Annotated in this window: 48 protein-coding genes, 6 pseudogenes and 2 riboswitches (2 of these 56 running past the window's edge); of the genes and pseudogenes, 44 read left to right on the top strand and 10 right to left on the bottom strand. The window is 33.7% G+C overall.

The window, feature by feature from the left end:
• Together ACUL40_RS04275 and ACUL40_RS04280 are read left to right on the top strand one after the other, a co-directional pair.
• Nucleotides 1-569 carry the 3' portion of a lysozyme family protein gene (locus ACUL40_RS04275; RefSeq protein ID WP_000655735.1) on the top strand. It extends 79 nt beyond the left edge of the window, so 569 of the gene's 648 nt are visible here — the last part of the coding sequence; its start codon lies beyond the left edge, outside the window; the stop codon is at nt 567-569.
• Nucleotides 570-874: 305 nt separating this feature from the next.
• On the top strand, nt 875-1,381 hold the full coding sequence (locus ACUL40_RS04280) for a GNAT family N-acetyltransferase (protein WP_000470150.1): 507 nt from the start codon (nt 875-877) through the stop codon (nt 1,379-1,381).
• A gap of 366 nt (nt 1,382-1,747) precedes the next feature.
• Here the strand turns inward: ACUL40_RS04280 and ACUL40_RS04285 are convergent, their stop codons facing one another.
• Nucleotides 1,748-1,933: a hypothetical protein gene (locus ACUL40_RS04285; protein WP_001987408.1), complete on the bottom strand. Its 186-nt coding sequence runs from the start codon at nt 1,931-1,933 to the stop codon at nt 1,748-1,750.
• Between the two features lie 933 nt (nt 1,934-2,866).
• Here ACUL40_RS04285 and ACUL40_RS04290 point away from each other — a divergent pair.
• Nucleotides 2,867-4,285, top strand: a complete 1,419-nt coding sequence (locus tag ACUL40_RS04290) for an S-layer homology domain-containing protein (protein WP_445423014.1) — start codon at nt 2,867-2,869, stop codon at nt 4,283-4,285.
• 24 nt (nt 4,286-4,309) lie between these two features.
• Nucleotides 4,310-4,420 (top strand): annotated as a pseudogene (locus ACUL40_RS04295) (polysaccharide deacetylase); the annotation flags it as partial.
• 1 nt (nt 4,421) lies between these two features.
• On the opposite strand, the pseudogene ACUL40_RS04300 reads toward ACUL40_RS04295, so the two are convergent.
• A pseudogene (locus ACUL40_RS04300) lies at nt 4,422-4,517 on the bottom strand (peptidase M56); the annotation flags it as partial.
• A 747-nt stretch (nt 4,518-5,264) separates the two neighbouring features.
• Between ACUL40_RS04300 and ACUL40_RS04305 the strand changes: the two are divergent.
• The 9 genes and pseudogenes from ACUL40_RS04305 to ACUL40_RS04345 form a co-directional block, all read left to right on the top strand.
• Nucleotides 5,265-5,597 (top strand): hypothetical protein, encoded by a 333-nt coding sequence (locus ACUL40_RS04305; protein WP_000433519.1) that lies wholly within the window; start codon nt 5,265-5,267, stop codon nt 5,595-5,597.
• 116 nt (nt 5,598-5,713) lie between these two features.
• Complete coding sequence (locus ACUL40_RS04310; RefSeq protein ID WP_065212723.1) at nt 5,714-6,226, top strand: protein kinase; 513 nt, start codon at nt 5,714-5,716, stop codon at nt 6,224-6,226.
• Between the two features lie 889 nt (nt 6,227-7,115).
• On the top strand, nt 7,116-8,189 hold the full coding sequence (locus ACUL40_RS04315) for a patatin-like phospholipase family protein (RefSeq protein WP_048656296.1): 1,074 nt from the start codon (nt 7,116-7,118) through the stop codon (nt 8,187-8,189).
• An 864-nt stretch (nt 8,190-9,053) separates the two neighbouring features.
• Nucleotides 9,054-9,278, top strand: a complete 225-nt coding sequence (locus ACUL40_RS04320) for a hypothetical protein (RefSeq protein WP_098878368.1) — start codon at nt 9,054-9,056, stop codon at nt 9,276-9,278.
• A 638-nt stretch (nt 9,279-9,916) separates the two neighbouring features.
• Entirely contained in the window at nt 9,917-10,615 is a 699-nt protein-coding gene (locus ACUL40_RS04325; RefSeq protein WP_086396011.1) for a serine dehydratase beta chain, read from the top strand.
• Between the two features lie 21 nt (nt 10,616-10,636).
• Nucleotides 10,637-11,527, top strand: coding sequence for an L-serine ammonia-lyase, iron-sulfur-dependent, subunit alpha (sdaAA, locus tag ACUL40_RS04330; RefSeq protein ID WP_000281777.1), 891 nt, complete (start codon nt 10,637-10,639; stop codon nt 11,525-11,527).
• Nucleotides 11,528-11,817: 290 nt separating this feature from the next.
• A complete protein-coding gene (locus tag ACUL40_RS04335) occupies nt 11,818-13,137 on the top strand; it encodes an aromatic amino acid transport family protein (RefSeq protein WP_074553499.1) in 1,320 nt (439 codons plus the stop codon).
• 354 nt (nt 13,138-13,491) lie between these two features.
• On the top strand, nt 13,492-13,791 hold the full coding sequence (locus ACUL40_RS04340) for an ArsR/SmtB family transcription factor (protein WP_074553496.1): 300 nt from the start codon (nt 13,492-13,494) through the stop codon (nt 13,789-13,791).
• A gap of 134 nt (nt 13,792-13,925) precedes the next feature.
• A pseudogene (locus ACUL40_RS04345) lies at nt 13,926-14,123 on the top strand (linear amide C-N hydrolase); the annotation flags it as partial.
• 283 nt (nt 14,124-14,406) lie between these two features.
• Here the strand turns inward: ACUL40_RS04345 and ACUL40_RS04350 are convergent.
• Nucleotides 14,407-14,994, bottom strand: coding sequence for a TetR/AcrR family transcriptional regulator (locus tag ACUL40_RS04350; protein WP_100249670.1), 588 nt, complete (start codon nt 14,992-14,994; stop codon nt 14,407-14,409).
• Between the two features lie 354 nt (nt 14,995-15,348).
• On the opposite strand from ACUL40_RS04350, the gene ACUL40_RS04355 reads away from it, so the two are divergent.
• The 3 genes and pseudogenes from ACUL40_RS04355 to ACUL40_RS04365 all read left to right on the top strand — a co-directional run.
• The gene (locus ACUL40_RS04355) at nt 15,349-16,539 is read left to right on the top strand and encodes an MFS transporter (RefSeq protein ID WP_074553494.1); all 1,191 of its coding nucleotides are present in this window, start codon (nt 15,349-15,351) and stop codon (nt 16,537-16,539) included.
• Between the two features lie 740 nt (nt 16,540-17,279).
• Nucleotides 17,280-17,547 (top strand): annotated as a pseudogene (locus ACUL40_RS04360) (alpha/beta fold hydrolase); the annotation flags it as partial.
• Nucleotides 17,541-17,690, top strand: a pseudogene (locus tag ACUL40_RS04365) (macrolide 2'-phosphotransferase); the annotation flags it as partial. The pseudogenes ACUL40_RS04360 and ACUL40_RS04365, both read left to right, overlap by 7 nt.
• Before the next feature lie 191 nt (nt 17,691-17,881).
• Here the strand turns inward: ACUL40_RS04365 and ACUL40_RS04370 are convergent.
• Nucleotides 17,882-19,351 carry a glutamate decarboxylase gene (locus tag ACUL40_RS04370; RefSeq protein ID WP_074553492.1) on the bottom strand — a complete coding sequence of 490 codons (1,470 nt, stop codon included), beginning with the start codon at nt 19,349-19,351 and terminating at the stop codon, nt 17,882-17,884.
• 585 nt (nt 19,352-19,936) lie between these two features.
• Here ACUL40_RS04370 and ACUL40_RS04375 point away from each other — a divergent pair.
• Together ACUL40_RS04375 and hfq are read left to right on the top strand one after the other, a co-directional pair.
• Nucleotides 19,937-20,362, top strand: coding sequence for a DUF4879 domain-containing protein (locus tag ACUL40_RS04375; protein ID WP_074553490.1), 426 nt, complete (start codon nt 19,937-19,939; stop codon nt 20,360-20,362).
• A 258-nt stretch (nt 20,363-20,620) separates the two neighbouring features.
• Nucleotides 20,621-20,809: an RNA chaperone Hfq gene (gene hfq, locus ACUL40_RS04380; protein ID WP_078187432.1), complete on the top strand. Its 189-nt coding sequence runs from the start codon at nt 20,621-20,623 to the stop codon at nt 20,807-20,809.
• Nucleotides 20,810-21,413: 604 nt separating this feature from the next.
• Here hfq and ACUL40_RS04385 read toward each other — a convergent pair.
• Both ACUL40_RS04385 and ACUL40_RS04390 read right to left on the bottom strand, forming a co-directional pair.
• A complete protein-coding gene (locus ACUL40_RS04385; protein ID WP_074553488.1) occupies nt 21,414-22,040 on the bottom strand; it encodes a LysE family translocator in 627 nt (208 codons plus the stop codon).
• A 640-nt stretch (nt 22,041-22,680) separates the two neighbouring features.
• A complete protein-coding gene (locus ACUL40_RS04390; RefSeq protein WP_001120963.1) occupies nt 22,681-23,013 on the bottom strand; it encodes a DUF1904 family protein in 333 nt (110 codons plus the stop codon).
• A 729-nt stretch (nt 23,014-23,742) separates the two neighbouring features.
• On the opposite strand from ACUL40_RS04390, the gene ACUL40_RS04395 reads away from it, so the two are divergent.
• A complete protein-coding gene (locus tag ACUL40_RS04395) occupies nt 23,743-24,480 on the top strand; it encodes a class I SAM-dependent methyltransferase (RefSeq protein ID WP_074553486.1) in 738 nt (245 codons plus the stop codon).
• 358 nt (nt 24,481-24,838) lie between these two features.
• Nucleotides 24,839-25,876, top strand: coding sequence for a serine hydrolase domain-containing protein (locus tag ACUL40_RS04400; RefSeq protein ID WP_074553484.1), 1,038 nt, complete (start codon nt 24,839-24,841; stop codon nt 25,874-25,876).
• Nucleotides 25,877-26,104: 228 nt separating this feature from the next.
• On the opposite strand, the gene ACUL40_RS04405 is transcribed toward ACUL40_RS04400, so the two are convergent.
• Complete coding sequence (locus ACUL40_RS04405; RefSeq protein WP_445423013.1) at nt 26,105-27,232, bottom strand: FtsW/RodA/SpoVE family cell cycle protein; 1,128 nt, start codon at nt 27,230-27,232, stop codon at nt 26,105-26,107.
• Between the two features lie 185 nt (nt 27,233-27,417).
• Nucleotides 27,418-27,594: riboswitch (M-box (ykoK) riboswitch) on the bottom strand.
• A 504-nt stretch (nt 27,595-28,098) separates the two neighbouring features.
• Nucleotides 28,099-28,264, top strand: a riboswitch (M-box (ykoK) riboswitch).
• A gap of 279 nt (nt 28,265-28,543) precedes the next feature.
• Here ACUL40_RS04405 and mgtE point away from each other — a divergent pair.
• From mgtE to ACUL40_RS04430, 5 genes are all read left to right on the top strand, one after another.
• Nucleotides 28,544-29,872 (top strand): magnesium transporter, encoded by a 1,329-nt coding sequence (mgtE, locus tag ACUL40_RS04410; RefSeq protein ID WP_016082865.1) that lies wholly within the window; start codon nt 28,544-28,546, stop codon nt 29,870-29,872.
• A 157-nt stretch (nt 29,873-30,029) separates the two neighbouring features.
• On the top strand, nt 30,030-31,127 hold the full coding sequence (locus ACUL40_RS04415; RefSeq protein ID WP_089171040.1) for a phosphodiester glycosidase family protein: 1,098 nt from the start codon (nt 30,030-30,032) through the stop codon (nt 31,125-31,127).
• Nucleotides 31,128-31,406: 279 nt separating this feature from the next.
• Nucleotides 31,407-33,374: a penicillin-binding transpeptidase domain-containing protein gene (locus tag ACUL40_RS04420; RefSeq protein WP_078404525.1), complete on the top strand. Its 1,968-nt coding sequence runs from the start codon at nt 31,407-31,409 to the stop codon at nt 33,372-33,374.
• A gap of 437 nt (nt 33,375-33,811) precedes the next feature.
• Nucleotides 33,812-34,345 carry an RNA polymerase sigma factor gene (locus tag ACUL40_RS04425; RefSeq protein WP_000438330.1) on the top strand — a complete coding sequence of 178 codons (534 nt, stop codon included), beginning with the start codon at nt 33,812-33,814 and terminating at the stop codon, nt 34,343-34,345.
• Entirely contained in the window at nt 34,335-35,162 is an 828-nt protein-coding gene (locus ACUL40_RS04430; protein WP_074553476.1) for an SH3 domain-containing protein, read from the top strand. Before ACUL40_RS04425 ends, ACUL40_RS04430 begins: the two co-directional genes overlap by 11 nt.
• A gap of 11 nt (nt 35,163-35,173) precedes the next feature.
• On the opposite strand, the gene ACUL40_RS04435 is transcribed toward ACUL40_RS04430, so the two are convergent.
• On the bottom strand, nt 35,174-36,934 hold the full coding sequence (locus tag ACUL40_RS04435) for a peptidoglycan D,D-transpeptidase FtsI family protein (protein WP_135277588.1): 1,761 nt from the start codon (nt 36,932-36,934) through the stop codon (nt 35,174-35,176).
• 365 nt (nt 36,935-37,299) lie between these two features.
• On the opposite strand from ACUL40_RS04435, the gene ACUL40_RS04440 reads away from it, so the two are divergent.
• From ACUL40_RS04440 to ACUL40_RS04480, 9 genes and pseudogenes are all read left to right on the top strand, one after another.
• Nucleotides 37,300-39,432, top strand: coding sequence for a peptidoglycan D,D-transpeptidase FtsI family protein (locus ACUL40_RS04440; RefSeq protein WP_048538865.1), 2,133 nt, complete (start codon nt 37,300-37,302; stop codon nt 39,430-39,432).
• A 220-nt stretch (nt 39,433-39,652) separates the two neighbouring features.
• Nucleotides 39,653-40,579 carry a class A beta-lactamase Bla1 gene (bla, locus tag ACUL40_RS04445; RefSeq protein WP_033685397.1) on the top strand — a complete coding sequence of 309 codons (927 nt, stop codon included), beginning with the start codon at nt 39,653-39,655 and terminating at the stop codon, nt 40,577-40,579.
• A gap of 156 nt (nt 40,580-40,735) precedes the next feature.
• A complete protein-coding gene (locus ACUL40_RS04450) occupies nt 40,736-41,296 on the top strand; it encodes a GNAT family N-acetyltransferase (protein WP_017656373.1) in 561 nt (186 codons plus the stop codon).
• 18 nt (nt 41,297-41,314) lie between these two features.
• Nucleotides 41,315-41,416, top strand: a pseudogene (locus ACUL40_RS04455) (DUF2179 domain-containing protein); the annotation flags it as partial.
• Between the two features lie 396 nt (nt 41,417-41,812).
• Nucleotides 41,813-42,655 (top strand): metallophosphoesterase, encoded by an 843-nt coding sequence (locus ACUL40_RS04460; protein ID WP_000037684.1) that lies wholly within the window; start codon nt 41,813-41,815, stop codon nt 42,653-42,655.
• 215 nt (nt 42,656-42,870) lie between these two features.
• Nucleotides 42,871-43,122: a hypothetical protein gene (locus tag ACUL40_RS04465; RefSeq protein WP_000548621.1), complete on the top strand. Its 252-nt coding sequence runs from the start codon at nt 42,871-42,873 to the stop codon at nt 43,120-43,122.
• A gap of 188 nt (nt 43,123-43,310) precedes the next feature.
• Complete coding sequence (locus ACUL40_RS04470) at nt 43,311-44,036, top strand: ABC transporter ATP-binding protein (protein WP_016081571.1); 726 nt, start codon at nt 43,311-43,313, stop codon at nt 44,034-44,036.
• Nucleotides 44,033-45,052: an ABC transporter permease gene (locus tag ACUL40_RS04475; RefSeq protein WP_445423012.1), complete on the top strand. Its 1,020-nt coding sequence runs from the start codon at nt 44,033-44,035 to the stop codon at nt 45,050-45,052. Before ACUL40_RS04470 ends, ACUL40_RS04475 begins: the two co-directional genes overlap by 4 nt.
• 24 nt (nt 45,053-45,076) lie before the next feature.
• Nucleotides 45,077-45,730: a TetR/AcrR family transcriptional regulator gene (locus tag ACUL40_RS04480; protein ID WP_001168184.1), complete on the top strand. Its 654-nt coding sequence runs from the start codon at nt 45,077-45,079 to the stop codon at nt 45,728-45,730.
• A gap of 121 nt (nt 45,731-45,851) precedes the next feature.
• Here ACUL40_RS04480 and ACUL40_RS04485 read toward each other — a convergent pair whose 3' ends face one another.
• Nucleotides 45,852-46,151, bottom strand: a complete 300-nt coding sequence (locus ACUL40_RS04485) for a WGxxGxxG family protein (protein WP_000728157.1) — start codon at nt 46,149-46,151, stop codon at nt 45,852-45,854.
• Nucleotides 46,152-46,384: 233 nt separating this feature from the next.
• Here ACUL40_RS04485 and ACUL40_RS04490 point away from each other — a divergent pair, with 233 nt between their 5' ends.
• From ACUL40_RS04490 to ACUL40_RS04525, 8 genes are all read left to right on the top strand, one after another.
• Nucleotides 46,385-47,353, top strand: coding sequence for a YbgA family protein (locus ACUL40_RS04490; protein ID WP_445423011.1), 969 nt, complete (start codon nt 46,385-46,387; stop codon nt 47,351-47,353).
• Nucleotides 47,354-47,569: 216 nt separating this feature from the next.
• Nucleotides 47,570-48,715: an acyl-CoA dehydrogenase gene (locus ACUL40_RS04495; protein ID WP_000397279.1), complete on the top strand. Its 1,146-nt coding sequence runs from the start codon at nt 47,570-47,572 to the stop codon at nt 48,713-48,715.
• A gap of 15 nt (nt 48,716-48,730) precedes the next feature.
• The gene (locus ACUL40_RS04500; RefSeq protein WP_000486749.1) at nt 48,731-50,068 is read left to right on the top strand and encodes an acetyl-CoA carboxylase biotin carboxylase subunit; all 1,338 of its coding nucleotides are present in this window, start codon (nt 48,731-48,733) and stop codon (nt 50,066-50,068) included.
• Between the two features lie 26 nt (nt 50,069-50,094).
• Nucleotides 50,095-50,310 (top strand): acetyl-CoA carboxylase biotin carboxyl carrier protein subunit, encoded by a 216-nt coding sequence (locus ACUL40_RS04505; RefSeq protein WP_001987345.1) that lies wholly within the window; start codon nt 50,095-50,097, stop codon nt 50,308-50,310.
• A gap of 21 nt (nt 50,311-50,331) precedes the next feature.
• Nucleotides 50,332-51,243, top strand: coding sequence for a hydroxymethylglutaryl-CoA lyase (gene mvaB, locus ACUL40_RS04510; RefSeq protein ID WP_060852121.1), 912 nt, complete (start codon nt 50,332-50,334; stop codon nt 51,241-51,243).
• Between the two features lie 4 nt (nt 51,244-51,247).
• Entirely contained in the window at nt 51,248-52,036 is a 789-nt protein-coding gene (locus ACUL40_RS04515; protein ID WP_000939818.1) for an enoyl-CoA hydratase, read from the top strand.
• A 2-nt stretch (nt 52,037-52,038) separates the two neighbouring features.
• The gene (locus ACUL40_RS04520) at nt 52,039-53,580 is read left to right on the top strand and encodes an acyl-CoA carboxylase subunit beta (protein WP_000886744.1); all 1,542 of its coding nucleotides are present in this window, start codon (nt 52,039-52,041) and stop codon (nt 53,578-53,580) included.
• Between the two features lie 49 nt (nt 53,581-53,629).
• Nucleotides 53,630-55,570, top strand: a complete 1,941-nt coding sequence (locus ACUL40_RS04525; protein ID WP_000806472.1) for an AMP-binding protein — start codon at nt 53,630-53,632, stop codon at nt 55,568-55,570.
• 311 nt (nt 55,571-55,881) lie between these two features.
• On the opposite strand, the gene ACUL40_RS04530 is transcribed toward ACUL40_RS04525, so the two are convergent.
• On the bottom strand, nt 55,882-56,319 hold the full coding sequence (locus tag ACUL40_RS04530; RefSeq protein WP_173602377.1) for a hypothetical protein: 438 nt from the start codon (nt 56,317-56,319) through the stop codon (nt 55,882-55,884).
• A 562-nt stretch (nt 56,320-56,881) separates the two neighbouring features.
• Here ACUL40_RS04530 and ACUL40_RS04535 point away from each other — a divergent pair.
• Nucleotides 56,882-57,238, top strand: a complete 357-nt coding sequence (locus ACUL40_RS04535; RefSeq protein WP_000535577.1) for a hypothetical protein — start codon at nt 56,882-56,884, stop codon at nt 57,236-57,238.
• A gap of 105 nt (nt 57,239-57,343) precedes the next feature.
• On the top strand, nt 57,344-57,671 hold the 5' portion of the coding sequence (locus ACUL40_RS04540) for a GNAT family N-acetyltransferase (RefSeq protein WP_002182765.1). It continues 206 nt past the right edge of the window; 328 of the gene's 534 nt are visible here — the first part of the coding sequence; the start codon lies at nt 57,344-57,346; its stop codon lies beyond the right edge, outside the window.

Genomic DNA, 57,671 nt, shown 5'->3' on the forward strand with positions numbered 1-57,671 from the left:
TATATTTTAATCATAAAACCAATATTCAACAAAATAAAGCGCAAGCCACCGAAAAACGTGTATTGCAATATGAGTCTACCTTAAAAAAAGAATTAGAAAAATATAATTTAGGAGAGAAAACACCAATTTTATTAGGAATTATGTATCAAGAGAGTAGAGGTGAGGGAAACGATCCTATGCAGTCATCTGAATCACTTGGATTAAAGCCAAATGAAATTCAAGAGACAAGCTTGAGCATTGAACAAGGGGTAAAACACTTTGCTAAAATGTACAAATATGGAACGGACAAGGATGTTAGCATGGATACAATTATTCAAAGCTATAATATGGGGCCAGGTTATATTGATTTTGTTGCTAGTCAAGAAGTTAAACAACACTCGGAGGATTCAGCCAAAAAGTTTTCTAAGATGAAAGTTGATCAAAATCCAGCGATGTATACTTGTGGTGGAAATAAAAATAATTTTAGGTATCCATATTGTTATGGTGATTTCACATATGCCACAAAGGTAAATGAAAAAACAAAACTTATTGAAGAACTTCTTCGAAATGTACATAGCTCTTCTAAATAAGTTGCAGAATAAAATATAATGATACCGTCAGTTAATAATAATAATAGCTAAGGAAAAACTACTTCCTTTCTTAATTCACATAATTTTCAAAAATAAATCCTGTGGATGTTAATATTTGTTATATAATATATTTGTCAAAGCATTACCCCTAAAGTTTCTACAGTCAATCTGTAAGATAGTTTGTTTGGCTCGTATATTCACCTTAAAACAAAAAGAACTTGTAGAGAGTCCTACAAGTTCTTTTTGTTTTAAGGGTTAAATGTGGATTTAAAATATAGTTGCAATTTTTTGAGGGGGAAAAGTAAATGTTTATAAAAACAGAAAGATTATTAATACGGAAATTTGAGTTCAAAGATTGGCAAGCTGTTCATGAGTATACATCAGATATCAATGTTATGAAATACATACCTGAAGGGGTTTTTACTGAAGAAAATACAAGAAACTTTGTGAATGAAAACATTGGTGAAAACGCTAAGAACTTTCCTGTAGTATTAATTCATAAAGATATTCTGATTGGTCATATAGTTTTTCATAAATATTTTGGTGAGCATACATATGAGATTGGTTGGGTGTTCAATCCTAAATATTTCAATAAAGGATATGCTTCTGAAGCAGCACAAGCTACATTGGAATATGGCTTTAAGGAAATGAAATTACATAGGATTATAGCTACATGTCAGCCACAAAATACCCCATCATATCGAGTGATGGAGAAGATTGGAATGAGAAGAGAAGGCTATTTCAGGAAGTGTATACCACATGGGAATGAATGGTGGGATGAATATTATTACGCTATTTTAGAAGAAGAGTAGTGTTTCAGAATGCATTATTTAAATTGACACTCTTATTCCTAAATAGGCAAGTTGACTATCTTTATTGGGGATTCTTGCTACTAAAGGCGAAGTTTATTTCCGGTATCGCTGACGTGCAAAACTTTGTATAATCTGATCTTATCTCTAAATCACAACTGTTACCCCATCATCATCAAGTTAAAGTTTCATTTTATTTTGCTAACTTGATGGTGATGTGACGTAACCTTAATTATTTAAAAATTTTAAAAAGGCCCCTTAGCCATGTTAAAGGGACCTTGATCACGCAAATGATCTGTAAGCCAATTCATTTTTGATATACAGATCATTTGTATAATAATTTTTATAAATAATTGCTAAATAGTGAATTTACATAAATGCTTTTAGAAGTTCTTGAATTAATGGGATTGCTCCACCTATAAATTTTAAAACTGCCATTGCGATTTCCATATTATTCTCTCCTCTTTTTCGTATTAAAATGTAATAAATCTTTATAACTTTATTATAGTAAGCGCTTACAATAATAACAATACATTTCCGTATGCAATATTGCATATTTATACATTAGATCTCTATTATTCATTTTTTAATGGTACTATAGCGAGGTGAGAGTCTTTAAGGGTTCTCCTTAATAGGAGGAAATATGGAAAGAGTGCAAGCGATTTACAGTAATCAAAAATTTAAGAGTTGGGTTAAACAGGTATTAGCTGTAGGAGGAGTAATAGGGTGCTGTTATTTGGTGTTATATGTTTTCTGTTTCTTAGTTATCATGTAAATAGTATACAACTAAACTAGTAGAGTCTTGCCTAGAGAGGTAAGGCTCTTTTATTGTAGTACCTGGAGATGAGCAAACTACATACAATATCTCTCAGGTTTTTCAGATCACTTTGTAGGATTCCTTGTTTAGAACACTAATTCATATCATTGAAAACAGAATTCTATGGATAAAAAATATGTTTTTACTAGATACATACTAAAAAGATAAGCATAAATTATATTAGATTTTGGCAAAATCTTTTTGAATTGGAAAAGGATTTAAATCTTACTTATAGACTTGATTCCTTTTTATATACTATAATCCTTATATTGATACGTAAATATAATACAGTAATAATAAATTAAAAGCAAGAATTTTAGTAGCGGTACGTTCACACATCCATCAACTTAAGATTTTTAAACAAAAAATTCTTTTTTTAATTGATTAATAGTAAACGAGAAAGATTGGCAAATTAACAACTAAAGAGATTTCTTCAGGTAAAATCTATCAAAGGGTCCTTTACAAAATTTATACATAAGTCAATTATAAAATCATGTAAATATTATGTATTTTTGTAAAAGAAATTCATTGACACTTGTGTATATAAGTAACTATACTCGTTACATCAAATTGAATGCGTCATAATACGATTTTATTATTATTACAAACATGTAAATATAAAAATAGAAAATCTCAATTTGATAAATACAATGGTAGAGGTGTTTATTTTAATGAAGCACAAATTAATTGCAACAGGTATCCTTGCAGGAGCTATATTATCCTATTCTTCTAATATTTTAGCAGATACTCATAAATTCCCTGATGTTCCTACATGGGCTGATAAATCCGTTAACTATTTAGTTGATAAACAGGTATTAAATGGTTATCCAGATGGAACTTTTGGTTCAAATGACTCCTTAGACAGAGCTTCGGCTACAAAAATTATGACAAAAGTTTTAGGTATAAAAATTGACCCTAATGCAAAACCATCTTTTACAGATTCACAAAACCACTGGGCTACTCCTTATATTGCTGCTGCTGAAAAAGCTGGTATTGTTAAAGGTGAAGGTAATGGAATCTTTAATCCATCCGGAAAAGTAACTCGTGCTGCTATGGCTACCATGCTAGTAAATGCATATAAACTACAAAGCACAGCAAATCATAACGAGCAGGTTAGATTTGAAGATTTAAAAGGGCATTGGGGAGAAAAACATGCCAATATTTTAATAGATTTAAAAATTTCTAATGGTACCGAGAACGGTTGGCAACCAAATAGATTTATAACACGTGCTGAAGCTGCTCAACTTACTGCAAAAACAGATATGTTACAACAAAATTTAAACGATGAAAAAGAGATTACTACTGCTACCTCATATGAAGATTTAAATTTAACAGTGGCTTCGAAAATTACAGCTCAAGAGATTGATAGTTTTATTGCAAAATATCATTCAGATAGTCCCTTAGTTGGACATGGACAAGATTTTATCAATGCGCAAAATCAATATGGCGTGAGTGCTCATTATTTAGCGGCGCATGCGATTTTAGAATCTGGATACGGAAAATCAGAAATCGCATATCAAAAACATAATTTATTCGGTCTACGTGCATATGATGGAGATCCGTTTAAATATGCGAAATATTTACCAAGCTACGGCGATAGTATTGCTTATAACGCTAATTATGTACGAGAAAGATATTTAGAAGAAAGTGGTATGTATTATAACGGGTCAACATTAACTGGCATGAACGTGAAATATGCATCAGATAAAGGCTGGGCTAAGAAAATTGCGGGTATTATGGAACGTATTAAACCGTTTCGTGTAGAAGACTATACATATGCAAAAAAATTACCAAAGAATCCTGAAACATTAGATGTCGACGCGTTATCTAATGAAATTCCATATAAAATGTATGCAGACGGTTCAAGCTCAAATGTTGTATCATCAGCTACTTACTATCAGGTACCTTATCCATTTAATTTAAAAATTAAAAGTAGACCAGATGTAGCTGTCGAGGAGAATAAAGTTGGTACAGTAACTCCTGGAACAACCATCTTTATTTATCGTGAAGATCCGAATGGATGGGTAGAATTCTCTTTTGAAGCTAATGGAGAAAAATATTGGACATTAAAAAATAAATTAAGTATGTAATTAAAAAGATCTATTTCACTAGTTTTAAAAGTATGGGATTGGACAATTGATTCTCTAGATTGGAAATACAATAAATTACCCGTTGATGTAGCAGCTGCAAAGATTATTCAAAATGTCTTAGCAGGTGCTACATCCCATACTTTTTCGGGAAAATGTTGCGCAAAGTAGGTTCATTTTCAACACTATCTCCTGGTTCACCGTAATCTTCAATGATGTAATATTCTTCATCTTTAATGTATATATTGAATATACAAATATATTGTGTTATGATGTGAATTAGAAACTCGCGTGTTTCAAATACAACATTTTTATCTTTTTGATGACCTCTTATCTTTCCGTAAGAGGTCCTTTTTTATCCCTCCGTATTGCATAGCCGCTAAAATACTATGAAAAGATACTAGAGACTACTACAATGTGATATTCTCTAGTATTTTTTCTTTATCCATATTATCTATTGTTGGGTAATTGATGAATTGTTAATTTTTGTATAATTTTCACAAAATAACTTTGAACCATTATTTATTTCAATATAAAATAATAAAGGTATATATATGAATAGGTATGTCCTTTTTATGTGATGATAATGCGAATTGAAGCGTAATACTGAAACGGTAAACGAGAAGAATCAGGGCCGAAACAGATAGTAAGGAGCAGACAATACTTATAATGAAAACGTTCATAATGGACTGTCTATGGATGGAGAAAAAATACGAAAAGATAAAAGGGGCAAATGAATATGAACAGAGCCTTTAAAGGTACTGTATTAGCAGGGATAAGTGTGGGTTTCTTGCTAGCTGGTTGTACAATAGAAACATATGTCCTAACGCAGTCCAGAATATAAGCAAGTAGATTAAGTATTCTAAGCAGATAAATGAAGACTATAGCGATGAAGAAATTGAAAGACAACTAAGAGGTATAGCATCCTGACTTTCTAAATAACATGAGTGTTTCTATAGAATGAATCCTTAGGAGGGCTATTGTGGAACCTTTAATCAATGCTATTTTATACTTTGTATTTTTATTTGGAGCACTGTTTCTTATACTGGGTACTGCATTGGTTTTATTAATCGCGGCTGCATTACCAGTAATCTGGAAGAAAAATCTATCATTCCTAATGATTAGCTTAGGTATAAATATACTTGTCATTCCATTGTCTTTTTTTATTGGCGGGATGGCAACAGATTCCCCTGGTAGTACGATGCACGATTTTTGGGAAGTATTTTTGTTTATTCAGATATTTCCGTTTCCCCTAGTACTGCTATCTTTAGTTTGGTGGCTTGTGCGTCGAAAAAAAGAAAAAGTTCATGTGTAGCGTTTTTAATGCAAATAAGCTGTCCGTTTGGGCAGCTTATTATATTTATTACTAAGCGTGATTATTTCCAAAATGAATGCAATACCACTATACAGTTAAATTGAAGGTGAACCATATTGAAATCTTATCAAACTTTAGCCCACTTGTATGCATTAGGACTAGGCTGCGGACTTTGGAATAGAGAGGAGGTTATTTCATGGTGCGATAGGTTGATTGAAGCAAATGATCACCCGCCATATGAAATTATGGAGATATCTTTAATGTCTAAAGCAAAGCTGATATATATAGAATCGGCTTTACTGTCATATAGCCGCATAGTTGATGAAAACCCCTCGGTAAACATCCTTCTTTCAGTCTTAAATGAAAAGTTAGTAGTTCAGAAATGGAATATTAAACAAGCTATTACTTGCTCTACTCGATTACTAGTAAATAGAGGCCTGTATTGGGAAGAAGAATATTTTGATTTATACAGCCTTAATGATAGCTATGACTTAGCACAGGAAGGTATCCATTTTAATGAAAAAGATGTGATTTCTGCTTATATCGATACATTAGGTGTTTTTCGCGTCCATTTTAACGAGTTTGAAGATCTCTATTTACAAGTCATGAAACAGAAGTGGCAAGGGTAGAAGGCAGGAAAAAGAATCATTGAATCGTAAGAGTTACTTCCTGTATTTATCACCAAATTTATCTAGCCAAGACAAATCTGTCTTCGTGTTGATGAATTTTTGTCTCTTAATAACTTAATGCTATCGTTTTTATTTTTTCCGACAGCAAGCTAAGTTAGCATGTTTAATGCATAATGAGACGCCTGTAAATGAGCATTACTATTTAAATTTTTACCAGAGAGTAATTTAGTTAATTAGTAGAAAAAGGAAGGGGCCTATTTGGCTCCTTCCTTTTTCTCATACATACATAACGCTTGTTGACAACTTATGAAATAATAGCATTCATTGCTATTAAAATATAACATTAAAAGCAATTAATTAGATATGTAATTTTGCATATATTGTACTATTTCATGAATAGGAACAAAACTATTTATCTCTTTCTGTATGGAGACAAATAGATTTAGGTTTACTTAAGTTAAGAAGATCTGATCATTGATTACTGGTTAAACCATATTTCTACGTATTTGAAAAAAATTATATTACTGGATTGCATGTTAAAGAGAGTGAGGACTTTATGAAATGTAGGTTGTTCCTTGATTTCTTACTCGTGATTTTACTAGGAGGATGCATTGGAAAAGAAGTTACGTTATATACAATTTCAAAAGGGGATATTAGTCAGTGTATCCAAAGATGCGCTCCGTTTCCTGTTTCCTGTTTCCTATTTCCTATTCTACTAAATTACCATTCCAAGCAAATTTCTTCTCTTTCAAACAATTCATTCATTGAATAAAGATAATTCGGCCATACGTATCGGAGGACAGGAAACTTTATTAATACCATTTGGAATATATTTCAATATACTTCCGATACTATAACAGATCGAAAATTTCTTTATTGGAGGTATATAATGGCATATCCATTTCGTAACTTAGTATTTGAAGGTGGCGGGGTAAAGGGAAGCGCTTATATAGGTGCCATCCGTGCACTAAATGAAGAAGGGATTTTATCAGAAATACAACGATTTGGGGGGACGTCAGCTGGAGCGATTACTGCATTACTTTTAGGTCTTTCCATTCCATTCGCAGATCTTGTAAAAATCCACAAAGACATGAATTTCAAAGCATTTAAAGATGATGATTTTTCGATTGTACAAGATAACATTCGTTTATTTTTTGATGGTTTTGGTATCTATAAAGGGGATTTCTTCACTGAGTGGGTAGGAAAAATCGTTGAAAAGTGGACAGGGAGTAAGGACACAACTTTTCAGCAGTTGTATGACAAAACAGGAAAAGACGTGTTTTTCCAAGGAACGAACGTTTCTACACACCAGCTTCGTACGTTTTCTCGCGAAACGACACCTGATGTCCCGTTAGTAGTTGCTGTGCGGATTTCGATGTCCATCCCATTCTTTTTTAAATCTGTGGAATGGGATAAAGATTATTATGTAGACGGAGGTGTACTCGATAACTACCCAATTCGTTTATTTGATCGGAAAAGTTTTGTGAATAAGGAAGAACACTTCACGACCACAGATACGATTGACGAGGTTAATAAACTGATAAGCAATATGGAGGATCATTCTACACTAAGAAGCTTACACACGAAATACAATGCATCTTTCTTTGATCCTACAGATGAAATTGTCTATAACAAAGAAACACTAGGTTTCCGTTTAGAATCTCAGGCCGAGGTTGCCATGTTAAAACATATCGCAACTTCAACAGAACATCATATTGGCCATTCTCTTATTCATTTTGCATGGAATTTGTCTCAAACCATGATCAAAGGTCATGAGAGTGGAAAAACAACCAAAGAAGATGCTGCCCGCACTGTATTTATCAATACATTCTTTACGCCGTCATTTAATTTCGATATCACAGAAGAAGAAAAGAAAACACTCATGAATTCAGGCTATACTTCTACTAAAGACTATCTACATCAGTTTAATACGTCTGAAGTAAAAATGTTTAATCGACCATAAAGCCGAGTGTAATGCACTTGGCTTTTTTTAATCGTCCTGTAAATTTTTTTAGTAGCTAATAAAAATTCAAATAGACTATGCATAGAACAAGAGAGAGGAGATAACAGAAAGTAATAAATATAAGTTTTGATGACCTCTTATTTTGTAAAACTAGGGTGTAGAAAGGGTGAAACAGGTGGAGGAAAAACGAATTATGATTTATAAAATTTTTCGGCTAACACAGTACAAAAGAGAACCCTAAAACCGTGGATGGGAATGTATCAAAAAATGAATAGAGTAAAAAGGCGGATTTCTTGTGAAAGTAGGGATTTACTTTTTCTTTCTACTGATAATAAAGCGTTATGTAGACTGGAAATGTATAAGGTATTCATTGCTATTCCTCCAAAATGCTGATGTTACATCATATTAAAATAACCTCTAATTTAAGTATTGAAATTCTCTAAATCTCGATGTATTATATTCTTGTATTTTCTCACTTTGCAAATCCGAGAAAACATCATCACTTCTGAAAGAACCCGAACTCCAGCGGGTTCTTTGGATTTACTTGAACTTATTTTTGAATCATTGTATTATATTTTCGAGTTTTACTTATATAAATCATTATCAGGAGAATCTGCAAATTTGCAGGTTCTTTTTTTATTTTATTGAAAGTAAAATTTTAGCCAGTCGTTTATTTTCATATTGTTGGTTTTTATACGTGTTTGGTAAAAATCAATGAGTTGCAAAAAAATACTATGCTGAAATCTAGTTCGGTATAGCAATGTGCATATAAAAGATCCCACTTTGCTATATCCCCTAAAAAGAGTCATAAAAATCTATATTTTTTTAATTCAGTTGCATACTACAAAACTTCTTTTAAAAGAAATGTATGTACATACACATTATATTTTGTTCCATAACTCTCTAACTTTTGTTCACGATAGTCTGTTAAGTACAGGATTATTGGCGGGTGGTGCAATAGGTGCAGAAGATGTGAAAACAAATGAAAAAGTACAAGTTGCTGTTGCAGGTAAAGAGGGAAATATAACGTATAAAGAAATTGATAAAGCAGAATCTCCATTGTTATTTGGAATGTATCCTTTATGTTAAGATCCTAATAAGAAGTTAGTTTTTTTTGATAATTAATATTTATAAAAAATGTATAATTAATATACTAAAACGTTTTTAAATTTTATTAATGTATTCCTTTTCATATGAATGAATTATTTATTGCAACAGGTTTCCCGTTCAAAATAAGATGTTCAAACAAAAGACAATATAAGTATCTTTATAATGATTTTTCAATATAATCAATGTGTTTATGAAAGGAACTCTGTGTTATTTTTGCTTTTTTACTAACTAATACAGCTTCAAACAAAGGACACAATTGCTACATACTAAGTGTAATTTATTACCTATTCAAAATTCTGTCTATTCAATCTTTCTAAAAATAAAAAAAGATTAAACTTATAAATATACAAGTTATAATGAGGGCGTCGAGACACAATTTATTACCTCTAGAGAAAATATCAAACCTCGTTTTGGATTAAAAATTCTAAAGAACTTGCCAGTAATTTTTTAAAATTGGACATACTGATATGATTACTATACGGAGGATAGCGGATTAGAAGGGAAGTTTATTCAACTCAATAAAGAAAGCGTTATCAAACAAAACTTGTTTTGAATCGATCATTCTAATAACTTAGATTCAACTACAGCTAAAAATAATAAATTATGGGGGTGCTTATATGAACATGAATGTAGCATCTATTAAAGAAAAAAAGATTGTTAAATACAAAAGTTGTTTTGATGTGATTGGGCCCATAATGATAGGCCCTTCAAGTTCACATACTGCAGGTGCTTTGGCTATTGGAACAGTTGCTAATAAATTATTTCAAGGTCTTCCCAAAAAAGTTGTGGTAAAGTATTATGAATCATTTGCTGAAACCCATAAAGGTCACGGAACTGATTTTGCAATTATTGCTGGTATATTAGGCTTAGCTGCTGATGACAGCAAAGTGCCAGATGCTATTAAAATAGCAGAGTCTAAGGGAATTGACATTACCTTTATTGAACAATTGGGTAATAGTCCTGCTGGTCATCCAAATACGGCAGATGTATATGCAGAGGATGAAAGTCGAAGTATTAGAGTAATGGGTATTTCGGTCGGTGGTGGGTTGATTGAAGTCAAAAATGTTGAAATTGATGGATTTAGCTTAAATCTGCAGGGGCCATTGCCAGTTGTTATTGCGATTTCAGAAAGAGCTGACTTTGAATTTGTTTTACGCAGGATCTTTAAACAATATGATGTGGAAATTAACAACTTTCATAGTTTGGAAGATAAAACAAAATACTTTTATGCATTCGCTTTGGATTCGATATTGCCAGGTAATGCTCAGAAGGAATTAGGAGATTTAAGCAATATAGCTAATCTTATTATTCTTTAGTCACATTAAGGAGTGAAAAATATGTATATGGCCATAAAAGAAATTGTGGATGCAGCTAATAAAAGCCAAAAGCAAATTTATGAATTAGCAATCGAACAGGAAATCAAACAAACTAAAACTTCTTATGAAGAAGTATGGAGTAAAATGGAACGAAATTTAGCGACTATGCAACATGCAATAAATAAAAGTATCGAGGGCGACGGTGTATTTTCTCCAACAGGTTTGACCGGAGGGGATGCTGTAAAAATTAAAAACTATCGAGAAAATAGGAAAACTCTTTCTGGAGATTTAATGGTGTTAGGGATTCAAAGTGCTATCGGTGTTAATGAAGTAAATGCTGCATTAGGAGCTATTTGTGCAACTCCAACAGCAGGTGCGAGTGGGACGATTCCGGGAGTCCTATTTAGTATTAAAGATACGTTGCAGTTAAGTCATGAAGATATGATTCATTTTCTATTCACTTCAGCGTTATTTGGAACGATAGTCGCAAACAACGCTTGTATTTCAGGAGCGTATGGAGGATGTCAAGCTGAAGTAGGAAGTGCCTCAGCGATGGCGGCGGCAGCTGCGGTAGAAGCTGCGGGTGGAACGCCACAGCAATCTTCTGAAGCTTTTTCGATTGCATTACAAAATTTACTCGGTTTAGTTTGTGATCCGGTCGCTGGTTTGGTAGAAATTCCTTGTGTAAAGAGAAACGCCATTGGAACGGCAAATGCTTTAGCAGCAGCGGACATCGCATTAGCCGGCGTAAACAATCTCATCAATGCTGACGAAGTGATTGAAGCCATGTATAGAGTTGGAAGACAGATGCCTCGCGAATTAAGAGAGACAGGTTTAGGTGGTATTGCAGCTACACCTACAGGAATTGCCATTAAAAATAAAATCTTTGGGGAGAAACAATCAAATCAATAAGTTATCGAATATATTGTGAAATTTTTAACAATCTTTACTCTATTGTTCGCCTAAGGATGTCTGTATATTGGGGGAGTTATCAATAAAATATACTACTATATAATTAAAATATTTTATAAGTGGTAACAAACCCTTCAGGTTGATGCTTCGCTAATTTTTTGATTTTTATTAACCTAGAAGGGGGATATTCGTTGTGGGGCACTATATAAGCTATTCATTTTTCAAGAACGGTCTATATTCCTATATCTTAAAAAGAGAATTAAGAATAGGACACAAGGAGGAATTATTATATGGATGGGAATACTGCAAAAAACATAGAATTTCAAGCTGATAACACTGCAGTAAAAAATGAGAAATATCTAGACCCTAAAAAGTGGCATAAACAGGATACTACCTGGGCATTGAGCCTTTTTGGAACAGCAATTGGAGCAGGAGTACTCTTTTTACCGATTAATGCAGGTTCAGGTGGTTTATTATCTTTACTACTAATTACATTACTTGCATATCCTGTTATGTATTATTCACATAGGGCGCTTGCTAAAATGATTTACGCTTCGAACTCTGCCGATGAGGGGATTACAGGTACAATAAGAGAGTATTTTGGAAATAAGGCAAGTATCATTTTTAATATTGTATATTTTGTCTCCATTTATACGATCGTGCTGATGTACTCGGTCGCACTTACAAATACCGCTAGTAGCTTTATCGTGCATCAATTGCACATGTCGGAGCCTCCAAGGTCCATTTTATCGCTTGTTTTAGTACTCGGTCTTATCGCTATACTAAATTTTGGTCAAGATATAACTGTAAAGATCATGAGCATGCTAGTGTATCCTTTTATAGCTTCTCTACTTTTTATCGCAATATCTTTGATTCCACAGTGGAATACGTCAATGCTTAGTTTTTCAAGTGTTTCTACTGCTTCAACAGGAACAGGATATTTAGGAACGATATGGATGATACTTCCAATCATAGTATTCTCGTTTAATCATTCGCCTATGATTTCGTCATTTGTTATGAAACAGAGAGCTACGTATGGAATAGATGCTACTGATGCTAAATGTGCTCAAATACAAAAAGTTTGTTATATTATGACATTCGCAGTTGTTATGTTCTTTGTTTGGAGCAGTACCTTAAGTTTGACTCCAAATGATCTTAAGGTGGCAAAAGAACAGAACTTGTCAATCCTATCATATCTTGCTAATGAGCTTAATTCGCCAGTAATCACTATTGCAGCTCCTATCATTGCATTTGTGGCTATTACAAAGTCTTTCCTTGGTCATTATATAGGAGCGTATGAGGTAATGCGTGACATGATTATCAAGTCCAGTAAAAAACGTGGGAAAGATATAGGAGAAAAAACAGTTAAGACAATGATTCTTACTTTTGTCGTATTAACATGCTGGTATGTTGCTTATACAAATCCAAGTATTCTTGGAATCATTGATGCCCTTAGCGGTCCGCTAGTCGCTGCTATCTTATGTATATTACCAATGTATGCGATCCATAAAGTACCAGTACTTGCTAAATACAAAGGGAAAGCGAGCAATGTTTTTGTCATTATTATAGGTATCCTTACTGTCTTAGCAAGTATTCAGTCATTATTCTAATCCACTGTTGTTAGTACTGATGCAAAAAACATGGGATATGAAAAAAATAAAAATTCTTATCGGAACTGAACTCTATATTGTTGAACTAAAGAGATCATGGTTTTGGACAAACTCCTCATCTTGGAGAGTTTGTCTTTTTAATTATATGCATAACTTTTATACTAGCTTAAACAGACTAGATTAATAGTAAATGAAAACTTCATACAAACCACACATTAACTCCACTACTAGCACAAACTACAGTTGTATACTTTAAGTATCATTTTTCAACAATAAACATTCGAACATGCTAATATTATGTAATATGGAAGTTACACTACATTAGAAGAAAACAAATAAGGGAGAGCGTATACTATGACAAGATTTGCGAATCAGCATGTAGAGAACACGATTTTAGAAGAGGATGTAGAGCTTTTAAAACTTATGGCACACCCAATGCGTTTAAAAATGATCAATGAGCTTTCTAAACATAAAACACTAAATGTAACCCAAATGACCGAAATTTTAAACATTCCACAATCAACAGTTTCCCAACACTTATCTAAAATGAGAGGGAAGGTTCTAAGAGGAAATCGTCAGGGGTTAGAAATTTACTATAGCATCGAAAACCAAAAAGCTGAAGAAATTATGGGATTATTAGGACCAATACAATAAAATATTAAGTTTACCATTTAAAGATTTACTTATATAGAATACTAAGCCCTCCTTGTTGTGGAGGGTTTTTATTTATTAATTTTTTAAGTAATTATTACTTTGATTCAATGACATCAATATCTTAAATATGTCACGATTTAAAAGAAGAGGGAATATCAGCTGTTTTTCATAGCTTATCAAATGGCGAAGTTCCTAAGGGTGGAGTAATCACGGAAGAAGGTATATTAGACAATACCATCTATACAAGAACTATGTGCATGGAGTCTGGCGCATATTATTATCATACCTACGATTGTAGACAAATTAAAACCATTGATTTATTTGATGCAAACTAATTAGAATAGCTAAACTGTATAAAATACAAATTCAGGGTTCTTATGTGGTTTTAATCTGTTTTTAAATGAAAAATCAATAACTCATAAATATTACAACCTTCCAAAAATCAAAAAGGAAGCGTGATTAGCTTGTAGATTAAGTCTGTTTTAAAACTGATGTATACGGGGGACAATCCCATAAACATCAGTTTTAAAAAATTAGATACTTTATTTATCAAGTTAATGCGAGTTACATCAGTATAGGAAACAGTGGAAATCTAAATCTTTGTTTATATGTTAATTACTTCAAACGTATCCCTTCGAATGCGTTTATAACCAAGTCATGTACATAGGATTCATCCAACTTTTCACCGGTTACTAGCAAGCGATAAAAAATTGGTCCGTAAATGAGATCGATGCTTAATTCAACATCGAGGTTTTCTTTTAATTCGCCTCTGTTAATTCCCTTCTCCAGAAGTTGCTTTGCTTGCAGTCGACGTGGCTGGAAATATCGAGCACGATATTCCTCTGCTAGTTTCGAATCAAATTGCCCTTCGCCAACTAACTCATTGATAATAGTTCCTTCTCGACTTATCAAAAAACTGGCTAAACTTGTAGCATGAATTAAAATATCATTCAACGCTGAACCTGTGTCAGGTACAGGCAATCTGGCAGCAGCAGCAGAAAGAAAACCATCCATTACCACAGCAGCCTTATTTGGCCACCATTTATAAATCGTAGCTTTGCTGACTTTAGCTCGGTCTGCAATTTTATCGACTGTGACTGCTTTAAAGCCACTTTCCAATAATAACTCATAGGACGCAGAAAGGATGGCCTTTTGGGTTTCGATATTACGTGGTCGACCTCTTTTACCTTGCACATTAATCATTCCTTTCAAAAACATAAACTATACGTTTAGTATACTTAATATGAATAAAAAACAAAATAGCCTATTTACAAAACTGAACGTTTAGTATATATTTTTAGTTAATTAATAAACTGAACGTACAGTTTATTAATTAACTAACATCTTGTAATGGTATGGCTACATTTAGGTTCCAAAATTCAAAAATTAAATTGCTAAAAAACATTTAGAAAAGGGGGATAAACAAGAGGTGAAATTGGATTTTTTAAAAGCAGAATGTAGTTCAAACTTAATTTATTACAATAAAAAATGGTATCGCAGTAGTTCTTGCCAAGGCGATTTAGTAATTTTGAAATAAAAGTATGGGAGGAAGTAGTTATGTCTAATTTTAAAAATAAAGCAATTGATAAGGATATTTCATCAGGTTTAATCATTCTATTAGCAACTTCATGTGGTATTATTGTGGCTAATCTTTATTATGCACAGCCTTTAATTGGGGTAATTAGTAATGTAATTGGGCTTTCTAATAGTAGCGCTGGATTAATTGTAACGCTAACTCAAATTGGATATGTTGTTGGCTTACTATTTCTTGTACCTTTGGGAGATATTGTTGAGAATAAAAAATTGATACTTATTTTGTTATTTTTAAGTGCATTTGCACTCATTTCCATGGTTTTTGTAAAAAGCGCAACTTTGTTGTTAATTGCTTCATTCTTTATCGGACTGGGGTCGGTCGCAGCGCAAGTGCTCGTACCTCTTGTATCATATCTTTCATCGGAAAATGCACGCGGTCGCGTAGTTGGCAATGTCATGAGTGGTCTGTTACTAGGTATTATGCTTGCGCGACCGATATCTAGTCTAGTAGCCGATATTTGGGGATGGAGTGCAATATTTGCTTTATCTGCTACTGTAATTATTGTCCTGGCGTTTGTTTTATCGAAAGTACTCCCTACAAGAAAACCAACAGCAAAAACAAATTATATCGTCTTACTTAATTCAATGTGGCAACTGCTACGAACTACTCCCATTTTACGTCGTCGCGCCATTTATCATGCTTGTGTATTTGGGGCTTTCAGCTTATTCTGGACCACTGTTCCATTATTATTATCTAGTCCGGCTTTTCATTTTTCTCAAACTGCCATAGCATTGTATGCACTTGTGGGAATTACAGGCGCGATAGCTGCTCCAATAGGTGGTCGACTAGCCGATCTTGGCTGGACACGATCCGCCACTGGGATAGCTCTCACCGTAGTTATTATTTCTTTATTACTTCCACTTTTTATTCAAAGTAGCTCGCCCTTTGGAATAGCTGTTTTAGTAATTGCTGCAATTCTGTTGGACATGGGAGTATCTGCAAACCTTGTGCTTAGCCAACGTTTAATTTTCTCGTTGAGTCCAGAAATCCGTAGTCGATTAAACGGGCTATTTATGGCTATTTTCTTTTTGGGAGGTGCTGTGGGATCCTTTATTGGAGGATGGGCATATGCCTTAGGTGGATGGAATCTAACATTATGGATAGGAATCGCTTTTCCGACTATAGCTCTACTTTATTTTGCTACAGAGAAATAGTTCTATAATTTAGTTTTACCAGTCAGGATAGGGAATGCCTATTTATTGTTATATCTGAGTTTCAAAGGTTATTTGTGAATTGTATGGAGTTTTTGTATTAGAAGCAAATTTTTATTTTCTATTGCTGTAAGTGGAAAAGACTCACCTTGTTGAATATATCTGAAATGCAATAAAAAAGAGCTTGTGTAAAAACACAAACTCTCTTTAAAAAGAAATAACGCAATTGAGATATCTATATATTAACAATTTGTTTCTTATAATTCTATGCTTCCTATGTTGAGAAATAATATATTGTTAGTTTGTTAAAACTTAAATACATTATTGACTTAATATTTCGTCTTTCATGCAAATAATCTTGAATTTGGGATATTTTTAAAAATATTGGTAATGATGAGGTTTTATCGTGAAAATCGTTTAAATCTTATGTTTAACCGATTGAATTGAGAACAAGGTCTTCCTATATACAGCACGAAATACACGGTTCTTTACAGAAAAAGAAACACAAGGTAACATCAAAAAGAGACAATATGCACATTTATCCATACTTTCTGCTATTAACCTCCTAGTCTTGGAGGTAAAAAACAAGCATATCGAGTCTGCATTGATAGTAGTAAGGGGAAAGTTTGTCTATGGGACAGATAAAATTCAAAAATTATCACCTTCAGCTCCTAAATCTAGAACAGGTAGGCTACCAATAATTACTTTTGGGGGTATGATAATAAATCGAAAATTAAGCATCGATTAGGTTATATTATGAAGATTACGATATAGGGAAGCCAGTTGTATTAATTCATGTTTGGCCGTGAAGTGGTCGATCTTGGGAATGTCAAGTTCCAGCTCTTGTTGAGGCTGGATACAGAGTCATAACTTATGATCGTCGGGGATTCAATAAATCTTCACAGACATAGGATGGTTATGACTATGATACGCTGGCTAATGATTTACATCTGTTATTGGAGCATTTGAATCTCCAAAAATATCACACTGGTTGAATCTTCAATGGGGGGATTTACTGGCCTGCCATGAAAGAACACGTTATCGAACTTAATGCGGCATATCCTGTTGCGATAGCTGAGTTTGCGATTATCTCAGGCTTAGAAGAATATGAGCAGCTGGCGAAAGAAACATTACAAGTTAATGATGACCACTAGCACTCCAATCAGATCAAAGAAAATGGGCCACAACAAAAGCAAAGTGGCCTATTTGGAAATGGGTGCATATCAATACAGTTGCTCCAATATGGGTTAGCTTCATAAAAATGTGGATTTACAACGTTAAGGAAATCCCAATATTAAAAAAGCCTAACTTCTCAATTTAATGTGAAGAAATTAGGCTTTTTTATTTAGTGATGAAATCCATTATCACATTTCGTATCATGTGGCATAGGCCCATCCAGGGAATCCAGAAAGGCAACAGTCTGTTTGAGGTTTCTCAAAAATAAATGCGCAAGATCCATGGAAAATCCATTTCGAACCACAACTCGCATAATCGTCACCGTTTCCATATCTGGAGGCAATGGATAGGCGGGTACTTGCCAACCGAATACACGCAATTGTCGAGATAAATCATAAAGGTTCCAGTTTGATGTGTAGCCATCTTTCAGTCGCCAAGCGAAAACCGGAATGTCCGACCCATCAGACAAAAGTTCGAACGGTTCCATCTTCTGAATGGCCTTGCTTAGAAAAAGAGCGACTTTCTGTGAAGCCTTTTGAACATCATAGTACCCCTTTTTCCCTAAACGTAAATAATTATAATATTGCAGGAGCACTTGTGCGCCAGGACGAGAAAAATTCAGAGCAAAGGTCGGCATGTCTCCGCCCAAATAGGAGACATGGAAGATTAGATTTTCAGGGAGATCTTCAGCTTCCCGCCAAATTATCCAACCCAATCCAGGATAGACTAATCCATATTTATGTCCGGATACATTGATGGACTTCACCCTTGGTAATTCAAAATCCCAGACTAAATCTGGTTGGAGAAATGGTGCTATAAATCCTCCCGAAGCTGCATCCACATGCATGGGAATGTCAAGACCAGTCTTCGCCTGTAAATCATCCAACGCTTTCGCAATTGCGGCAACCGGTTCGTAAAGACCGGTATAAGTTTCACCGAGAATCGGTACTACACCAATCGTATTTTCATCCACGGCTGCGAGGACCCCCTGAGGATCCAATTGAGGATGTTCAAGGCTAACCTTCACATAACGTGGTTCAACCTCCCAATAATTCGCGAATTTTTCCCAAACGACCTGAACAGCAGAACTAAACACAATATTGGGACGATCCACCGGCTTCCCTTCGCTTTTACGTGCATTTTGCCATCGTCGCTTTAAGGCAAGCCCACCGAGCATACATGCTTCTGACGATCCAGTTGTTGAAACGCCCATAGTCGTAAGGGGGCTGGGCGAATGCCAGAGGTTGGCTAAGATACGGACACACCGCTCCTCAATTTCAGCTGTCTGTGGATATTCGTCCTTGTCAATCATGTTCTTGTCGAATGATTTTGCATATAATTGCTCTGCGGTAGGCTCCATCCATGTACTAACAAAAGTTGCAAGATTCAGGCGGGCGTTGCCATCAAGAGTAATTTCATCATGGACGATTTGATATGCTGTTTCTGGTAACATGCCTTCATCAGACATATGAAAGCGTGGAACGACGGATTCTCCTTCGCGGGCAAACAAAGGATTTACAGAAAATTCGTGAGGCAGCTCTTTTTGCATGTGAAGTGGTAGAGATTGTGAATTATCTGGCATAATAACTTTTCTTTCGTATGTATCGTTTTGAACTTCTGCTTTTCGATCCTGTGGCATAAAAGCCCCCCTTAATTAAGTTTTTAACAAACATATTATTTACAAAAAATCATTTGTTAAACCAAGGGGACATAAGGCTTCAAGCACTTTTCTATCAATCTTTATTTCAACGCTACACGGAAGCCTGTGGTTATAATTCAAAGGAGTGAACAGCCGATTTATTCCTTACTTTTATTATTCCCTACTGAAACTTTTCAAGCACTTTCTGGTTAATGAGGACATGTAACGTTCCTTGATTCAGATTGCCGCGATCCTGGTCTGGAGGGAAGGACTGTCCATTTCCAGACTACTGTGGTTCGCCAGCTCAAATGCGGATTTCGGGATGATTCCGATGCCGAGATTGTCTTTCTGACAAGTCTCGTGGATCATCTGGTAGAATCAGCGGTAAATGACCAGAGGTTGCTCGTGCAGCTCTTCGAATTATTGTTTTATGCTTTATTCAAGTTGTTGAAAGTAAATTTCTAATGTTGATGAATCAGAATATTCTTTCTGTTATTTCTACAGTTGGGATCTATTTACATATAAGGTTATAAGGATTATATTGGCAATGTAAGTGAAAACAATAGATGGAAGGGGATGTTTTTTATGTTTAAAAAAGCAGCACTAGGGATTTCATCGTTAGCAATCACAGCGTTCGTCGGATTAGGAATGGCAACAGAGGCTTCTGCTGGACCAGCAGCACCACTTACTTCATTAAACGTCGTACAAGTAGAATCTGAACTGGGCGGAGTAGAAACGATTAACCAGAACAGCTTTAGCACATCACGTAATCACGGAGGAAAATACTTATATATTACCACGAAAGAAATGGGATATGGCCAAAACCCATTTGCTAAAATGAATGGATCTAATGTAAAAAGTATTGAATCCACTATAATTGGTGGAAGACCGATCGTTGGCTGGTATTATAAATGGGATGCTTCTGGACACCAACAAGGAACATTTGAGTACCAAAAGACATCTATAAATGCACCATTTAATACAATGCGTACATCAATTTATATCCAATAGTTTTGAAAGCGTTCGTACATTTAAATAGTCAAAGAAAAGGCACTCCTAGGAGTGCCTTTTCTTTGACTTGAACCATGTTCATATATATATTCCCCATCCCATAAAAACACTTCCCATAAAATAGGATCCTAGACACCAATAGACTTTATTTGAAAAATAGTTTACATATAATAGAAGATGGATGGGAAATACAAATAGACAACAATGAGCAGCAGCAAGTATTAAAAGAAAAGTAGATACAATTAGGGGGCGTATTTCATGTATAACTTACAAGAAGATATGTATGAACAATTGAAAGAGAAAAAAGGGGAAGTTACTGTGTTTTTAAAGAATGGCGTTCCAGTACGTGGGCAGATCCTTGCAACAGATAAATCTGCCGTCCTAATGATGGTTCATGGTAAGCAACAACTAGCCTATAAGCAAGTAATTTCCACAATTCTTAAGTAATTCTTTTTCCTTTTTTCGAGAGAAGAGGAAAAAACACAAAAAATAGAAGATTGAGATCAATCTTCTTTAAAAAAGGAACAGATGACAGATTACTACTCCAACTCTTAATCAATTATAAATAAGTACATGTGAATATTCAATCCATTCCAAGTTTTCTCAACATCTTTGTCTTATTTTTAAATTATAATATAAGTAATTCTTTTTATTATTATATGTTTGTTCTTTCCTGTTACAGAATCCTTAAGCTATTAAGGATTCCTTTTCTTGTATCTAAAATCCAAAAATAAAAAGATAAGATTCGGAAATACGATCTTATCTTTAGCACAAGGAGTAAACAAAAGGATAACCATCATATTGTTAGTATAATTTGTTTTTTTGTTAATTTTGAATATTAGAGCTGTAATTAACAAGTATATTTATATTGAGAAATTTATTACAAAATTAGTTACAAATGATTCAAAACTCCAATGTAAACTTTTATTTTATTGAAGCTTATTCCACAAACATACCCGTTTGTTCATTTTTTACTGTTTGAAAGCCATACTCTTTATATTGATTCATTTATTGGAAAAACCGAAAGTTTTAAACTCTCTCTATTACATATTTATTTTTGGAAAAATAGCCTAACTCCAAATACTAATAATACTGTGCCAGTAATACCCTCTATTGTACGGTTCACCTTTTCTTTTCTTAAAAAAGTTCTTAATTGACGTATTAGAGAGATATAAAATAAATACCATATTGCTGTCAAAGTCGTAAATGTGAATCCCAACAAAAGAAATTGGAAGAAATGACTTTGATTACTCACAATAAATTGGGGTAGAAAACTAAGGAAAAATACAGCCGTTTTTGGGTTTAAGATTGCCGTGATAAATCCTTGTCTAAAACTTTTAACCGTTCCAATATCCTTAGAGTTTACTTCCACTGAACCTGACATATCTTCTTTTTTAGAAAAGGCACTTTTAATTGACTTTACAGCTAAATAAATTAAATAAAATGCCCCAGCATATTTTATTAATGTAAATAGCATAGCAAATTTCATTAAGATAGCAGAGAGTCCTAGTGTAGCCATTATTGTATGAATCATCATTCCAGATACCGTTCCTAAGACGGTCTTTATCCCACCATTTCTACCATGAGAGATAGTGTTTTTTGTAACTAAAGCAAAACCGGGACCAGGCATCATTATAATAAGGAGTGCTGTTAGGATAAATAGCAAATAATTTTCCATGTTCTGGTATTTCCCTTCTGATTTTTAGTTTCGCTTATAGTATAGCTTTTTTCCTTAAAACATTAAATATAAAAAGTGTGATCAGGATAGTATCATAAACTTTCAAGGTGTTGTAATTGATTTATAGAGGGCTTCACTTAAATAATGTTCTTCTGTAAATGAGCGTTTTAATGAAATGCCATTTATACAAATAATCAGATTTTTTATGGAATGATAACGCAATTAAATAAATTAAGAGCGTTTTTTAATTACTTTTTCTCGGAACAATCTTAATTTTCTTTTGTTTATTGAGGGTATTAGTATCAACTTGACCAAATATTATCCAAAAACTACATTGATAAAACAGACAGCAAAGCTATGCATACATTTTCTTTAGACAATTAGCTAAATATCATTTAAGCTGTAATTTTATGAAAATATAATAGCTGATTTCAAATATAATTGTAAATAAATGTAAGTATATGACCTGTTTTTACACGTATCTCGATTATACCCCATATTGATATAAAGGCGTTATCCTTTCCTATGATTTCTCAGAAAGAATACTGCCTTTTTCTTTTTAGGGGGTATTTTGTCTAGTTAGCTTGATAGCGATGTGGTTCTACCCCTTATAAATGTTACAAAAATCTTTCAAATAGCTCTAACTTGCACAATGCTTCCCGTTAATATAATACGCTGATTCTGTGAAAACCGTAAATACAACCTCTACTTCTGGAAGTCCCAAATCCATTATATATGTAGTAATGGCCTTGGCAAATCGATCACGAATTTCCTGTCCACGCTCGAACCATTTCACTTCAATAAGAGGAAACGCTTCTATTTCTTCTCCATTGAATATAAACGTAGAACTTGGTAGTTCCAACGTAAAATTATCCGTACCACACTCACAAATTTCTGCGAGCTCTTCTACTAATGGCTTACTTAAGTGTTTTAATTGTTCAGTAGTAATTCCACGAAACACAACATGCGGCATGTGAATCCCTCCGTTAGATAGCTTTATATTTGCTCACATCATAGCACAATTTATTTTGCTACACTAGAATCTATTGATACATTTCAATGACATTCTTAAGAATGATCATATGTTATTGAAGCAATACAAGTATTGTAACTATTTAAAACATATGAGTGCTCGGTAATTGGGTAAATAAAAAATGCCTTATCATTCTCCCTGTAAGGAGGCATGAGGGGGCCTCTATTAGAAAAGGGATGGTGCGCTTATATATTTTAAAAAGAAAAGACACCCTAAAGTGCCTTCCTCCGACTTGATAACCACTTTAATTTTAATAACATTGGATTCCCATCCGAATATTATTTTACCACGTTAAGTAATGTTAGTCATTGAGAAAGTCAAATACGTAGTGTTCATATATAGTGACCCCTAGGATCAAACAAGATTTAATACAGTTTTTTTGTTGATCCAAAAACAAACGATAAACCTAAAACCGCGCTAGAATAGAAATGTATGAAAAAATGCATAGGTCCATAGAACGAAAAAAGGAGGTTTCCTTGAGAGAGTAGGGTTCCTCTTTTTCCTTGCTACTTATAATGAGACGTTATATCAACCTAACATGTATAGGATATACACTGTTCCTTATTCAACTAAATGGCAGGTTAGTTGAATTGTATTTTGGTCAATATGGGAATTTTCGGATGCCCTCTAGAATATAAAAAATATAGATTGTATTATAGGGGGTATATAATGAAACAAAACATTTATGATAATCCGTTTTTCTTTAAAAAGTATAAGTCATTACGTGAAGCTGGATTTACCTTTAATGATTTTGTTGAACAGCCAGCAATTAAATCTATAATTGCTAATCTTACAGATAAGTCTGTATTAGATTTGGGATGTGGAACTGGTCACTTTTCTATGTACTGTGTAGAAAATGGTGCCTCGAAAGTTATGGGAGTGGACATCTCAAGAAATATGATTGAACAAGCTGAAATGTATAACAAAAATGAAAAAATAGATTATATGTGTGTACCAATAGAAGAACTTAATTTGCCAAATCAAAAATTCGACTTAATAACAAGTTCTTTAGTTATACATTACATAGAAGATTACTCACATCTAATTAAGAAAATAAGTGGTCTGTTAAAAAATGATGGTGAATTTATCTTTTCAACAGAACATCCAATAGTAACAGCTCGAAAGGAAATGAATAATTGGTTTAAGGATAATAATGGAAATAGATTACATTGGGCATTAGATAATTACCAAGAAGAAGGAAAAAGGGAGGAACATTGGTGGATAGATGGTGTTGTTAAATATCATAGAACAATTTCAACATTAATTAATACTCTAATAGACAACGATCTTGTAATAGAGAAAATTATTGAGCCAGAGTCAACTCCAACAGGATTAGAAAAAATGCCAGAATTAATAAATGAAAAACGGAGACCATCTTCTATTATCATTAAATCAAGAAAATATTAAGGTTGAACCCCCGTTGATTAACTACTGGCTTTATTTTTAAAAAAAGAGTAAAAATTTTTTCTAATTTTAAAAATAAGATTGTGAAGAAATACACTTAAACTAACGGGTGCTTTAAGTGAGCAAGAAATTAAAAACTTTTAACTTCAGCTTTCGAAAATTATGTAAATAAGTTGTCCATATGGACAGCTTATTGTGTTTTTAGCTTAGCGTGGGTTTTTTTCGAAATGCTGGCGGTACCCCATCGTCATCAAGCTAAAATTTTATAGTACCCTCAGAACAAGATTTTTTTCTAATTTGTAACTGAAAAAGATAACAGGATAATATACTAATCATTTAATGGGAAGGGGATGTGATTGAGGTGAATAATGCATATAATGAAAAGACGCATACATCGATTAAACAATTATTAAAAAAGTTTTCACCAAAAGCTCCTGGCTTTGCATATATTGCTAGTTTTGATAGCGGAGTAACTTATAAAGGTGCGGTTGCCTTAGCTACTATAGAGGGAAATATACCTATAACTACTAAAAATATTTTTAATATTGCCTCGGTTTCTAAACAATTTACTGCGTTTTCTATATTACTCTTAGAACAAGAGGGAAAATTGAGTTTAGATGATTCAATTGTAAGGTTCGTTCCTTCTATAGGAGCATATGCTGAACCTGTAACATTGAGACACCTAATTCATCACACTGGTGGACTAGTTGATTATATGGAATTGGCTGTATCAGCAAATATTAAATTTACAGATACATTAACTGTGGAAGAATCGTTAGAGCACCTTAAAAATCATCAAATTGCAAGGTTCCCAGCTGGCACAAAATTTGAGTATAGCAATACAGGATATTTTTTATTATCACAAGTGGTAGAGAAGGTAAGTGGCAAGTCTCTACGTCAATTTACAAAGGAGCGTATTTTTGATCCTTTACATATGAGAGACACAACAATTGTAGATTGCTACCCAACAACTATACCAATTATTAGTGGGTATTCGAAGAATGAGCAAGGAAAATATAAAATCTATGAAAGCCCTTGGGAACATACAGGTGATGGGGCAGTTCATACAAATGTTGAAGATCTTGTAAGATGGGGAGAAAATTTAACTACAGGCACTGTTGGTGGAAAAGAACTTGTTAAAAGAATGAGCGAAATAGGTCCGAAAATTTCTCCAACTGGGGAGACGATTATTGACAATGAAGATTATGCTTTTGGGCTAAGGCTTGCAGAAGGTTTTAACTGTCGATACTTGGAACATTCAGGTAGCTGGGCAGGTTATCGTTCACACTTCATGCGGTTTCCAAAAGAATATTTGACTGTTGTAGTACTAAGTAACTATGATGGATTTGACTCTAAAAAATGTGCTAATGAAATAGCAGAAATTGTTTTAGAAAAGTAAAAAATAGGGCGTAGAAGACAGTATCTAGATTTGGTTAACCTCACGTTGTTTTAGGTGTAATTGATTTTGAGAACGGAAGGCAAGCATATATTTATGCCTGCCTTTTTTCGTATTAAAACGAAGATAAATATTAATATTTATACAGTTAAAAAAATAATTAGAAATTTTTTGAATATAGATTAATTAATGAGGTCGAATTTTAAAATTTTTAAATTAATATATAAAAAATTATATATTATGATTATCAAACTCAATTTTATTAAAAATTGAAATGTTAATTAATATTCCTATTGCTATTAAATTGACCATTAAAGAACTTCCACCAAAACTTACAAATGGAAATGGGGTACCTGTAAGAGGAAATAGTCCTGTAATACCACCTAAATTTACAACAGATTGCATACCGATCATACATCCTATACCAATTGCTATAAAACTGCCAAATGGATCTACACATAATTGTGCAATTTTTAAGGAGCGAAGTACTATAGTCAAAACTCCAGCCAATATAATAAATACACCAATAAATCCTAGTTCTTCAGAAACTATTGCCATTATAAAATCTGTATGTGGTTCCGGAAGATAACCTGTTTTTTGTATGCTATTTCCAAATCCACGACCAGTGATTCCTCCGGAGCCAATGGCAATAAAAGAATTTATAAGCTGGTATCCATTTCCTTGCGCATCAAGAAATGGATTGAAAATCGTAGTAATACGTTTCTTTTGAACTTCTGACAAACTATTTTGAATCAAGAAATATAAAATAGGTAACCACAAAATAGAACTGATGATAATTCTTTTGATTAGTAGATTTATATTTATTCCTGAGCAAAGAAATATGCTAAAACCTATACCTAATATTAAAAGTGCAGATCCTAAATTTGGTTGTTTAAAGATAAGAAAAAAAATTGTAGCTAAAAAGAATAAAAGTTTTCCGATACCTCTCCAGTTATTTTTAGCTTGTTTTTGTCTTAATGCAAAAAAGCGGGCTGTTACAAGTATTGTTCCTAATTTAAGAAATTCAGCTGGCTGTATTCCAAAGATCCATGATTGGGCATTATTTACCACTTTTCCTTTCCATAAAACCATAATCAATAAAAAAATCCCTCCAACCATAATACAGATTGAGACTATTCGTTTTTTCCATATTTCATATGGGAGTAAAGCACAAACTATTAACCCAATTGTTCCTAAAAGTAGCTTTGTTAATTGAGAATCAACAAAATGTCTACTGTTATAACCGTAATGTTGAACAGCAACAATGGAGCTTGCACTATACATCATGATAATACCTAAAGTACATGTTATGAATAGAGGAAGGAGCAATAGATAATCGAGTTTTAATATTTTTTTCATTTTAATATCCTCCTGATTTAAAACAATACATAATATTACATTTGCTAATGAATAGAATATTGTTCTCGTCAATTACTAAATATGACTTTTGTTTAGAAAGATTCTATCACTTACTCCCTGTTTTTTACGCAAAAATCCCCCTAGTATGTAACTAGAGGGATTCAAAATGGCATGACTAAATAAGGCTTTTCTCCCCCTAGTAGAGCTTTGGCACTATACAACGTAAAGTAATGAAAATTCATTACTTAGCTATCTTAAGAAGAGCCTTAATCCGACAATTCCTGTTCTACCCATTGGCGTCTTTCGACATTTTTGGGCAATAGCCTGTGTTTGCATAGGAGCCTCACCTAACAGGTTAAGCAACATAAATTTTATGTATTTGTTTCGTGTAGCAAGCATAAATATATTTTTTTTGCTTGTCAAGCAACCGTATTTCTAATTTTATCTGTTTTATTGCTTTATAGTCCTTTGAGAAATGATATGAGAAAATGTATGTAATCATTCTGTATAAGTACATATTTTTGACTTTAGTGTATAGTTTGATTGAGTAGTTTAACCATATAAATTTGATAAACCGTAAAGAAGATTTTAATCATAAAAGAAGATTTGTTAAGAATATTCTTTTAATATACAGAATGACTAATTATTCATCCTCTGTTATAAAGTTGGAATTTGATTGAAAACAATAAGTTTCATATGTTTCATAACGTTTCTTCGAATTAAATCTATTTAAATTCTATGTTTTTTAAGGAGAATTTTAAATTTATAATAAAATATAATTTCATTTTCTATAAAAGATTTTTTATGAATGGATTTGAAAGTCAGTTGACAAATATTAAATTCTGGTTTAAATTTTGAAGTAATTCAATAAACTTTGTTAGGTGAGGCTCCTGTATAGAGAAACGCTGCTGCCCAAAAATGTCGAGAGACGCCAATGGGTCAACAGGAACGGTCGGATTAAGGCCCTTCTTAATGTAGCTGGTTATAAAAACCTATGCTATACAGTGCTAAAACTCAACGAGGGAGTGGTATACGATTTGATAGAAAGGCACCTCTGAGATTTTGGCAGAGCTGTCTTAATAATCATTTATTTGTATTGTAAAAAACCTTTACTCCTTTTTGAGTAAAGGTTTTTCTGTTTAATGTTATTTGTTTTATCTTGTCTATATTCAAAAAGGAGGTAATTCTAAATAATGGATTGATTGCAATGTAACTATTATTGCTCTAATAAAAAATTTAAGACAGATAAAATAAAACAAAACCACTCATGAAACTCTAGAGTCTCCCTTAGCAATATGAGGAGGAGTTAACATGAAGAAATTATTAAAAGAATTACTTGTAACCAAAAATAATTTGGATGCAGAGAAAGTTTTACGTCTTCCGTCGTATGATGTTGCGCAAGAAGTAAAAAGATTTTCAATTGAAGATCAAATCATATTGCTAAATACGATTCCCGTATTAAAAAGCTCTAAAATTCTTCAATATATGAGTGCAGAAGAAAAATATAATATCTTAATTCACTTATCTGAAAACAAAGCTAAAAAGTTACTAAATTTACAACCGATTGATGAATTAGTAGATTTACTTCTAGCGGTTCATCCTGAAAAACAAGCTAAATTAATGGCGTATCTAGACAAAATTACAAAACATAACGTAAAAAAATTGATGAATTTCAAACCTGAAACGGCAGGAAGTCTTGTCACAAGTGATTTTGTTGCAGTTAGAGGAAATTGGTCAGTAAAAATGACATTGAAGTACATTAGGGAACATTCTGAAAATGTAGAATCAATATCTTATAGTTATGTTCTAGATAGTCATGGTTATCTTGAGGGAATCGTTTCCATACATGAGTTATTACTAGCAGCAGATGAAGAGATATTATCTACTATTATGATTCAAGAGGTAATTTCAGTACAAGCTGAAGTTGACCAGCAAGAAGTTGTAAAAAAGCTACTGAATTATAATTTAGCAGCAATACCTGTGACAACAGCAAATAATAAAATGATTGGTATTATCACTTTTGATGACGTAATGAATGTTATGGAAGCAGAAGCTACAGAAGATATTCAAAAGTTAGGCGGAAGTGAGCCATTGAATCAATCTTACTTTGAAGCTAGCATTTGGAGCATCTTCTTAAAACGCCTACCATGGTTATTACTTCTTTTTGTTGCTGAGGCATATACAGGTACAGTATTAAAGTATTTTGAAGATGAAATTGAAACTGTAGTTGCCCTTGCTTTCTTTGTTCCGTTATTAGTAGGTACTGGTGGGAATACAGGAACACAGGTTGTAGCAACAATTACTCGTGCAATCGGTATTGGAGAGGTCAAATTTAAAGATATTTTCCGTGTAATGAAAAAGGAATTTGCAATAGGGATGCTTCTCGGACTTGCACTTGGAATAGCTGGCCTCACTCGTGCTTATATGTTAGGAGTTGGAACAGAAGTTGCACAAGTTGTAGCAATTACTTTATTATTTATTGTTATTTGGGCCTCTCTTGTAGCAGCTGTTTTACCTTTAATTCTAAGAAAGTTAAAATTAGATCCTGCAGTTGTTTCAGGTCCATTTATTACAACATTTGTTGATGGAACAGGATTAGTAATTTATTTCATGGTTGCAAAAACGTTATTAAATTTATAAATATACACTAAAAAAACGAAAATCGGAATAAGTATTTTGCCTGAATTGCTAAAGTATATTGGGGAATTCAGACATGAGGAAATCAAACACTTTTGTATTTAGATAAATAATATTTTAATGGATTTATTGAATGTAATGAATGCTGGAGGATAAAACTATGAAACATCTCAGAAAAATCTTCAAACGAATTTTGCTTCTATTGTCTATTTTCATGCTTATTGGTATAGGCATATTATTTGGTACTAGCTATGGCCGAGAGCTTCGCATAACAATGGCTGGGAGTATACTAACTTCTCAGCATCCGCAATATGCGAAATATACATTCCTATCCCAAAAGGAACTAGATAAATTGCAAGATAGAATTAATCATCCGAAATGGTCAAATAGTGATGAGCATATTTATAAAAAAATAGCAGGAAAAAGATTAGAAGAATTTAAAAATCAGCCATTAGAAATTGATGTAGAAACGATTAAAAGTCACAAAGATAGTCGCTTTCTTTTTGAAGGAAATTTAGTTACTATTAGCAATCCCTTCAATGTTAAACTTGTTAGCCATCAAGGAACACAGGGCGCTAACAGAGGAGAAAAAATTAGCGTAATGGCAAAGCGTAATCATGCACTTGTTGCTGTGAATGCAAGTGGATTTGCAGATGAAACAGGAAGGGGTGGAGGAAATGTTGCTACTGGAATTGTAATAGAAAATGGGAAAGTTATTGATACGAATATGGATAGAAATACCCCTACAATTATTACAGGCTTAACAAAGTTTGGACAAATGATAACAGGAAATTATTCTACACAACAACTTTTGGATAAACAAGTCGTTTCAGCAGCAGGATTTATGCCACAGTTAATTGTAAATGGAGAAAAAATGATTACAGAAGGAGACGGTGGTTGGGGTTCTGCTCCGCGAAGTATTATGGCCCAAAAAGAAGATGGTACAATTATGTTTCTAGTCATTGACGGTAGACAGACGCATAGTATAGGGGCTACGTTAAAAGAGTGTCAAGATATTCTATATGAAAAAGGTGCTATAAATGCAATGGCTATGGATGGTGGTTCTTCTGCTACTCTATATTTAGGAGGAAAGGTTATAAATTCACCTTCTACATTATCACATGAAGATCGTTATTTACCTAATGCTTGGGTGGTAACAGCAAACCAAAAACAAAAAATAAAGATGACAATTGATGGGAGAAAAATAGATACCAAAACATCAGATGAATTTGATGCGAACATTTCAACGAATTTATGAATTATTAAAAATAGAACAAATACATGATTTTTATCTCGTTAGTTGGAAAATTGAAATTATTTTTTGAAATTAGAAATTATTATTTCATATTCATGATTTGCACAATATCAAATGAGAGTGATGAGGATTCCAAATTTACGGAATTCTTATCACTCTTTTTTAGTTTTTTGTAAATATGGAACAATATCCTTACTTTCACTGTCTATTAAGCGTTAAAACATTTTTTATTAAATAAATTACGAAAGGAATCATCATTTTTAACTAAGGGAGAAGATTGAATTGAAAAAATTATGGATGCTGCTTTTCGTTTGTTTCGCAGTTTTGTTGGTAGGATGTAATAAAAACGAACCACCAAAACAAGCATTTGAAGAATATATCAATTTATGGAATGATAGAAAATTTGCAAATATGTATGATCATTTATCAGACCATGCCAAAAAATCGATTTCTAAAAAAGAATTCACAGAAAAATATCAAAAAATCTATGAGGGGATTGGAGCTAATAATTTAAAAGTTAAAATGAAAGGAGAGAATACGAAAGATAAAGAGCTTTTTCTTTTTGAAGTTAAGATGGATACGGATGTAGGACCAGTTTCATTCATCCATGAAGCAAAACTTGTGAAAGATAAAGAGTCTTGGGAAATAGATTGGACACCAGACTTCATCTTCCCAGGTATGAAAAAAGATTACAAAGTACGTATGCAAATAGAGCAAGGAAAACGCGGAGAAATATATGATCGAAATGGAAAAGGGCTTGCAACGAATGGTAAAGCGACTGAGGTTGGAATTATTCCAGAGAAACTAGGCGAAACAGCAGCGCAAACGAAAGAAATAGTAGCACAATTACTTGATATGTCTATAGAAGAGGTCGAACAAAAGCTCACAGCGAAATGGATAAAACCAGACTCCTTTGTACCAATTGGCATTTTAAAAGAGGGAACCAGACAGAATGATTATATTGAATTAGAAGGAGTTTCATCTCACCCAGTAAATATTCGTACGTATCCATTAGGTGAAGCAGCGGCACACTTAACTGGATATATAGGAAAGGTGAATGCGGAGGAGTTAAAATCACTTCAAAAACAAGGTTATCAAGCAGATGATTTAGTAGGTAAGACTGGTTTAGAGAAAGTGTTAGAAAATAAATTGCGTGGTGAAAAGGGTGGACGCGTATTTATAGAAGATGAGAAGGGGAAAGAGATTAAAAACGTAGCAAAAAAAGAAGCAAAAGAAGGAGAAAATGTTACGTTAACAATTGATGCTGCAATTCAAGAAAAAATCTTTAATGAGATGAAAACTGAAGCAGGGTCTAGTGCAGCGGTCAATCCTAAAACAGGTGAAACAATCGCACTTGTAAGTAGCCCTGCTTATAATCCAAATATAATAGTTAGAGGAGCATCGAAAGCCCAACGAGAAGCATGGAGTAACGACTCGAAACTACCAATGACGAATCGCTTTACACAAGCATTTGTACCAGGTTCCGTATTTAAAACGATCACAGGTGCAATTGGTTTGGAAACAAACACAATAAATCCGAAGGAAGAATTTAAAATTCAAGGATTGAAGTGGACAAAAGATTCATCTTGGGGAAATTACTATGTAACGCGTGTAAAGGATGCAAGTCCAATTGATTTTGATAAGGCAATGAAGTATTCTGATAATATTTATTTTGCTCAACAAGCTTTGAAAATGGGAAAAGATCAGTATGTAAAGGAATTTAAAAAGTACGGATTTTATGAAAAATTACCAATCGAATACGAATTTCCTATTTCAATCATTGCAAAAGATGGGATAAAAAACGATATTCAACTAGCAGACACGGGCTATGGACAAGGACAAGTATTAATGACGCCACTTCATTTAGCATTAACATATGCACCGATTGTGAATGAAGGGAATATTCCGTCGCCACATCTTTTAAAAGAAGCAAAAGTAGCAGGGAATTGGAAAGAAAATGTGGTTTCTAAAAAGAATCAAGAAATATTAAAGAGTGCATTAATCAAAGTCATTAATGACCTTGATGGTGCAGGGAGAATTGCAAAGGTTGATGGTGTAACGCTTGCTGGTAAAACTGGTACAGCAGAACTGAAAGAGTCGAAAGAAGCAGACGGAAAAGAACTGGGATGGTTCGCAGCTTTCGATGCAAATGCGCCAGACATGATTGTTACAATGATGATTGAAGATGTAAAAGGAAGAGGGGGAAGTAACGTTCCAGGTGAAAAAGTAAAACATGTATTTCAGAAATAATACTTAATTATAAGGTGAATTTTTTGACTACATTTATTACATGTTTGCTTAACTCAAAGATATAAATTGGTGAAAATATAGAGCAATGAAATTTCAAAAAAGCATTCTTTCTAATCGAGAATGCTTTTTTGCTGCGACTCTAGAAAGTTAATACCTTATCTTAATTTTCATTTCTGAAAAGTTGGCATTGCTAATGGTAAATAGAAGAGTATAGCAAGTTGAAATGGACAAGTGGAGTGTTACGTTAAATTCAAAAAACAGATTTTCATGAGTAGAATTTTATCATTGTATGCTTTACTTGTTTTTTAGTAGTATTATTCTGCTTGAAAAAAGATAAACAATGGAACAAATGAAACTTGTATCTTGTCTATATATTGAAACCATAATAAAAGTGAGGGCAGTTTTTATGTTTATTCAAATAAGTTTGAGGTGTGGAAATGGAACAGACGTTTATTGAAAAGTGTAATCATGATGAGCTGGACTATGTTATAAAAGACTATTGGCAAGATGTATGGAATTATTCATTTATTATTACGAAAGATCCACACTTATCAGATGATATCACGCAAGATGTATTTATAAAGGTGTTTAAAAATTGGAATTCATTTCGAAAGGAGTCATCTATTAAAACGTGGATTTTAAAAATCACAAGAAATACGGCAATAAACTATTTGAAATCCTCCTATTTTAAAAGGATATCTTTAATAGGATTTTTTAGTGACGATAAGCAATCCCTGTCAGCAGAACAAGAATTTTTTAACCAAGAAGAGATGAATGAGGTGTGGAAGGTTGTATTAAAACTACCTAAAAAGCACCGTGAAATAATTATATTGGACGCAAAATATGAATTATCATATGAAGAAATGGCTGAAACATTAGGAGTATCCATTGGAACTGTAAAATCGAGATTAAGTAGAGCAAGAAGTAAGGTTTCAAAATTAATAGGGGAGGGTAGTAGTGATGAACAATAAACAAAATCCTGACTGGTATAGAAAAATAAAAAAAGGCCCAATGGAGAATCGTAAAGATGAAGAAGAATTTATTTCTAAAATAAAGCAGTCTATATACGAAAATAATGAAGTGGATTTTGTAAAACATAAAAGACCATTTCATAAAAAAGCATTACCTATTGTAGTTGTTTTAGTTTGTACAATGTTATTTTTCATTGTTCAACAACCTTGGCTTGATGATAATAAATCACCAGTACAAAGTAGTACTCAAATTAAGCCTAAAACAAAAGATGAGTCTGCTCAAGATCCATCATTAAAACAATTTATGAATGAACTATATCAAAGTACGAACTCAAAAAATGAAAATGACTTGTACAAAGCGTTAAATGATGAAGTTCTATTTAAAGGGAAGAGTTATAAAAAGGATGAACTGAAGTTTGATGAAGATATTTTTCATGAGTTGCAAGTCGCCCTTACAATGGGAGGAGAGTTTGGAAATGATACAAAGCAAGTATATAAAGTACCAAGTGGATTGACGGAAAGTAACCAACCAAAGCAAGCACATTTTATATATGCAACTGTTACTGGAAATAAAACAAAAATTTTAGCAGAACCAAAGCGAGAATCACAAGTTTTATATGAAGTATCTAATGAAATGGTAAAAGCTTGGATTCCAGAAAAAGTGCAGAATGATGGATATATAAAAATATCGACAATTAACGGTAATACTGGATATGTACAGAAAGAGTACATTTTAACTGATATTAAATATTCATTTATGTTCGAAAAGAATAATGAAGGTATATGGAAAATAATAAATATAGATTCTATATGGTAAAAGAGGAAGGTTCACTTTAATGAACCTTCCTCTTTGTTTTTATTCTCTTTTTGAAGAGTATTCCAGTACTCTAAAATTTCTGATGTAACGAGAGCGGCAATGTTTTTTTCGGAATTACTGCCAGGAATAACGACAGAAACGGCAATTTGTGGATCTTCAGTAGGAGCATATGCAATGAAAAGAGAATGATTTATCATTCTTTCTTGCTCATTTGGAAAACCTGTAATACCTGTTTTACCTGCGACGTCAAAGGGCAACTTTTTAATTTCCTCTATATTTTGACTCATTCCACCTTGCACGACACTCCAAAAGTTCATCGGGTAACGATTTGAACTTTCTAAAATGGTTTTAAACTTTTTGGTTTCCTTACCATCTTGACCAATAATCGCACTTACGATTTGAGGTTTATATTTATCACCTTTACTTGCCAATGTTGCTGCATATTGAGCGAGTTGAAGAGGAGTATGCACTTCATTTCCTCCCCAAGAGGCATTTAATAAAGCAGAAATCCCATTTTCAAATTTATTAGATGGATGGAATTCATATTGTCCGTCTTCTTCAAAGGGCAAATCAATCCCGGTTTTAGAACGTAGGCCGAATTGCATTAAATAATCTGTCCATATATGTGCCACTTTTTCTATATTTCCATTATTTTGGTTGAATAAGGGCAGAGCTACTTTTGCTGTCATAAATGTGTTAGATGAATTAATGATAGCCTGCCTCGGTGTAATCTCACCTGTTGGTGTTCCAGGTGCATTCGTAATGTTATTTTGATTATCATACTGAAAAGTACCTTTATCTAAATAAGTATCTTCGGGTTGAAAAAGTTTTTCGTTTAATCCAATTAAAATAGTAAGTGGTTTTATAGTAGAAGCCATATTTACATAAGATTCACCATACTTTAATTTTTGAATCGCTTTATTTTGCGAAAGAGATTTAATATTTTCTTTTCTAGAAGATACATGTGTATTTAATATATTTGGATCAAAAACTGTCGAGTTGACCATAGTTAAAATCGCGCCAGTTTTTGCATCGCTCACTACAGCATAACCAGCTTTAGCATCAGGTGTTTTCTTAATTTGCGATCTTAATGCTTCTTCTGCCTTTTGCTGCAACTCAGAGTCTAAAGCTAGCCGTACATCTTTTCCTTTTTGTACTTTTTGAATGTTCCATAAGAACTTTTTATTATTCAATTTAAAAATAAGAGTTTTACCTGGTTTTCCTTTTAAATCATTTTCATATTGCAGCTCAATCCCGCTTTTTCCAACAGCCATATGCTTTGAATTAAGGTCATTTTCTACATACCCAATTACTTGTGAACCAATTTCGTGTTTAGGATAATATCGAATCCATTCATCTTTAATTATTACATTATTGGGTTTGTTTTTGTTTATGAATGCAAGTTCATTCTCAGTTATATCAGAGTATAACGGTATATCATTCATAGTCTGCTTTTTACAAGATTGTTGTAATTGAGATTTTATGTTCTCTGTAGAAATATCATGTTGAAACTCGCTTGAAAATTGATTAAAAAAAGCTAATGTGCTTGATGTATCTTGTTTCGATAGCTTTTCATCATTAGAAGTGCAATATAGAGACTTAGCTTTCTTATTTGTAGCTAGTATTGCACCATTTCGATCAAAAATCTTTCCTCTTTCAGCTGAAGAAGTTGCGATAGTAATTGAAATGAAGTTGATTTTTAATAAAATTAGTAAAATCAAACCTACAATAGAAAGAACCGCAAATAATCTCCATCTTTTTGTATGTAACATATAACCCTCCCTTATGTAGCTTACTTCATCTTATATTTAATTATTTTTTTTGTAAATGTGGAACAACTGTATTGTTTAGGTTGTCTATTAAGTATTACAGCATGAAGAAAGGAATAATCAATATGAAAAGTTACTAGCAAGCCTATGTGTAAAATATAATATGAGTCACATTGCAAGCGACAAAAAACAAGTGAGAAAAAAGGAAGGGAGATTTATCAATTACGCGGCTATACAAAAAGGAATTAATACTTACAAAGATTTAGAAAAAAAGATAAGACACTATTTATAACCGAATAATGGTTTCAAATATATAGGGAACGTTTAAGTATTAGTGAGGAGTTCCGGAAGAATTATATGGAGGATTTATGAAAGAACAAAAAGGAAAGAAACAGAAGACATATATATCTATTCGATTAAATATAATGTTCCTTTGTATATTTGTACTATTCTCAGCTATTATTATGCAGCTAGGAAAAGTACAAATCGTTGAGGGAGAGGCTTATAAGAACCAAGTGGAAAGTAGTCAAAATGCACTAACTAGTATTCCAGTTCCGCGTGGACAAATTTTAGATCGAGAAGGGAAAACAGTCGTTAATAATAAATCTCTTCGCACAATTACGTATACAAGGGTAAAGGGGATTACGAATGAAGATATTTTAAAAACAGCAAATGACTTGGCGAAAGTACTTGAAATGCCTGAACAAGATATAAATAAATTAACAGATATCGATAAAAAAGATTTTTGGATGCAGTTGAATTCGAAACGTGCGGAGACAAAGATTACTAAGAAAGATATAGAAAAGTTTAAAGAAAAGGGTATAGAGGGAAAAGAGTTAGATAAAAAAATAGAAGACTTAAGACGAGGTCGTGTTACAGAGGTAGAATTAGCAGAATTAACAGCACAAGATTTAAAGGTGTTAGCTATTAAAAGTAAAATGAGTTCAGGTTATCAACTAACACCACAAATTATTAAAAAAGATGTAACAGATGAAGAGTATGCGCGGATAAGCGAAAATCTTGGAGATTTTCCAGGAGTAGATGCCACTGTTGATTGGGAACGTAATTATGTAAATGGTAATTTATTTCGTTCTATATTAGGAAATATTACGAGTAGTGAAGAAGGATTACCGAAAGAAAATTTAGATTCTTATTTAGTACGTGGATATAACCGTAATGATCGTGTTGGAAAAAGTTATATTGAACAACGATATGAAGATGTATTACACGGCACAAAAGAAGAAGTGAAAAATATTACTGATAAATCAGGAAACATTGTTAGCACAGAAATAATCTCTAAAGGAAAAAGTGGTAATAGTTTAACATTAACGATTGATATGGAATTACAAAAGAAAGTGGAAGAAAGTATAGAGAAAAACTTGAGAGCTTTTAAGAGTTCAGAGCCACTGCTCGATCGAGCTTTTGTTGTCATGACAAATCCAAATAACGGACAAATTTTATCTATGGCAGGCAAAAAGATTGTAGAAAAAGAAGGGAAAATAGAGGTTGAGGATTTGGCGTTAGGTAACATGACAACTTCGTATGAGCTAGGGTCAGCTGTAAAAGGTGCTACTTTATTAACTGGATATGAGACAGGGGCAATACATCCAGGAGATCAATTTTATGACGCGCCGATGAAATTTAAAGGTACACAAGCTAAAAAATCGTGGAATGTATCCGGATTTGGTAATATTAATGATTTACGAGCTTTACAAGTATCTTCGAATGTATACATGTTCCAGACAGCTTTAAAAATTGCGGGAGTTAATTACGTACCAAATGGCTCATTGGATATTAAACAAGGAGCATTTGATACGATGCGCTATTATTTCAAGCAATTTGGTTTAGGTGTCCCAACAGGTATTGATTTACCGAATGAAATAATTGGACAAACGAGAAAAGTAGATAGTCAACCTGGTTTTTTACTAGATTTTTCTATCGGTCAGTATGATACGTATACGCCGTTGCAATTAGCACAATATATTTCAACGATTGCGAATGGTGGTTATAGAATGCAACCTCAAATTGTACAAGAAATACGAGAACAATCAATAAAAGAAGAGGTTGGCAAAGTTATACGGTCCATAGAGCCTGTCGTATTAAATCGAATTGATATGAAGAAAGAACATATTGATCGGATAAAAGAAGGGTTTAGATGGGTATTCCAAGAAGGTGATGGAACTGGCGTGAAGTATTTCAAAAACGTGCCATATAAACCAGCAGGAAAGACAGGGACAGCCCAAACTGTATATGGTGGAGATGACCCGATTGGCAGAAATGCAAAAGGAGAACGTATGGAATGTTACAACTTAACGTTAATTGGATATGCTCCATATGATAATCCAGAAGTAGCATTTTCTGTAGTAGTTCCATGGCTTCATGATGATAAAAATGGAATTAATTCTATAATTGGAAAGGAAGTTTTAGATGTATACTTTGATTTGAAACAGCAACGTATACATGGTGAATCTACTAGTACAGGTAGTTCTAAGAAAAATTAAGATACTTTTCTCAGGGAAGAGAACCTGTTTGTATAAAGCCATTTATAAGAAAAAATGAAATGTGAAATAAGAGATAGCGGCGATCATAGCTACTATCTCTTATTTTGTTAATAACTCTCATACTAGCTATAAAATTTTTTTCAGTTTATGGAACAAATTTGGTTCGGTGATTGTCTATTATGTGTACGTATAAAAAGGTACTAAAAATTTGGAAGGAATGATGATTTTGAAAAATAAGAGGATGCTAAAAATAGGAATATGCGTTGGTATATTAGGTTTAAGTATTACAAGCCTAGAAGCTTTTACAGGAGGGGCACTGCAAGTTGAAGCGAAAGAAAAGACTGGACAAGTGAAACATAAAAATCAGGCGACGCATAAAGAGTTCTCTCAACTTGAGAAAAAATTTGATGCTCGATTAGGTGTATATGCGATTGATACTGGTACAAATCAAACAATCTCTTATCGATCTAACGAAAGATTTGCCTTCGCATCAACCTACAAGGCTTTAGCAGCAGGAGTATTACTACAGCAAAACTCAATTGATTCATTAAATGAAGTAATCACATATACGAAAGAAGACTTAGTGGATTATTCACCTGTTACAGAGAAACATGTAGATACTGGAATGAAACTAGGAGAAATTGCTGAGGCAGCTGTTCGTTCAAGTGATAATACTGCAGGGAACATTTTATTTAATAAAATAGGAGGACCTAAAGGATATGAAAAAGCGCTTAGGCATATGGGGGATCGGATTACTATGTCTGATCGCTTTGAAACAGAATTAAACGAAGCTATTCCAGGAGACATTCGTGACACTAGTACAGCGAAAGCTATTGCTACGAATCTTAAAGCTTTTACGGTCGGAAATGCACTTCCTGCTGAAAAACGTAAAATTCTTACAGAGTGGATGAAAGGAAATGCTACAGGAGACAAACTTATTCGTGCAGGCGTACCAACTGACTGGGTAGTTGGAGATAAATCAGGTGCTGGCAGTTACGGGACAAGAAATGATATTGCTATCGTTTGGCCTCCAAATAGAGCACCAATTATCATCGCAATTTTATCTAGTAAAGATGAGAAAGAGGCTACCTATGATAATCAACTCATTGCAGAGGCAACGGAAGTTATAGTTAAGGCTCTTAAGTAATAATCTTTCAATTCTTTATGTAATATAATTAAAAATAAAAACTTGGAAAGCGATTCTTTTTAATGTGAAAAGAATCGCTTTTTTTATAAGCATGTAAACTATTTATACCTATGTATTATAAAGATATAATTAATGTAGAAAAGAGGGTGAATAGTTATGGAGAATGACAATCAAGTCTTTTGGAGAACAGATTGTCTTGTTTTGAGAAGGTTTAGTATGGATGACACTAACTACTTTCATTTTTATCGTTCTAATCCAGAAGTGGCTAAATTTCAGTCATGGGTTAATTATCAATATCATGAGGCTAAAACGTTTGTAAATGAACAAGTTAAAAATAATCCTAATCTACCAGGTACTTGGTTCCAGTTCGCAATTGCTTTAACTGAAAATAACAAAATAATTGGAGATTGTGCACTTCACACACTTGTAAATGAACCTCGCATCGTAGAAATCGGATTTACTCTTTCTCCAGAATATCAGGGAAAAGGCTATGCAACTGAAGCTGTTTGTGCCTTATTGAGTTACATATTTCATTCATTAGGAAAACATAAGGTGATTGCATTTTCGGACGTTCGAAATAATAAGTCTATTTCTGTACTAGAACGAGTGGGGATGAGGAGAGAAGGTCATTTATTGCAGAATTACATGCTAAAAGGCCAGTGGATTGATGAATATCAATATTCAATATTGAAGTCTGAATGGAAGGACGCTACATAATTATAAAATTTAGAAACAATGAAGGAACTTATTCATGAAATTGATGAAAATGCCTTTGTCAATGTATATGATGTTGCGGAAGTACAAGGCGGAAACTTTAAAAAGCATGATATCCATTAAGGGTATTAACTAACTTAAATATTTTATACATAGTTGATTATTGAAAAAGATAAAAACCTCACCACATATAGATATACAACTGATATGTACTAAGTTGTATAACTGCAAGGTACATAGAACTAAAACTAAGATATTCATACGAACTCAAAAAGCTGAAATTCCTTAACTTGGGAATTTCGGCTTTAATGTTATATGATAGAGTTACGATTAGAACAGAACCGGGCATGTTTACTTCAACAGAGTGATATAAGTTCTTCAGTTCCTAAAATTAGAAACTTGTACTTGATTATCGTAGTTAAATCGATTTCACTTTAAAAGAGAACCGTTAGATAAAAAGAATAATCTATTGAAATGTTTTTGAGAATTGTAGTATTGATGAAGATTTTAGGAGGGAATATGAGCAAGAAGATTAAAAGAAGTATATTACTTATTGCTACATTAGTAGGTTGTAGTATCTTTTTATTTTTACAGAACAATTTAATAAGTATAACTGAGATTAAAATAACCTCTAGTAAAATACCATCCTCTTTTAAAGGGTATAAAATTCTACAAATTTCAGACTTACACAATAAAAAATTTGGCGATAATCAAGATGTGTTAATTCAAAAAATGAAAAGTATAGACCCAGATATTATTGCAATTACGGGTGATTTAATTGACAGTAAATCATACGATGCAGAAGTTAGTATGCAATTAATACGAGAAATGGTAAAGAAGTATCCTGTATATTTTGTGACAGGAAACCATGAACAATGGTCTGGAAAGTATAACAGTTTAGAAAAAGAGTTGAAGAAATATGGTGTCAATGTTTTAAGGAATGAACATGTAGGCATTCGAAAGGGTGAGCAAGAGATAAACTTGCTAGGTATTGATGATCCAGAGTTTGGTACTGGAAACCGTGATGAAGGAAATATTATAATAGATGAAATTAAAAAAGCAAAAATTGAAATGCAGCCAGATAGATATAATGTATTATTATCCCACAGGCCTGAATTTATAAAGGAATATACGAATGAGCGGTTGGATTTGGTTTTATCGGGACATGCTCATGGAGGGCAAGTTAGATTGCCATTTATCGGAGGATTAGTTGCGCCAAATCAAGGTGTTTTACCTAAATATACAGCGGGTTTATATGTAGAACAAAATACATCAATGGTAGTGAGTAGAGGATTAGGAAATAGTATCATTCCGCAAAGGATTTTGAATAGGCCAGAAATTGTAGTCGTGCAGCTAAATTAAGCTGTACGATTTTTTTTATACAAAAATGAGTAAAGGGGCTTTCTGTATTTTGCAGGAGTAAACATTACAATTTTGTTAAAAATTTTCTACGTTACATAAAGTAACAAAATTTGACCCTCAGTGTTTGTTATAGTGTAAATAATCAAAAAACTTAAAATTTGTCGAGTGAAAATTGTGATAAGTAATTCATATAAAAAACTTAAAGGGGTGTACACATGCATAAAGAATATGAAATTGAAGAATACACGGCGATTGAGGAACAAATCCATTATTATTGTAAATGTTTATTAGTAAGTCATCCTGATCAAATAATAAAGTATTTAGAAAAAAGGTTAGAAAAATATGCAGAAACATTACAATATGCACATTTATATCCTGACACAGTTATTTTACCGTTACAGCAATTAGTTATCGAATATTCTTTAGACGTTGCTAGAATTCGGAAGTATATGAATTTAAAAACGTAAAGTGAAATTTATAGTTTAAATGAAACAGAGTCGACTTTAGGAAATGAAATTCTAATGTCGACTCTGTTTCATTGTTTAATATCGGTGATTGAACATACATACTAATCAACGAAGTTTGACATATAATTAAGCAAGAGTAAAATAAAAGTGAGTACTCACTCATTTTTATTAGAAAAGGAGGATGAAACGTGCAACAACCTTCAATTATTTTACGGACTGTATCAAAAAGTTTTGGAAAAAAAGAAGTGTTACACAATCTTTCATTGCAAGTTGAAAAAGCAGAGATTTTTGGTTTTGTTGGACCTTCTGGATCGGGGAAAACAACGCTCATTAAAATGATTGCAGGTATTAATGAGGCAACGAAAGGTGAAGTGCTTGTTAATAATACTAATATGCCTAATTTAAATGAAATGAAACGAATTGGTTATATGGCCCAGGCGGATGCATTATATGAAGAATTGTCAGCATATGAAAATGCAGATTTTATAGCAACGATGTATGGACTAAAGGGAAAACGTAAAAAGACAAGAATTGCAGAGGTTTTTGAACTTGTACAATTGTCACAGTATATGAAAAAGCAAGTACAACAATTTTCAGGTGGAATGAAAAAACGCTTATCATTAGCAATAGCACTCCTTCACGAACCAGAAATATTAATTTTAGACGAGCCTACAGTGGGGATAGATCCACTTCTTAGAAAAACGATTTGGGAAAAATTTTATGATCTTAAAAAGAAAGGCACAACGATTATTGTAACGACGCACATTATGGATGAAGCTGAATTTTGTGAGCGTCTAGGGTTAATTAGAGAAGGGAAACTAGTTGCGGTTGGAACAACTGAAGAATTGAAAAAACGCGTGTCATCTGGACGGATTGAAGATGTCTTTTTGTTGGAAGAGGTGGTGTCATCATGAGAGTTACTGGTGTAATCATTCGTATTATTCGCCAATTTTTTCGAGATAAGCGTTCGTTAGCGATGATGTTTGGGGCACCAATGTTATTACTTTGGCTATTATCGCTAGTGTTTACACAAAAAGACTATATACCGCAAATTGCTGTTGTTGATATGCCCGCTCAAATAGTAAAAGTGATGAAAAATCAAGAAGCGTCAATTTATGAATACAGTAAAGAAAACGCGATTTTTGAGTTGGAAAAACAAAAGGTAGATGCAGTATTTCGAATAGAGAATGGAAAAATGAAACTTCTGTTGGAAGGTAGTGATTCGTCAAAAAATCGTGCTGTACTTCAAGTATTGCAAAAAAGCACAGAGAAGAATGATGTATCGATTATGAAACCTGAAGTAAATTATTTACATGGCTCTAAAGACTTTACGATGTTTGATGGGCTTGGTCCTGTATTAATTGGTTTCTTTACATTTTTCTTTGTATTTATATTATCAGGTGTATCTTTCGTAAGAGAACGTTTAAGTGGTACGCTAGAAAGGTTATTATCCACCCCAGTAAGAAGATGGGAAATAGTCGCAGGTTATATTATTGGTTTTGGAATCTTTGCCTTTATACAATCCATTATTATCGTAAGTTTTTCCGTTTATATTTTAGATTTATACGTAGCTGGCTCCATATGGCTAACGTTACTTATTACATGTATGCTCTCTTTAACTGCACTAACATTAGGTACGTTTTTATCGGCATACGCAAATAATGAGTTTCAAATGATTCAATTTATACCGCTTGTTATTGTGCCACAAATCTTCTTTTCTGGATTGTTTCCAATGGAATCTATGAACAAGTGGCTACAAATGTTAGGGAAAGTATTTCCACTCACATACGGCGCTGACGCAATGAGACAAGTGATGATTCGGAATCAAGGGTTTACAGAGATTGTATTAGATCTTACTGTATTATTACTTTTTTCACTATTATTTGCAGTAGGAAATGTATTTGCTTTAAAGAAACATCGCAAAATATAATAATGACAAAAAGGAGCTTTATAAATGCAGAAGGATTGGCTGGAGGAATTAATAGCTGCAACTAATACGGATAAACGAAATGAACGTCAAATGCGAATATTAGAGGCGGCTGTTGATATGTTTGGAGAAAAAGGATACGCTTCAACTTCAACAAGTGAAATTGCAAAGCGTGCTGGTGTAGCGGAAGGAACCATCTTCCGCTACTATAAAACAAAAAAAGATTTATTACTAGCGGTCGTAATGCCAACTTTAACTAAGTTCGCTGCACCATTTTTCGTACAAACCTTTGCAAAAGAAATATTTAAATCGGATTATGAATCATACGAAGGACTTTTAAGGGTTGTAATTCATAATAGGTTTAAATTTGCTCAAAAACACTTTCCTATGATAAAAATATTAATTCAAGAGGTGCCATTCCAACCAGAACTGAAAAATGAAATACAGCAATTAGTAGAAACAGAACTGTTTTCACATTTCAAAAAGTTGATTGTGAAATTTCAAGAAGAAGGGGAAATTATTGAGATACCACCATCTTCCGTACTACGTCTTACTTTATCAGCTGTATTAGGTTTATTATTAACACGATTTTTATTATTGCCTGAAGAAAAATGGAATGATGAAGCGGAAATTGAAAATACGATTCAATTTATATTGTATGGATTAACTCCACGATTTTAATCGTTGAAGTGTGAATTACATACATTACTTTTAAGTAAAAATAAATCGCCTTTAAAAAGGCGATTTATTTTCATTATATATTTTTGATAAATAAGTACTTGTTTACTAAAAACATTCTAAATCAGCGTGTTTCTTTGTCTCTTCTTCTAAGACCTAATAATCCTGCTAGTCCTAATAAACCAAGCCAAGCCCAATTATTATTTTTATCACGATTATCATTTAAATCATTTGTTGTATTTACATTTCGAGTTCTTACATCATTATTAACTCTGTCTAAGTTATTGTCATTTACTCGAGTTGAAATATCAGTGTTATTCACTCTATTCATATTATTTCCATCGTATTCAGCTTGCGTAGATGTACCTAAAAACATAATAGATAGTGCTAAAACACTTAAAATAGATGATAATTTCTTTTTCATAACAATCCCTCCTTTCTTAATCATTAATTTCTCCGAAGCATGTGTGTATTATTCATTTCACAATATCTAAACCCTCATTAATAGGGCGCACATTTATAGAAAATAGAGTTGAATGATTGTTAATATATCATTGGATATATATTTCTCATAAAAATAACTGAATCAAACTTTGCTTAAAATGTTAATCTTAGTACAATTTATATTATACGGGCTAGCAATAAGGAGGTAATAAGATGCGACAATTTGCAAAACCTACAATCGTCGTAAGTAAATGTTTAGAATTTGATGCTTGTCGTTATAATGGAGAGATGATTCCAGATGTAACAATACGAAATTTGCAGCCATTTGTTACATTTATACCTGTTTGTCCAGAAGTGGAGATTGGATTGGGGACTCCTCGTGAAACGATACGAATTGTAGAAGAAAATGGTGAGAATAGACTTGTGCAACCGTCGACACGAGAAGATGTAACTGAAAAAATGGAGCAGTTTTCAAATGACTTTTTACAAACGATACCGGATGTGGATGGTTTTATTTTAAAGAATCGTTCACCAAGTTGTGGTACGCGTGATGTGAAAATTTATTCTGGTTTTGAAAAAGCGCCAGCAAAGGGAAAAGGAGCTGGCTTATTTGGCGGAGCAGTAGTAAAAAATTTTTCGCATCTTCCTATTGAAGAGGAAGGTAGATTGTCGAATTTTATTATTAGAGAGCATTTCTTTACAAGGTTATTTACAATCGCATATTACAAAATAATTAAACACAATAAAAATATGAAAGAACTTGTATCGTTTCAGTCGGACAATAAATATTTATTTATGGCATATAATCAGGTGAAACAAAAGGAATTAGGTCGTATAATTGCAAATCAAAAAAATGAAAAGATTGAAGTGGTATTTGAAAACTATGAGAAGACTTTATATGAATTATTTATGCGTGCGCCCCGTTATACATCGAATGTAAATGTATGCGAGCACATTTTTGGATATTTTAAAACAAAGTTAAAAAAACAAGAAAAAGATCATTTTATAGAACTGTTACAAAAGTATGCAGAAAAGAAAATACCACTTAGTAGTTTACTTACAATATTAAAATCATGGGCTATTCGATTTGATGAAAAGTATTTATTAAGACAAACGTATTTCGAACCATACCCTGAAGCATTAGTAGAAATTTCTGATTCGGGAAAAGGTAGAGATTATTAAACAATAAATTACATAATTCGACACAAAATCTCCTATGTTGTTGTAGAACAATGTAGGAATTTTTTTGTGCATTAGTACAGAATCTGTTTTAAAATTAAGTTATGACAGAATTGTAGCAATTGTCTAACTAATATTCTTGTCTTTTAAGTTGTTATGTTTGTAGTAGAAACTCGCACGCTGTCGAAACTCAATATTCGATAAGGGGTGTGTAGCGGAATGGAATTTACTCTAACTCGCGAAAAACAAATGATTAAAGAAATGGTACGTGACTTTGCTGAAAAGGAAATCGCACCGAAAGCTGTATATTATGACAAAACTGCAGAGTTTCCATATGAAACATTTCAAAAAATGGGCGAACTAGGATTATTAGGCATCCCATTCCCAGAAGAGTATGGAGGTTCAGGTGGCGATACGGTATCGTATGCGTTAGCAGTTGAAGAAATTGGTCGCGCTTGTGGTGGCACCGGTTTAAGCTATGCTGCAACAATTTCATTAGGTGCTTCTCCAATTTATTATTTCGGTACAGAAGAACAAAAACAAAAGTATTTAGTTCCAATGGCGTCAGGTAAAACATTAGGTGCCTTCGGATTAACGGAGCCGAATGCTGGATCAGATGCAGGTGGTACTCAAACGAAAGCGGTATTAGATGGTGATGAGTATGTAATCAGTGGTGAGAAGTGTTGGATTACAAACGCAGAGTATGCAAATACAATTATTGTAACCGCTGTCAACGGTATTGAAGAGAATGGTAGAAAACGTATTTCTGCATTTATCGTGCCTACTACGAGTGAAGGATTAACGATTTCAAGTCCTTACGATAAGATGGGTGTTCGCGCTTCTAATACTTGTGAAATCGTACTTGATGGCGTTCGTGTACCGAAAGAAAATATTCTTGGTGATGTAAATAAAGGCTTTAAACAATTTTTATATACACTTGATGGAGGGCGTATTTCAATCGCAGCATTGGCAGTTGGTATTGCGCAATCAGCCTTTGAACGTGCATTACAATATGCGAAAGAACGTCAACAATTTGGAAAGTCAATCTCTAATTTCCAAGCGATTCAATTTAAATTAGCTGATATGGCGACTGAAGTAGAGCTAGCACGCAATTTAGTACATAAAGCAGCTTGGTTAAAAGATAACGATAAACCTTTCGGCAAAGAAGCGGCAATGGCAAAACTATTTGCATCGGAAGCAGCAAGCCGTATTGCGAATCAAGCAGTACAGATTCATGGTGGATATGGTTATATGCGTGAATATGAAGTTGAACGACATATTCGTGATGCGAAACTATTAGAAATTGGTGAAGGAACTTCTGAAATTCAACGTCTCGTAATTGCTAGACATTTAGGATGTAGATAAAAGGGAGGAATCACTATGTTTCAAAAAATATTAATTGCGAATCGCGGGGAAATCGCTGTTCGTATTATGAAAACTTGTCAAAAACTTGGCATTCGCACTGTTGCTATTTATTCTGAAGCAGATGAAAATGCCCTTCATGTGAAAATGGCAAATGAAGCTTACTTAGTAGGTGGACCGCGTGTTCAAGAAAGCTATTTAAACCTTGAAAAAATTATTGAAATAGCTAAGAAGACAAATGCAGAAGCCATTCATCCGGGTTATGGTTTATTATCAGAGAATCCGTCTTTTCCGGTTCGCTGCAAAGAAGAAGGAATCGTATTTATCGGTCCTTCAGAAGAAATCATTACGAAGATGGGAAGTAAAATTGAATCACGTATCGCAATGCAAGCAGCAGATGTCCCAGTAGTCCCAGGTATTACTACAAATATTGAAACTGCTGAAGAAGCAATTGAAATTGCAAAACAAATTGGTTATCCATTAATGCTTAAGGCATCCGCAGGCGGCGGAGGCATTGGTATGCAGTTGATGGAAACTGAGCAAACGCTCACCAAAGCGTTTGAAAGTAATAAAACAAGAGCGCAAAACTTCTTCGGTAACGGAGAAATGTATTTAGAGCGATATATAGCAGATGCGCATCATATTGAAATTCAGCTTTTAGCAGATACACATGGTAACACAGTGTATTTATGGGAGCGTGAATGTTCGGTACAGCGCCGAAATCAAAAAGTAATCGAAGAAGCACCTTCACCATTTTTAGATGAAGGTACACGAAAGGCGATGGGAGAAGTTGCTGTACAAGCTGCCAAAGCACTTGGCTATACAAATGCAGGTACAGTTGAGTTTCTTGTAGATAATCAGAAAAATTTCTATTTCTTAGAAATGAATACGAGATTACAAGTAGAGCATCCAGTGACAGAAGAAATTACGGGATTAGACCTTGTAGAACAGCAACTCCTTATCGCAAGTGGAGAGAAACTATCATTTACTCAGGATGATGTAAAACGTAGTGGTCATGCCATTGAAGCTCGTATTTATGCAGAGGATCCGAAAACATTCTTCCCGTCACCTGGGAAAATTACAGATTTAACATTACCGTCAAATGTACGAATTGATCACTTCTTAGAAAATCATGTAACGATTACACCTTTCTATGATCCAATGATTGCGAAAGTCATTGCACATGGCGAGACTCGTGAAGAAGCAATTTCGAAATTACATGATGCTCTAGAAGAATTAAAAGTAGAAGGTATTAAAACGAACACGCCAATGCTACTGCAAGTTTTGGAAGACGAAGTGTTCAAAGCGGGTATTTATACAACGGGTTTTGTAACGAAACAACTCGTTAAAAAATAAGATCTAACAATATTAAGGGGGAAAAAATGATGACGAAAGTATACGCATCGATGGCAGGAAACGTTTGGAAGATTGTTGTAGGAGTAGGAGATACAGTAGAGGAAGAGCAGGATGTCGTCATTTTAGAATCTATGAAAATGGAAATTCCAATCATTTCAGAAGAAGCCGGCACAGTTATGAAAATTAATGTGCAAGAAGGCGATTTTGTAAATGAAGGAGATGTATTATTAGAAATTGAATAGGGAGATATAGGGGGAAGCGAATTGAAACTACCTAATTTTGCTGTCATTAAAGAAGTAGGACCACGTGATGGTTTACAAAATGAAAAAAAGATTGTTGGCACAAAAGATAAAGTAAAATGGATTCAACTACTTACAGAAGCAGGATTGTCGTATGTTGAAGTTTCCTCATTCGTTCACCCAAAATGGGTCCCAGCATTAGCGGATGCAAATGATGTGTTTTCTGAGCTGAAAAGGGATCCAAATGTTACATATGCTGCGCTTGTTCCGAACCAAAATGGTTTGGAACGAGCTTTTTTGCAAAATGTAGATGAGGTGAATGTTTTTTTATCAGCAAGTGAATCTCATAATAAAAGTAATATTAATAAATCGATTAAAGAAGCGTTAGTTGTAATCGAAGATATAACAAAACAGGCATTATTCGAAGGGAAAAAGGTAAGAGGCTATGTTTCTACTGTATTTGGATGTCCTTATGAAGGGGATATAAGTGTCACAGCAGTTGACGAATTATGTAATCAACTATTTTCATACGGCATTTATGAAGTTTCTCTTGGGGATACAATCGGTGTAGCGAATCCATTACAAGTAGAACAAGTATTAGAACATCTATTAAAGAAGTATGATGCTTCGCAGTTTGCCATGCATTTTCATAATACGTATGGAATGGCTCTAGCAAATGTAGTTAAATCATTAGAATGCGGTATTACAACATTTGATAGTTCTTGTGGTGGACTCGGGGGCTGCCCTTATGCACCAGGAGCATCAGGTAATGTTGCTACTGATGACCTAGTACATATGCTCCATAAATTAGGAGTTCAAACGAATATAGACGAAGAAAAGTTATTGCGAGCTAGTCAATTTATTCAAAGTAAGCTAAATATCCAATTACCGAGTCATGTGTATAGAGCGCTTCAACATAAAACGATAAGTAGGTGAGAAGATGCTACAATTACAAAACATTTCAGTTGATTATGTAACACCTCACGTTGTAAAGATTTCGTTATATCGTGAAAGACAAGCAAACTCATTATCTTTAGCGTTATTAGAAGAGTTACAAAACATATTAACTCAAATAAGTGAAGAGTCCAATACGCGTGTAGTTATTCTAACAGGTGCTGGTGAAAAAGCATTTTGTGCTGGTGCTGATTTAAAAGAACGTGCTGGTATGAATGAGGAACAAGTTCGCCATGCTGTTAGTATGATTCGCACGACTATGGAGATGGTTGAACAATTACCACAGCCAGTTATTGCTGCTATAAATGGAATCGCACTTGGTGGTGGTACGGAATTAAGTTTAGCTTGTGATTTTAGAATTGCTGCTGAATCTGCAAGTCTTGGTCTTACTGAAACGACACTTGCAATTATACCAGGAGCGGGTGGTACACAGCGCTTACCGAGATTAATTGGTGTTGGTAGAGCGAAAGAATTAATTTATACAGGTAGACGTATTTCAGCGCAAGAAGCAAAAGAATATGGTTTAGTAGAATTTGTTGTACCAGCTAATTTACTTGAAGAGAAAGCGATTGAAATAGCAGAGAAAATTGCTAGTAATGGACCTATTGCTGTTCGATTAGCAAAAGAGGCAATTTCAAATGGTATTCAAGTTGATTTACATACCGGATTACAAATGGAAAAACAAGCGTATGAAGGTGTAATCCATACGAAAGATAGATTAGAAGGATTACAAGCATTCAAGGAAAAACGCACACCAACGTATAAGGGGGAGTAAATATGTTAGATCAAAAACAACAATCTAATTCATTTGAAGAACGAGTTGAAACGATTAAACAAGGCGGCGCACCAAAGTATCATGAACAAAATAAAGCAAAAGGAAAATTATTTGTTCGAGATCGTTTAGCGCTTCTATTTGATAATGGCGAATATGTAGAAGATGCATTATTTGCTAACTGTGAACAAACAGGCTTACCTGCGGACGGCGTTGTAACGGCAACGGGTAAAATACATGGTCGTACTGCATGTGTAATGGCCAATGATTCTACTGTAAAAGCTGGATCATGGGGATCACGCACAGTTGAAAAGATTTTACGTATTCAAGAAACAGCTGAAAAACTACGTGTTCCGTTATTTTATTTAGTCGACTCTGCTGGAGCGCGCATTACAGATCAAGTAGAAATGTTCCCAGGGCGCCGTGGTGCAGGAAGAATCTTCTATAATCAAGTGAAATTATCAGGTAAAGTTCCTCAAGTATGCTTATTATTTGGACCTTCTGCAGCTGGTGGTGCCTATATTCCAGCCTTTTGCGACGTTGTAATGATGGTAGAAGGAAATGCATCTATGTATTTAGGATCTCCTCGTATGGCTGAGATGGTTATCGGTGAGAAGGTAACTTTAGAAGAGATGGGCGGAGCTCGTATGCATTGCTCTGTATCAGGATGCGGAGATGTTTTATGCAAGACAGAAGAAGATGCGATTACACAAGCAAGACAATACATTTCATATTTTCCAAATAACTACTTAGAAAAGACTCCATTGGTTACACCTCAAGAACCGAAACAATTCGATAAAACGTTAGAACAAATCATTCCAGAAAATCAAAATGCTCCTTTCAATATGAAAGATCTCATTAATAGAGTTATTGATGAAGGTTCATTCTATGAAGTGAAAAAATTATTTGCTCAAGAGCTAATTACAGGCTTAGCACGTATTGATGGTAAGCCTGTTGGTATTATTGCAAATCAGCCGCGTATGAAGGGCGGCGTATTATTCCATGATTCAGCTGATAAAGCTGCTAAGTTTATTAATTTATGTGATGCATATCATATTCCATTATTATTCCTTGCGGATGTACCAGGATTTATGATTGGAACAAAAGTAGAGCGTGCTGGTATTATTCGCCATGGTGCAAAAATGATTTCTGCAATGAGTGAAGCAACTGTACCGAAGATTTCTATCGTTGTTCGTAAAGCATATGGTGCTGGTTTATATGCGATGGCAGGTCCAGCATTTGAACCAGATTGTTGCCTGGCATTACCGACAGCCTCTATTGCGGTAATGGGTCCAGAAGCTGCGGTTAATGCTGTATATGCAAATAAAATTGCAGCTTTACCAGAAGAAGAGCGTGCTAGCTTCATTGCTGAAAAACGTGAAGAGTATAAGAAAGATATTGATATTTATCATTTAGCATCAGAGATGGTGATTGATGGTATTGTTCATCCAAACAATTTACGTGAAGAATTAAAAGGACGTTTCGAAATGTATATGAGTAAATATCAAGTATTCACGGATCGTAAACATCCTGTATATCCAGTTTAAAAGCCCTATTTAGGGCTTTCTTGCTCAAAAAGTTAAGGAGGGGAAAACATTGAAACAAGCAGTTTGGTTTCCAACAGAAGAGTACAAGGAAAAAACACGTTTATATGGTTGGATGAAATCATTGGGATATGAAGATTATGAAACTTTTTATAATAAATCTATCGAGGAAACAGCTTGGTTTTGGGGAGAGGCAGAAAAGGCAGTAGGCTATCAATGGATGAAACCTTATACAGACGTGTTAGATTTAGAAAATGGTACACCGTTTGCACAGTGGTATAATGGCGGAACATGTAACGTTGTAGAATCAGCTTTATCCCGCTGGCTTGCGGATGAAGAGACGAGAATACAGCCAGCACTTCAGTACGAAGGGGAAAATGGAACTTCAAAATCATTTACATATGAAGAGCTTGACAACTGGGTAAGTCGTGTTGCAAATGGTTTGAAACACGCGGGTATTGAGAAAGGTGACCGTGTAACAATTTATATGCCGATGATTCCAGAAACAGTTGTTGCGATGCTAGCTGTAATGAAAATCGGAGCAATTATTTCACCAATATTCTCAGGCTTTGCGTCTGATGCAGTCATGACACGTGTGCAAGCGGCAGGTTCAAAAATGATTATTACCGCAGATGGATTTTCACGCCGCGGTAAAATTGTTTCTTTAAAAGATGAAGTAGATAAAGCTTGTGAACATTGCCCAACTGTTGAAAAAGTTGTTATCGTTCGTCATGCAGGAAATGATTTTACACCACATAACTATGACTTTTCGTGGAGTACGCTAGAAAAAGAAAAACCATTCATACATGCCGAGGAAATGCAAAGTGATGATCCATTAATGCTCATTTATACATCAGGAACGACTGGTAAGCCGAAAGGAACAGTACACACGCATGCAGGATTTCCTTTGAAAGCAGCTTTTGATGCAGGATTTGGAATGAATATTAAACAAGGTGATCGTGTATTATGGGTAACTGATATGGGCTGGATGATGGGGCCGTTTCTATTATTCGGTTCACTCATTAATGGAGCAACGATGGTTATGTACGAAGGTGTTCCAGACTTCCCAGAAGCAGACCGGTTATGGGAGACAGTTGATAAATATGAGATTACTCATCTAGGTATTTCGCCAACGTTAATCCGAGCATTGATGGCAAAAGGTGATGAGTATGTCAATAAACATTCTTTAAAGAGTTTGGAAGTATTCGCATCAACAGGAGAACCTTGGAATCCTGATCCATGGATGTGGCTGTTTGAAACGGTTGGAAAAGGAAATGTCCCAATCTGTAACTACTCAGGTGGAACTGAAATCTCTGGTGGGATTTTCGGTAATGTTCTTATTAAGCCAATCGCACCGATTAGTTTTAACGCATCTTTACCAGGAATGGCAGCTGTCGTACTGGATGATCAAGGTAAACCCATTCGAGATGAAGTCGGAGAATTATGCTTAGAGAAACCTTGGGTAGGTATGACGAAAAGCTTCTGGGAAGATGATGAACGTTACGTAAACACATATTGGTCGCGTTTTGAAAATAAATGGGTCCACGGTGACTGGGTCATTTACGATGGTGAACAATATATCATCACAGGGCGTTCAGACGATACGTTAAATATTGCAGGTAAACGTATTGGACCTGCTGAATATGAATCTATTCTTGTGAAACATAACGATGTAATCGAAGCTGCTGCAATTGGTGTACCTGACGAAGTAAAAGGTGAAGTTTGTCATTGTTTTGTAGTGTTAAGAGATCATGTAACATTCACAGGAGAATTAAAGAAAGAATTAATGAGTTTAGTAAACTCTCATATTGGAAAAGCGTTGTGTCCTAAAGACATCCACGTTGTAGAAGATTTACCGAAAACACGTAATTCTAAAGTAATGCGCCGTGTTATTAAAGCAGCTTACTTAGGAAAAGAATTAGGTGATTTATCATCGCTTGTAAATCCTGAGGTAGTTCCGTTTATTCAGGGGTTACAGTCTAGTAAATTATAAAGTTAGAAAGGATCTCTATATAAATAGAGATCCTTTTTTTTATGTTTATAAAAAGAAAAGAAGTGAATTTGATGAAGAAGAAAAATTTTACTATTAGTGTTAAGTATGTTTTTTAGTTTTAATCAAAATACGATATTATGGAATGTCTATTCAATGGAGAAATACTAATTTACAACAACAAGGTGATGACAAAGCGTGACTGCTTATATGTCTGTTTAAACCTTTACGTGTTAATATATAAAAAGCTGACTATAAGCAGTCAGCTTTTTATATATTACATTCTAGTATTTGCCGGGCAGTAATGCCCCCATCTAAAAATTCAGCAAAAGCAAGGAAGTAGGTGAGGGATCAACTTTCCGGAAAAGCCCGATTGGTTCCAAAAGACATATTCTTTCCTTTACGTTGACATTAAAAATATTACCAATTTTTTCTTTTACAATGGCAACAAATAAAGAAACATTTACAACGACACTTATTTCGTTTAGAACTCCAATTATCATCACAATGACACTTTTCTTTAGATTTCCACCAATCATCATTACAATGTTTTTCCTGAGAACTCCAATCGTCATCACAATGACACTTTTCTTTAGATTTCCACCAATCATCATTACAATGCTTTTTCTGAGAACTCCAATCATCATCACAATGATGCTTTTCTTTAGATTTCCACCAATCATCACAACAATGCTTTTTCTGAGAACTCCAGCAATCATTTTTCCAGGACATTTATTTCTACCTCCTTTCAATAGTGTTCATATTATTCTATGTTTTAATAAAAAAATGGCTTGTTTATTAACCTACTATTTTATCTTTATATGATAGAGTGTCTTCTACTCGATATAGAATTCATACAAACTATGCTAATTTTTAAGAGAAAGTGGAGAGAACTACTACTAGTTATGGTATTTTTCAATAAACACTTGTTGAAGAAAATGTTCTGATTACAAATAATATCTTATTTTCGAGTACGCTTTTTAAATGTATATTTCACAATGAAAAATGGGAAATCCACAAATAAAGTCTATGTATATGTGAGTTAATGGGGAAATCTAGTGTGTTTTTAAGGGGCGTCTTATTTAAAAGAAAAAGGTTTGTTTTAGAAAGTGGTGTCTAAACATTAAATGGAGTAGGACTAAATTCACGGCCGCTCATTAAAAAGCTTTTAATTAGGAGAAGTCTGTTTTTATAATGAATAATGAAAAGAAAGTTTGGTACAATTGTTTGTTTTTTTCTTTTTATGTGTTTGCCTCGTACCCTTTTAAGCTAGTGGACATACTTTACTAATAGAAAGGATTAGGGGGTGAGGTATTGGGTTCTCGATTTAATAATTGTAAAAAGAAGTGTACATGTAAACAAGATGATTGTTGGGAAGTATTCGAAGAGTGTAAAAAAGAACAGCATGAGAAATGTGATAATTCTTGTGTACAAGGAATTAGAGATGAACTTAAGAAATTAATTAATCGAACAGTTCAAATTAATACAGAGGGACGTACTTATGTAGGTACTGTTTCGTCTGTCAGTTGTGATGTAGTTAGGCTTGCGGCTATTCCTGGATCGGTTGGAGTAATTATTTCCATTTGTAAAATTGAAGCAATTTTCCCACCTGTTACAACGGTTACTGCTGACTTTGATTTTAATGGTATTGATGTAGCAAACAAAGCATAATTATGCTGCTTTTTTGTAAAGCCATTCACATGAATGGCTTTATTTTAATTTTATATAAAAGGAGAATATATTCTTTATATAGAAATAAGTTTGAGGTTATAAAGCATGATGTACGAAAGGAGCAAGGAAGTGATTAAACTAGAAAGCTTTCAGAAATCTGATTTTAAACAATTAATAAATTGGATTAATTCCGAAGAATTTCTAATACAATGGTCAGGAAATGCATTCACATTTCCTTTAGACGAACAGCAATTAGAGAAGTATATAGAAAGTGCAAATACACTCGCTTTCAAAGTGGTAGATGAAGAGACTTCAGACGTTATTGGACATATTTCGCTTGGGCAAATAGATAATATTAATAAGTCCGCTAGAATTGGAAAAGTATTAGTTGGTAATACGAAGATGAGAGGACGTTCTATAGGAAAACATATGA

The sequence above is a fragment of the Bacillus sp. KNSH39 genome, from assembly GCF_052656585.1.

Bases quoted from the DNA above. Each gene is read 5' to 3' on its own strand.
- ACUL40_RS04520 (WP_000886744.1), top strand. From the start codon at position 52,039: ATGTTAGATCAAAAACAACAATCTAATTCATTTGAAGAACGAGTTGAA.
- ACUL40_RS04280 (WP_000470150.1), top strand. From the start codon at position 875: ATGTTTATAAAAACAGAAAGATTATTAATACGGAAATTTGAGTTCAAA.
- mgtE (WP_016082865.1), top strand. From the start codon at position 28,544: ATGAAGAAATTATTAAAAGAATTACTTGTAACCAAAAATAATTTGGAT.
- ACUL40_RS04505 (WP_001987345.1), top strand. From the start codon at position 50,095: ATGATGACGAAAGTATACGCATCGATGGCAGGAAACGTTTGGAAGATT.
- ACUL40_RS04495 (WP_000397279.1), top strand. From the start codon at position 47,570: ATGGAATTTACTCTAACTCGCGAAAAACAAATGATTAAAGAAATGGTA.
- ACUL40_RS04480 (WP_001168184.1), top strand. From the start codon at position 45,077: ATGCAGAAGGATTGGCTGGAGGAATTAATAGCTGCAACTAATACGGAT.
- ACUL40_RS04490 (WP_445423011.1), top strand. From the start codon at position 46,385: ATGCGACAATTTGCAAAACCTACAATCGTCGTAAGTAAATGTTTAGAA.
- ACUL40_RS04515 (WP_000939818.1), top strand. From the start codon at position 51,248: ATGCTACAATTACAAAACATTTCAGTTGATTATGTAACACCTCACGTT.
- ACUL40_RS04385 (WP_074553488.1), bottom strand. From the start codon at position 22,040: ATGGAAAATTATTTGCTATTTATCCTAACAGCACTCCTTATTATAATG.
- ACUL40_RS04415 (WP_089171040.1), top strand. From the start codon at position 30,030: ATGAAACATCTCAGAAAAATCTTCAAACGAATTTTGCTTCTATTGTCT.
- ACUL40_RS04355 (WP_074553494.1), top strand. From the start codon at position 15,349: ATGTCTAATTTTAAAAATAAAGCAATTGATAAGGATATTTCATCAGGT.
- ACUL40_RS04390 (WP_001120963.1), bottom strand. From the start codon at position 23,013: ATGCCGCATGTTGTGTTTCGTGGAATTACTACTGAACAATTAAAACAC.
- ACUL40_RS04450 (WP_017656373.1), top strand. From the start codon at position 40,736: ATGGAGAATGACAATCAAGTCTTTTGGAGAACAGATTGTCTTGTTTTG.
- sdaAA (WP_000281777.1), top strand. From the start codon at position 10,637: ATGTATATGGCCATAAAAGAAATTGTGGATGCAGCTAATAAAAGCCAA.
- ACUL40_RS04320 (WP_098878368.1), top strand. From the start codon at position 9,054: ATGTATGTACATACACATTATATTTTGTTCCATAACTCTCTAACTTTT.
- ACUL40_RS04315 (WP_048656296.1), top strand. From the start codon at position 7,116: ATGGCATATCCATTTCGTAACTTAGTATTTGAAGGTGGCGGGGTAAAG.
- ACUL40_RS04500 (WP_000486749.1), top strand. From the start codon at position 48,731: ATGTTTCAAAAAATATTAATTGCGAATCGCGGGGAAATCGCTGTTCGT.
- ACUL40_RS04285 (WP_001987408.1), bottom strand. From the start codon at position 1,933: ATGCAATATTGCATACGGAAATGTATTGTTATTATTGTAAGCGCTTAC.
- ACUL40_RS04350 (WP_100249670.1), bottom strand. From the start codon at position 14,994: ATGATTAATGTGCAAGGTAAAAGAGGTCGACCACGTAATATCGAAACC.
- ACUL40_RS04430 (WP_074553476.1), top strand. From the start codon at position 34,335: ATGAACAATAAACAAAATCCTGACTGGTATAGAAAAATAAAAAAAGGC.
- ACUL40_RS04425 (WP_000438330.1), top strand. From the start codon at position 33,812: ATGGAACAGACGTTTATTGAAAAGTGTAATCATGATGAGCTGGACTAT.
- ACUL40_RS04435 (WP_135277588.1), bottom strand. From the start codon at position 36,934: ATGTTACATACAAAAAGATGGAGATTATTTGCGGTTCTTTCTATTGTA.
- ACUL40_RS04290 (WP_445423014.1), top strand. From the start codon at position 2,867: ATGAAGCACAAATTAATTGCAACAGGTATCCTTGCAGGAGCTATATTA.
- ACUL40_RS04370 (WP_074553492.1), bottom strand. From the start codon at position 19,351: ATGCCACAGGATCGAAAAGCAGAAGTTCAAAACGATACATACGAAAGA.
- ACUL40_RS04335 (WP_074553499.1), top strand. From the start codon at position 11,818: ATGGATGGGAATACTGCAAAAAACATAGAATTTCAAGCTGATAACACT.
- ACUL40_RS04395 (WP_074553486.1), top strand. From the start codon at position 23,743: ATGAAACAAAACATTTATGATAATCCGTTTTTCTTTAAAAAGTATAAG.
- bla (WP_033685397.1), top strand. From the start codon at position 39,653: ATGATTTTGAAAAATAAGAGGATGCTAAAAATAGGAATATGCGTTGGT.
- ACUL40_RS04405 (WP_445423013.1), bottom strand. From the start codon at position 27,232: ATGAAAAAAATATTAAAACTCGATTATCTATTGCTCCTTCCTCTATTC.
- ACUL40_RS04475 (WP_445423012.1), top strand. From the start codon at position 44,033: ATGAGAGTTACTGGTGTAATCATTCGTATTATTCGCCAATTTTTTCGA.
- ACUL40_RS04460 (WP_000037684.1), top strand. From the start codon at position 41,813: ATGAGCAAGAAGATTAAAAGAAGTATATTACTTATTGCTACATTAGTA.
- ACUL40_RS04465 (WP_000548621.1), top strand. From the start codon at position 42,871: ATGCATAAAGAATATGAAATTGAAGAATACACGGCGATTGAGGAACAA.
- ACUL40_RS04485 (WP_000728157.1), bottom strand. From the start codon at position 46,151: ATGAAAAAGAAATTATCATCTATTTTAAGTGTTTTAGCACTATCTATT.
- hfq (WP_078187432.1), top strand. From the start codon at position 20,621: ATGTATAACTTACAAGAAGATATGTATGAACAATTGAAAGAGAAAAAA.
- ACUL40_RS04375 (WP_074553490.1), top strand. From the start codon at position 19,937: ATGTTTAAAAAAGCAGCACTAGGGATTTCATCGTTAGCAATCACAGCG.
- ACUL40_RS04440 (WP_048538865.1), top strand. From the start codon at position 37,300: ATGAAAGAACAAAAAGGAAAGAAACAGAAGACATATATATCTATTCGA.
- ACUL40_RS04325 (WP_086396011.1), top strand. From the start codon at position 9,917: ATGAACATGAATGTAGCATCTATTAAAGAAAAAAAGATTGTTAAATAC.
- ACUL40_RS04340 (WP_074553496.1), top strand. From the start codon at position 13,492: ATGACAAGATTTGCGAATCAGCATGTAGAGAACACGATTTTAGAAGAG.